At 68.8% G+C, this 55,639-nt stretch carries 60 protein-coding genes and 1 pseudogene (2 of these 61 cut by a window edge); 25 read left to right on the top strand and 36 right to left on the bottom strand.

Annotated elements, in window-relative coordinates:
• A protein-coding gene (locus tag KIK09_RS53380) for a demethylmenaquinone methyltransferase (protein ID WP_214327299.1) crosses the window boundary here: on the bottom strand, positions 1-479 show its 5' portion. Its footprint begins 238 nt before the window's first position; only the first 479 of its 717 coding nucleotides appear in the window; it begins with the start codon at positions 477-479; its stop codon lies beyond the left edge, outside the window.
• A gap of 78 nt (positions 480-557) precedes the next feature.
• Between KIK09_RS53380 and KIK09_RS53375 the strand changes: the two genes are divergently transcribed.
• Positions 558-1,742: an NHL repeat-containing protein gene (locus tag KIK09_RS53375; RefSeq protein ID WP_214327298.1), complete on the top strand. Its 1,185-nt coding sequence runs from the start codon at positions 558-560 to the stop codon at positions 1,740-1,742.
• Here KIK09_RS53375 and KIK09_RS53370 read toward each other — a convergent pair.
• Positions 1,739-1,957: a DUF4229 domain-containing protein gene (locus KIK09_RS53370; RefSeq protein WP_214327297.1), complete on the bottom strand. Its 219-nt coding sequence runs from the start codon at positions 1,955-1,957 to the stop codon at positions 1,739-1,741. The genes KIK09_RS53375 and KIK09_RS53370 overlap by 4 nt on opposite strands.
• Before the next feature lie 256 nt (positions 1,958-2,213).
• On the opposite strand from KIK09_RS53370, the gene KIK09_RS53365 reads away from it, so the two are divergent.
• Complete coding sequence (locus KIK09_RS53365; RefSeq protein ID WP_214327296.1) at positions 2,214-2,435, top strand: BldC family transcriptional regulator; 222 nt, start codon at positions 2,214-2,216, stop codon at positions 2,433-2,435.
• Between the two features lie 43 nt (positions 2,436-2,478).
• Here KIK09_RS53365 and KIK09_RS53360 read toward each other — a convergent pair whose 3' ends face one another.
• Complete coding sequence (locus KIK09_RS53360) at positions 2,479-2,721, bottom strand: hypothetical protein (RefSeq protein ID WP_214327295.1); 243 nt, start codon at positions 2,719-2,721, stop codon at positions 2,479-2,481.
• A 10-nt stretch (positions 2,722-2,731) separates the two neighbouring features.
• The gene (locus KIK09_RS53355; protein WP_214327294.1) at positions 2,732-3,637 is read right to left on the bottom strand and encodes a hypothetical protein; all 906 of its coding nucleotides are present in this window, start codon (positions 3,635-3,637) and stop codon (positions 2,732-2,734) included.
• Between the two features lie 123 nt (positions 3,638-3,760).
• On the opposite strand from KIK09_RS53355, the gene KIK09_RS53350 reads away from it, so the two are divergent.
• Positions 3,761-4,051 (top strand): PLD nuclease N-terminal domain-containing protein, encoded by a 291-nt coding sequence (locus KIK09_RS53350; protein WP_214327293.1) that lies wholly within the window; start codon positions 3,761-3,763, stop codon positions 4,049-4,051.
• Between the two features lie 507 nt (positions 4,052-4,558).
• Here KIK09_RS53350 and ccsB read toward each other — a convergent pair.
• The 5 genes from ccsB to KIK09_RS53325 form a co-directional block, all read right to left on the bottom strand.
• A complete protein-coding gene (ccsB, locus tag KIK09_RS53345) occupies positions 4,559-5,506 on the bottom strand; it encodes a c-type cytochrome biogenesis protein CcsB (protein ID WP_214327292.1) in 948 nt (315 codons plus the stop codon).
• The gene (gene resB, locus KIK09_RS53340; RefSeq protein WP_214327291.1) at positions 5,496-7,058 is read right to left on the bottom strand and encodes a cytochrome c biogenesis protein ResB; all 1,563 of its coding nucleotides are present in this window, start codon (positions 7,056-7,058) and stop codon (positions 5,496-5,498) included. Before resB ends, ccsB begins: the two co-directional genes overlap by 11 nt.
• Complete coding sequence (locus KIK09_RS53335) at positions 7,058-7,780, bottom strand: cytochrome c biogenesis CcdA family protein (RefSeq protein ID WP_214327290.1); 723 nt, start codon at positions 7,778-7,780, stop codon at positions 7,058-7,060. Before KIK09_RS53335 ends, resB begins: the two co-directional genes overlap by 1 nt.
• On the bottom strand, positions 7,773-8,339 hold the full coding sequence (locus KIK09_RS53330) for a TlpA family protein disulfide reductase (RefSeq protein ID WP_308164838.1): 567 nt from the start codon (positions 8,337-8,339) through the stop codon (positions 7,773-7,775). The genes KIK09_RS53335 and KIK09_RS53330 overlap by 8 nt, the downstream gene beginning before the upstream one ends.
• An 88-nt stretch (positions 8,340-8,427) precedes the next feature.
• Positions 8,428-9,066, bottom strand: coding sequence for a histidine phosphatase family protein (locus KIK09_RS53325; protein ID WP_214327288.1), 639 nt, complete (start codon positions 9,064-9,066; stop codon positions 8,428-8,430).
• Positions 9,067-9,292: 226 nt separating this feature from the next.
• On the opposite strand from KIK09_RS53325, the gene KIK09_RS53320 reads away from it, so the two are divergent.
• On the top strand, positions 9,293-10,150 hold the full coding sequence (locus KIK09_RS53320; RefSeq protein ID WP_214327287.1) for an EamA family transporter: 858 nt from the start codon (positions 9,293-9,295) through the stop codon (positions 10,148-10,150).
• Here KIK09_RS53320 and KIK09_RS53315 read toward each other — a convergent pair.
• Positions 10,143-11,063, bottom strand: coding sequence for a LysR family transcriptional regulator (locus KIK09_RS53315; protein WP_214327286.1), 921 nt, complete (start codon positions 11,061-11,063; stop codon positions 10,143-10,145). The two genes, KIK09_RS53320 and KIK09_RS53315, sit on opposite strands and share 8 nt — an antisense overlap.
• A gap of 171 nt (positions 11,064-11,234) precedes the next feature.
• On the opposite strand from KIK09_RS53315, the gene KIK09_RS53310 reads away from it, so the two are divergent.
• Complete coding sequence (locus tag KIK09_RS53310; RefSeq protein WP_214327285.1) at positions 11,235-12,137, top strand: EamA family transporter; 903 nt, start codon at positions 11,235-11,237, stop codon at positions 12,135-12,137.
• Here KIK09_RS53310 and hemL read toward each other — a convergent pair.
• The 7 genes from hemL to KIK09_RS53275 all read right to left on the bottom strand — a co-directional run bounded on the left by hemL (position 12,127) and on the right by KIK09_RS53275 (position 19,557).
• Positions 12,127-13,419 carry a glutamate-1-semialdehyde 2,1-aminomutase gene (gene hemL, locus KIK09_RS53305; protein ID WP_214327284.1) on the bottom strand — a complete coding sequence of 431 codons (1,293 nt, stop codon included), beginning with the start codon at positions 13,417-13,419 and terminating at the stop codon, positions 12,127-12,129. The two genes, KIK09_RS53310 and hemL, sit on opposite strands and share 11 nt — an antisense overlap.
• Before the next feature lie 14 nt (positions 13,420-13,433).
• Complete coding sequence (locus KIK09_RS53300; protein WP_214327283.1) at positions 13,434-14,057, bottom strand: bifunctional DNA primase/polymerase; 624 nt, start codon at positions 14,055-14,057, stop codon at positions 13,434-13,436.
• A gap of 125 nt (positions 14,058-14,182) precedes the next feature.
• The gene (hemB, locus tag KIK09_RS53295; RefSeq protein WP_214327282.1) at positions 14,183-15,166 is read right to left on the bottom strand and encodes a porphobilinogen synthase; all 984 of its coding nucleotides are present in this window, start codon (positions 15,164-15,166) and stop codon (positions 14,183-14,185) included.
• Complete coding sequence (locus tag KIK09_RS53290; protein ID WP_250575271.1) at positions 15,163-16,710, bottom strand: bifunctional uroporphyrinogen-III C-methyltransferase/uroporphyrinogen-III synthase; 1,548 nt, start codon at positions 16,708-16,710, stop codon at positions 15,163-15,165. Before KIK09_RS53290 ends, hemB begins: the two co-directional genes overlap by 4 nt.
• Positions 16,707-17,612 (bottom strand): hydroxymethylbilane synthase, encoded by a 906-nt coding sequence (gene hemC, locus KIK09_RS53285; protein ID WP_308164837.1) that lies wholly within the window; start codon positions 17,610-17,612, stop codon positions 16,707-16,709. Before hemC ends, KIK09_RS53290 begins: the two co-directional genes overlap by 4 nt.
• The gene (locus KIK09_RS53280; protein WP_214327281.1) at positions 17,609-18,883 is read right to left on the bottom strand and encodes a glutamyl-tRNA reductase; all 1,275 of its coding nucleotides are present in this window, start codon (positions 18,881-18,883) and stop codon (positions 17,609-17,611) included. The genes hemC and KIK09_RS53280 overlap by 4 nt, the downstream gene beginning before the upstream one ends.
• Positions 18,880-19,557 carry a redox-sensing transcriptional repressor Rex gene (locus KIK09_RS53275; protein WP_214327280.1) on the bottom strand — a complete coding sequence of 226 codons (678 nt, stop codon included), beginning with the start codon at positions 19,555-19,557 and terminating at the stop codon, positions 18,880-18,882. The genes KIK09_RS53280 and KIK09_RS53275 overlap by 4 nt, the downstream gene beginning before the upstream one ends.
• A 106-nt stretch (positions 19,558-19,663) precedes the next feature.
• Here KIK09_RS53275 and KIK09_RS53270 point away from each other — a divergent pair, with 106 nt between their 5' ends.
• Positions 19,664-19,900, top strand: coding sequence for a glutaredoxin family protein (locus KIK09_RS53270; protein ID WP_214327279.1), 237 nt, complete (start codon positions 19,664-19,666; stop codon positions 19,898-19,900).
• Here KIK09_RS53270 and KIK09_RS53265 read toward each other — a convergent pair.
• Positions 19,897-21,285: a putative quinol monooxygenase gene (locus KIK09_RS53265; protein ID WP_214327278.1), complete on the bottom strand. Its 1,389-nt coding sequence runs from the start codon at positions 21,283-21,285 to the stop codon at positions 19,897-19,899. The genes KIK09_RS53270 and KIK09_RS53265 overlap by 4 nt on opposite strands.
• A gap of 178 nt (positions 21,286-21,463) precedes the next feature.
• Between KIK09_RS53265 and KIK09_RS53260 the strand changes: the two genes are divergently transcribed.
• From KIK09_RS53260 to KIK09_RS53250, 3 genes are all read left to right on the top strand, one after another.
• Positions 21,464-22,102: a sigma-70 family RNA polymerase sigma factor gene (locus KIK09_RS53260; protein WP_214327277.1), complete on the top strand. Its 639-nt coding sequence runs from the start codon at positions 21,464-21,466 to the stop codon at positions 22,100-22,102.
• A gap of 71 nt (positions 22,103-22,173) precedes the next feature.
• Positions 22,174-22,800: a DUF5667 domain-containing protein gene (locus KIK09_RS53255; RefSeq protein ID WP_214327276.1), complete on the top strand. Its 627-nt coding sequence runs from the start codon at positions 22,174-22,176 to the stop codon at positions 22,798-22,800.
• Between the two features lie 14 nt (positions 22,801-22,814).
• Positions 22,815-23,687, top strand: coding sequence for an HAD family hydrolase (locus tag KIK09_RS53250; protein WP_214327275.1), 873 nt, complete (start codon positions 22,815-22,817; stop codon positions 23,685-23,687).
• Positions 23,688-23,824: 137 nt separating this feature from the next.
• Here KIK09_RS53250 and KIK09_RS53245 read toward each other — a convergent pair whose 3' ends face one another.
• The 10 genes from KIK09_RS53245 to KIK09_RS53200 all read right to left on the bottom strand — a co-directional run bounded on the left by KIK09_RS53245 (position 23,825) and on the right by KIK09_RS53200 (position 31,965).
• Positions 23,825-24,805 (bottom strand): alpha/beta fold hydrolase, encoded by a 981-nt coding sequence (locus KIK09_RS53245; RefSeq protein WP_214327274.1) that lies wholly within the window; start codon positions 24,803-24,805, stop codon positions 23,825-23,827.
• A gap of 32 nt (positions 24,806-24,837) precedes the next feature.
• Positions 24,838-25,821 carry an LCP family protein gene (locus tag KIK09_RS53240; protein ID WP_214327273.1) on the bottom strand — a complete coding sequence of 328 codons (984 nt, stop codon included), beginning with the start codon at positions 25,819-25,821 and terminating at the stop codon, positions 24,838-24,840.
• A 2-nt stretch (positions 25,822-25,823) separates the two neighbouring features.
• A complete protein-coding gene (locus KIK09_RS53235; protein ID WP_214327272.1) occupies positions 25,824-26,405 on the bottom strand; it encodes an RNA polymerase sigma factor in 582 nt (193 codons plus the stop codon).
• 59 nt (positions 26,406-26,464) lie between these two features.
• Positions 26,465-27,259 carry an SDR family NAD(P)-dependent oxidoreductase gene (locus KIK09_RS53230; protein ID WP_214327271.1) on the bottom strand — a complete coding sequence of 265 codons (795 nt, stop codon included), beginning with the start codon at positions 27,257-27,259 and terminating at the stop codon, positions 26,465-26,467.
• A 61-nt stretch (positions 27,260-27,320) separates the two neighbouring features.
• Positions 27,321-28,223 carry a lysophospholipid acyltransferase family protein gene (locus KIK09_RS53225; protein WP_214327270.1) on the bottom strand — a complete coding sequence of 301 codons (903 nt, stop codon included), beginning with the start codon at positions 28,221-28,223 and terminating at the stop codon, positions 27,321-27,323.
• Positions 28,220-29,215, bottom strand: coding sequence for an NAD-dependent epimerase/dehydratase family protein (locus tag KIK09_RS53220; protein WP_214327269.1), 996 nt, complete (start codon positions 29,213-29,215; stop codon positions 28,220-28,222). The genes KIK09_RS53225 and KIK09_RS53220 overlap by 4 nt, the downstream gene beginning before the upstream one ends.
• A gap of 23 nt (positions 29,216-29,238) precedes the next feature.
• Positions 29,239-29,337: a 30S ribosomal protein bS22 gene (locus KIK09_RS53215; protein ID WP_018654693.1), complete on the bottom strand. Its 99-nt coding sequence runs from the start codon at positions 29,335-29,337 to the stop codon at positions 29,239-29,241.
• Positions 29,338-29,489: 152 nt separating this feature from the next.
• Positions 29,490-29,693 (bottom strand): helix-turn-helix domain-containing protein, encoded by a 204-nt coding sequence (locus tag KIK09_RS53210; protein WP_026214222.1) that lies wholly within the window; start codon positions 29,691-29,693, stop codon positions 29,490-29,492.
• Between the two features lie 312 nt (positions 29,694-30,005).
• Positions 30,006-30,788, bottom strand: a complete 783-nt coding sequence (locus KIK09_RS53205) for a phosphatase (RefSeq protein ID WP_308164836.1) — start codon at positions 30,786-30,788, stop codon at positions 30,006-30,008.
• A 13-nt stretch (positions 30,789-30,801) separates the two neighbouring features.
• Complete coding sequence (locus KIK09_RS53200) at positions 30,802-31,965, bottom strand: acetoin utilization protein AcuC (protein WP_214327267.1); 1,164 nt, start codon at positions 31,963-31,965, stop codon at positions 30,802-30,804.
• A 110-nt stretch (positions 31,966-32,075) separates the two neighbouring features.
• Here KIK09_RS53200 and KIK09_RS53195 point away from each other — a divergent pair, with 110 nt between their 5' ends.
• The 6 genes and pseudogenes from KIK09_RS53195 (at position 32,076) to KIK09_RS53170 (ending at position 36,952) form a co-directional block, all read left to right on the top strand.
• A complete protein-coding gene (locus KIK09_RS53195) occupies positions 32,076-33,200 on the top strand; it encodes a sensor histidine kinase (protein ID WP_214327266.1) in 1,125 nt (374 codons plus the stop codon).
• Positions 33,197-33,856 (top strand): response regulator, encoded by a 660-nt coding sequence (locus KIK09_RS53190; RefSeq protein WP_214327265.1) that lies wholly within the window; start codon positions 33,197-33,199, stop codon positions 33,854-33,856. The genes KIK09_RS53195 and KIK09_RS53190 overlap by 4 nt, the downstream gene beginning before the upstream one ends.
• Before the next feature lie 72 nt (positions 33,857-33,928).
• A pseudogene (locus tag KIK09_RS53185) lies at positions 33,929-34,063 on the top strand (ATP-binding cassette domain-containing protein); the annotation flags it as partial.
• Positions 34,064-34,418: 355 nt separating this feature from the next.
• Complete coding sequence (locus KIK09_RS53180) at positions 34,419-35,639, top strand: helix-turn-helix domain-containing protein (protein WP_214327263.1); 1,221 nt, start codon at positions 34,419-34,421, stop codon at positions 35,637-35,639.
• A gap of 516 nt (positions 35,640-36,155) precedes the next feature.
• Positions 36,156-36,488: a hypothetical protein gene (locus tag KIK09_RS53175; RefSeq protein WP_214327262.1), complete on the top strand. Its 333-nt coding sequence runs from the start codon at positions 36,156-36,158 to the stop codon at positions 36,486-36,488.
• On the top strand, positions 36,485-36,952 hold the full coding sequence (locus tag KIK09_RS53170; protein WP_214327261.1) for an ATP-binding protein: 468 nt from the start codon (positions 36,485-36,487) through the stop codon (positions 36,950-36,952). Before KIK09_RS53175 ends, KIK09_RS53170 begins: the two co-directional genes overlap by 4 nt.
• Positions 36,953-37,755: 803 nt before the next feature.
• Here the strand turns inward: KIK09_RS53170 and KIK09_RS53165 are convergent.
• Entirely contained in the window at positions 37,756-38,562 is an 807-nt protein-coding gene (locus tag KIK09_RS53165; RefSeq protein ID WP_214327260.1) for a hypothetical protein, read from the bottom strand.
• Between the two features lie 1,001 nt (positions 38,563-39,563).
• Between KIK09_RS53165 and KIK09_RS53160 the strand changes: the two genes are divergently transcribed.
• Positions 39,564-40,604: a tetratricopeptide repeat protein gene (locus tag KIK09_RS53160; protein WP_214327259.1), complete on the top strand. Its 1,041-nt coding sequence runs from the start codon at positions 39,564-39,566 to the stop codon at positions 40,602-40,604.
• Positions 40,601-41,509, top strand: coding sequence for a dihydropteroate synthase (gene folP / locus KIK09_RS53155; RefSeq protein WP_214327258.1), 909 nt, complete (start codon positions 40,601-40,603; stop codon positions 41,507-41,509). The genes KIK09_RS53160 and folP overlap by 4 nt, the downstream gene beginning before the upstream one ends.
• 49 nt (positions 41,510-41,558) lie before the next feature.
• On the opposite strand, the gene KIK09_RS53150 is transcribed toward folP, so the two are convergent.
• Positions 41,559-42,293, bottom strand: a complete 735-nt coding sequence (locus KIK09_RS53150; protein WP_214327257.1) for a GntR family transcriptional regulator — start codon at positions 42,291-42,293, stop codon at positions 41,559-41,561.
• 106 nt (positions 42,294-42,399) lie between these two features.
• On the opposite strand from KIK09_RS53150, the gene KIK09_RS53145 reads away from it, so the two are divergent.
• From KIK09_RS53145 to KIK09_RS53125, 5 genes are all read left to right on the top strand, one after another.
• On the top strand, positions 42,400-42,777 hold the full coding sequence (locus tag KIK09_RS53145) for a plasmid replication, integration and excision activator (RefSeq protein WP_308164834.1): 378 nt from the start codon (positions 42,400-42,402) through the stop codon (positions 42,775-42,777).
• Complete coding sequence (locus KIK09_RS53140) at positions 42,774-43,097, top strand: hypothetical protein (RefSeq protein ID WP_214327256.1); 324 nt, start codon at positions 42,774-42,776, stop codon at positions 43,095-43,097. Before KIK09_RS53145 ends, KIK09_RS53140 begins: the two co-directional genes overlap by 4 nt.
• A gap of 568 nt (positions 43,098-43,665) precedes the next feature.
• A complete protein-coding gene (locus KIK09_RS53135; RefSeq protein WP_308164833.1) occupies positions 43,666-44,589 on the top strand; it encodes an FtsK/SpoIIIE domain-containing protein in 924 nt (307 codons plus the stop codon).
• A complete protein-coding gene (locus KIK09_RS53130; RefSeq protein WP_214327254.1) occupies positions 44,586-44,762 on the top strand; it encodes a hypothetical protein in 177 nt (58 codons plus the stop codon). Before KIK09_RS53135 ends, KIK09_RS53130 begins: the two co-directional genes overlap by 4 nt.
• Positions 44,759-46,381 carry a replication initiator gene (locus KIK09_RS53125; protein ID WP_214327253.1) on the top strand — a complete coding sequence of 541 codons (1,623 nt, stop codon included), beginning with the start codon at positions 44,759-44,761 and terminating at the stop codon, positions 46,379-46,381. The genes KIK09_RS53130 and KIK09_RS53125 overlap by 4 nt, the downstream gene beginning before the upstream one ends.
• Before the next feature lie 687 nt (positions 46,382-47,068).
• Here KIK09_RS53125 and KIK09_RS53120 read toward each other — a convergent pair.
• Positions 47,069-48,739, bottom strand: coding sequence for a recombinase family protein (locus KIK09_RS53120; protein ID WP_214327252.1), 1,671 nt, complete (start codon positions 48,737-48,739; stop codon positions 47,069-47,071).
• On the opposite strand from KIK09_RS53120, the gene KIK09_RS53115 reads away from it, so the two are divergent.
• Positions 48,738-49,493, top strand: a complete 756-nt coding sequence (locus KIK09_RS53115; RefSeq protein ID WP_250575268.1) for an ATP-binding cassette domain-containing protein — start codon at positions 48,738-48,740, stop codon at positions 49,491-49,493. The two genes, KIK09_RS53120 and KIK09_RS53115, sit on opposite strands and share 2 nt — an antisense overlap.
• Positions 49,490-50,224: an ABC transporter permease gene (locus tag KIK09_RS53110; protein ID WP_214327250.1), complete on the top strand. Its 735-nt coding sequence runs from the start codon at positions 49,490-49,492 to the stop codon at positions 50,222-50,224. Before KIK09_RS53115 ends, KIK09_RS53110 begins: the two co-directional genes overlap by 4 nt.
• Here KIK09_RS53110 and KIK09_RS53105 read toward each other — a convergent pair whose 3' ends face one another.
• The 5 genes from KIK09_RS53105 to KIK09_RS53085 form a co-directional block, all read right to left on the bottom strand.
• Positions 50,225-51,409, bottom strand: a complete 1,185-nt coding sequence (locus KIK09_RS53105; RefSeq protein ID WP_214327249.1) for an ABC transporter permease — start codon at positions 51,407-51,409, stop codon at positions 50,225-50,227.
• Positions 51,406-52,098, bottom strand: coding sequence for an ABC transporter ATP-binding protein (locus KIK09_RS53100; protein ID WP_214327248.1), 693 nt, complete (start codon positions 52,096-52,098; stop codon positions 51,406-51,408). Before KIK09_RS53100 ends, KIK09_RS53105 begins: the two co-directional genes overlap by 4 nt.
• A complete protein-coding gene (locus KIK09_RS53095) occupies positions 52,095-53,423 on the bottom strand; it encodes an efflux RND transporter periplasmic adaptor subunit (RefSeq protein WP_214327247.1) in 1,329 nt (442 codons plus the stop codon). Before KIK09_RS53095 ends, KIK09_RS53100 begins: the two co-directional genes overlap by 4 nt.
• Before the next feature lie 145 nt (positions 53,424-53,568).
• Positions 53,569-54,363, bottom strand: a complete 795-nt coding sequence (proC, locus tag KIK09_RS53090; protein WP_214327246.1) for a pyrroline-5-carboxylate reductase — start codon at positions 54,361-54,363, stop codon at positions 53,569-53,571.
• Positions 54,364-54,372: 9 nt separating this feature from the next.
• Complete coding sequence (locus KIK09_RS53085) at positions 54,373-55,254, bottom strand: proline dehydrogenase family protein (protein WP_214327245.1); 882 nt, start codon at positions 55,252-55,254, stop codon at positions 54,373-54,375.
• A gap of 49 nt (positions 55,255-55,303) precedes the next feature.
• Between KIK09_RS53085 and KIK09_RS53080 the strand changes: the two genes are divergently transcribed.
• Positions 55,304-55,639: the 5' portion of a hypothetical protein gene (locus tag KIK09_RS53080; RefSeq protein ID WP_250575267.1), read on the top strand. Its footprint extends 105 nt past the window's final position; only the first 336 of its 441 coding nucleotides appear in the window; it begins with the start codon at positions 55,304-55,306; its stop codon lies beyond the right edge, outside the window.

Genomic DNA, 55,639 nt, shown 5'->3' with positions numbered 1-55,639 from the left:
ACGTGCGAGAACTCCAGGATCACCAGGCGGCCGCCCGGCCTGGTCACCCTGAGCATCTCGCGCAGCGCCTGCCCGATGTCGTGCACGTTGCGCAGCGCCACCGAGATCGTCACCGCGTCGAACGCGTCGTCGGCGAACGGCAACCGCAGCGCGTCACCCGCCACGAACGGGATGCCGGGCCCGGTCAGCGAGTTGCCGCCGTGGCGGACCACCCCCGTCCTCAGCATGCCGAGCGAGAAATCCGAGGCGATCGCCCTGGCGCCGAACTCGGTGAAGCTGTCGGTCGACGTCCCCGTGCCCGCGCCCAGGTCCAGCACCACTTCGCCGGGACCGGCGTCGACCGCGGCGGCCGTCGCCTTGCGCCACAACCGCACCTGACCCAGCGAGATCACGTCATTGACCAGGTCGTACCGCCGGGCCGTGCGATCGAACATCGCGGCGACCTCGTGTGGCTGCTTGTCCAGCTGAGCGCGCGTCATACCCCCAAGCCTAGGGCTATCCACACAATCAACGGAAAGTAGCCGCGTCATTACCGAGAGTCTGCTAGAACTTGGCGGATGTTTGCCCGTGTCACCCTCGCGGCGATCATCGCCCTGGCCCCCGTCGCGCAGCAGCGCGTCGTCTCGGCCGACCCGGTGGACTTCACCCCTCATGTTCTCGACGGCATCGTCAACGCCATCGCGCTGGTCGGCGGCACCGTCGTGGTCGGCGGCTCCTTCACCGAAGTGGCCGACCCCTCGCGGACGACCGTGTTCGACCGCGAGAACCTGTTCGCCTTCGACCTGGCCACCGGCCGGATCCTGACCGGCTTCGAGCCCGACCTCGACGGTCCTGTGTACGGCCTGACCGCCGGCCCCGGTGGCACCGTCTACGTGGGCGGCGACTTCTCCGGCTCGCTGACCCGGCTGAGCCTCACGGACGGCTCCGCCGTACCCGGCTTCGAACCGAGGATCGGCGGCGGGATGGTCACCACGCTCGCCCGGCGCGGTTCGCAGCTGTACGCCGGGGGCGACTTCACGCGGCCGCGCACGGCGCTGGCGCGGCTGGACGCCACGACGGGCGCGGCCGATCCGCGCTTCACGGTGACGCCGGGCGCGCCGCTGACGCCCAGGGCCAAGGTCTACGCGCTGGCGGTGAGCGGCGACCGGCTCGTCGTCGACGGCAGCTTCACCACGCTCGACGGCAGGTCCAGGCCACAGCTCGGCGTGATCGACACGGGCACGGGCAAGGTCGCCGACTGGCGCACGGAGGCCTACGTCCCGACGTGCATGGACACGTTCCCGTCTTACGTGCGCGGGCTGGACCTGTCACCCGACGGGCGCTACTTCGTCGTGGTCAGCACGGGCGGGCCGCGTGGCGGCAATCGGCTGTGCGACAGCGCGGTCAGGTTCGAGACCTATGCCAAGGGTCAGCGGATCGCGCCGACGTGGGTCAACAAGACGGGTGGCGACTCGCTCTACGCGGTCAGCGCCACCGGCGCGGCGGTGTACGTCGGAGGGCACCAGCGCTGGATGAACAATCCGCTCGGCCACGACTCCGCGGGGCCGGGGGCGGTGCCACGGGAGGGCATCGCGGCGATCGACCCGCGGACGGGAAAGGCGCTCGCCTGGAATCCCGGACGCGAGCGAGGCATCGGCGTCAAAGCCTTTTTGGCGTACAGCGGCGGGCTACTGGTAGGTAGCGACACAACGCGACTCGGACGGGAGTACCATGCCCGTCTTGGCATGTTCCCCCTGCCCTAGTGGTCGTTGGGCTTCGGCCGGTCGACCTTGTCGCTGATGCGTCTACTTACGGCGTCTCGCTGCTTGGACAGCAGGACATAGCTGGCTATGCCGCTGATCACGAACGACACCACGATCAGCAGCAGCCAGTTTTGCAGGCCGAGCAGGTAGAGAACACCGAGTGTCACGATCAGCAGACCGATCCGCGACGCGGTGTAAACGAGAACTGGATGCACAGGTCGAGATTACTCGCCGAGGCGTTCGGGGCGCTCTTCGCATCAGGCGCGAGCGCTGCTACTGTTCCCAGTCAGGGAGTTTCGTAAAGAAACACCCACGAGAGCCCCAAAGAGGCTCTATCATATAACAATCGGGCAGTCAGCTGATAACAACCCGTGATCTTTGTAGAAAACCACGGATAAATCAGGCTTCGCTCGACACACTGGTTACCTGTCCGCCCGCTGGCAGGAAGCGGGATGCGAGGGGGAGAGATTGGTGGAGAGTAGCAGCGAGCGTCTGCTGACCCCAGGAGAGGTTGCCGCCCTCTTCCGGGTAGACCCAAAGACGGTTACACGCTGGGCTGCGGCAGGCCGCATCAGCAGTATCCGCACCCCCGGAGGGCATCGGCGGTTCCGCGAGTCGGAAGTGCACGCCCTTCTCCGCGGCGAGGACGTCCTTACGGCCGAGAGGTCGGCAGGCGAGTCCCCGCGCGTGTGACGTTCCACCGGTCGGTGGTCCTCGTTCGGATCACCGGCCTACGTCATGCGTCATCCTGCTGCGCCTTGAATGCCAGGAACTCCCGTTCCAGCTCGTCGTTGTCCGCCTGCCATCGGCGGCGGCGCTCCTCCGCCTCCTCCTCGGTGATCGACTCCGCCAGCCACTGCTCGTAGCCGGGGTCGCCGGGCGCCAGTTCCACGTACGCGTTCCCGAGTAGGCGCCCGTCTTCGCTGGTCAAGCTCTCCGGCACGCGCAGGGTCCCGTCAGCGAGCCGGATCACGTACATGGCTGATCACCTAGATTCCGTAGCGCCGGTTGAAGAACAGCATGACGTTGAGCGCCATCCGTGTGTCACCACCCAGCATGTCGACCAGCGCGGGACGCTGCCGCGAGACGATCGCGGCGAAGGCGTCCGCGAAGAACTCCTTGCGCCCCAGCCCGCCGCCCTGCCGGTGGAAGGCCGAGGCCAGCAGAGGCGTGACCTGCTCGTAGAGTGCCACGAACTCCGGTGTGTCCGAAACCCAGTCGCCGTGGGCCGAGTCGAGGTCGTCGACGGCATGGCCCACCTCGTGCATCATCACGTCCGGCGTGGGCGAGGGACGGTCGCCCACCACGATCTTCCTGTCGCCGTAGGCTCCCGCGCAGATGTCCCACGTAGCCCTCCCAGAGGGCAGTGGGGCGCCGCGCAGGTAGCCCATGTCGTCAAGGTCCGGGACGCCTCCCGCGCCCACGTAGATACCCTCCAGGCCCGCAGCGAGCATGTCCTTCAGCCTGTCAGGCAGCCTGGCCAGGCTCTCCACGGCGCGGACGGCGTCGGCCGAGGGCGGGCCGTAGCGGGCGTCCCACTGGCGGTGCAGGATCCGTTCCAGCTTGCCGCAGTGGCGTAAGCCGTCGCCCCGCGCCGGCGCCTCCGGCCTGTTCGGCTGCGCGCGCGGCGGGACGTCGTCCAGCTCGAAGTCCTGCCAGGTGTACTGCGGGCGGTCCATCACCGAGGCCGACAGCCGCTCGGCGCGGTTCGTCCGCTCGGGCAGCTCGCCGGGCCAGGGCCTGCGCCGCTCGGCAGGCCGCTGTTTGGGGCGCTCGTCCGCCCAGAACGACCGGTCGGCGTCGGCCTGCGCCTCGTTGCGCCGGGAGAAGAGGTACGACCCGCGCCGCCACCAACGACCCCGCCGATGGCGGCCCTTGTCGCTAGAAAACGCCATCGCACCCCTCAGCGCCATCCCGCCCCTGGACCCGTTCCACGGTACGTCGCAGATCTTCAGCAGTCACCCGAAACAGGACATCGGTAAAGCACGATCACGACGCGAATGACTTACAGTTCGGGCATGGCAGGTGTCGTTATCGGCCTGGCTCTGCTGGCCTTCTGGCTGTACTCGCTGTTCGACGTCATCACCACCCCGGAGGACGAGGTCAGGAACGTACCAAAGAGCGTCTGGATCCTGACGGTCGCGCTGGTGCCGCTGCTCGGCGGCATCATCTGGCTCATGCGCGGCCGCCCCCGCGACGTCCGCGAGCCCTGGCCCGTCCCCCCAGTCCGGCCCGTCCCCAAGGGGCCCGACGACGACCCCGACTTCCTCCGCGAACTAGACCGCCGCCTCCGCGACGACGACCACTAACTCTTCTTCTCTCCTTTTCAGGGCCTCTTCTTGTACGGCGAGCCACCAACCGCCCCCCGCCGTACCGGGCTCACATAAGTGCCGGACGACACGCATGACGTACGGGGTTGCTCGCCGCCACGGCGCACGGAACCCCTTTCCCACCCCTGGCGCCCCCACCTCCGCCACGATCCGTGCGCACCCGGCTCAGCCACGATCCGTGTGCACCCGGCTCGGCCACGAGCGTCGGCGGCCGAGTCCCGCGCACGGTCCTTGATGCCCTCGTCGCGCCCACCGTCTCTGGGCACCTGAGTCCGCAACGGGTCCCCTGAGCGCCGGGGCGGCGGGGAGGTGTGCGGTGGGGGTCGGCGCAGGTGGACGGCGCCCGAGGTGGGAGGTCTCGGGCGGGTTCGGGCGCGACGTCACGGCGAGGTGGCGGCGCCGCTGGAGTGGCGTGGAAATGACGGAGCCCAGCCACGTGCGGCGGGTCGCGGGTGGCTGGGCTTGCCGTAAGAGAGCAGGAAAGGGTCAGGGACTCACATCGGCATAGCTGTGGAGGCCGCTGATGAAGATGTTGACGCCGACCAGGTTGAACAGCAGGCAGGCGAAGGCGATCAGCTGGACGATCGTGGCGGCGCGGCCGCGCCAGCCGGCCGTGACGCGGGCGTGCAGGTAGGCCGCGTAGCCGACCCAGGTGATGAAGGCCCAGACCTCCTTGGGGTCCCAGCCCCAGTAGCGGCCCCACGCCTTGTCCGCCCAGAGGGCGCCGGCGATGACCGCGAAGGTCCAGACGGGGAAGGCCAGCACGATGAGCCGGTGGGCGACGCGCTCCAGGTCGGCCTTGGTGGGCAGGCGCGACAGACCGTCGCCGCGGACCAGGTAGAGGATGCCGCACACGCCCGCCACGATGAACAGCCCGCTGGACAGGATCGCCGCCGTGACGTGGATGGCGACCCAGTAGGAGTTGAGCGCGGGCACGACGGGCCCGGCGGCGGTGTAGAGGAACTTGACGGCGAAGCCGAGGCCGAGCGCCGAGGTGACCATGACGAACGGGCCGAGGAAGCGCACGTTCTGCCGGATCTGGGTACCGAGGAACGCGGTCACGGCGGCGAAGCAGATGGCGACCACGAACTCGTACATGTTGCCCCACGGCCACCGGTCGACCGAGAGGCCGCGGGTGATGATGGCGCTCAGGTTCGCCGCCCAGCCGAGCCAGCCCAGTGCCAGGGCGATGCGCCCGGCGGCGGGCGCCCACCTCGGCGGTTCCGGCCCGGTCACGACGTTCTCGGAGTCGTCGGATGCGGGAACCCCCGAAGCACCGACCGGCACGGGCACGCGAGCCGGCTTGCGCGCGGACTCCGCCCTGGCCCGCCCGAAGGCCAACTCGAGGGCGAACGCGATCATGGCGAACAGATAGAGCAGGACGGCGGCGACCACGAGGAGGTCGCTGATCCTGGCGAGTTGGTCAGCGGGCATCCTTGTCTCCTGCTGATAGGACGTTGACGATGTCGGCGAACTCCTCAGCGAAGCCCGCCGCGGAGCCCTCGGTGCGGGTCAGGCCGCCCGCCTCCGCCTTGCCGTCACGCACGCGCACGAAGACTCGGCGGCGGCGGATCATGAGCGACAGGGCGATGGAGACCGTGGCGAGGGCGGCGGCCAGGAGCGCGGGGATGCGCCCCGGATCGTAGGTGACCTGGAGCGTCATCCACTCCTTGACCCCGGTGAACTCCAGCGTGCCGGCGCCGCCGGGCAGGGGCAGCTTGTCCCCCACCGACAGCGGCTTGGGCACGTCCTTGCCCATCACCAGCGGCTTCATCTTGCGCAGGACGTCGGGCGGGGCCAGCTCGTAGACCGACTGCGGCTTGCCGGAACGCACGCCCAGGTCACCGGAGAAGGCCCCCAGGACCTGCACGCCCGGCTGGAGCTCGCCGGGGAAGGCCGAGGCGTAGGTGCCGTCGGTCAGCGGTACGGCGGTGGGCAGGAAGCGCAGCAGGAATCCCAGCTGCTGGGGCTGCGCGTCCGGCGCCTTGACCACGCATCCGGACGTGAGCGTGGCCTTGATCTCGATGAGGCACGGCACAGGACCCTCGAAGGCGACCTGGCCCTTGCCGTCGGTGACCTTGAACTCGGGCGCGTAGCCGTGGCCGATCAGGTAGGTCTGGGTGCCGCCGACCTCCAGCGGCTCGTTCACCTTCAGGTCGTAGTCGTGCTCGGGTGCCCCCGGCTTGTCGGTGACCTTCAGGTAGGCGGAGTAGTCGAGCTCCTGCCCCTTCTTCTCCCCCGCGACCTGGTAGGAGGCCTTGAAGTCAGTCAGCGTGAACGAGAACGGCTCCAGCGACTCCGCCGACACCTGCCGGCCCGGCATGAAGCGGTCGTAGGCGGCGACGGTGTTGGCGAAGCCGTCGCCCTCGGCCACGAGCACGTTGCCGCGGTAGCCGTACAGGGAGCCGATGCCGACGGCGACGATCAGGCCGAGCAGGGCGATGTGGAAGAGCAGGTTGCCCGTCTCGCGCAGGTAGCCCTTCTCGCCCGAGACCCAGCCGTCGCCGACCTCGACGCGGAAGCGCAGCTTGCGCAGGCGCTTGGCGGCCTCATCGACCGTCAGATTCCCCGAAATTTCGGCGTAATGGGGTAGGCGTGACAGCTGCCGCGGCGCCGCGGGCGGGCGGCGGCGCAGCTCGCGCAGGTACGTCGCGGTGCGCGGCACGATGCAGCCGACCAGCGAGGTGAACAGCAGCAGGTAGATCGCGGCGAACCAGACGGAGGTGAAGACGTCGAAGAGCTGGAAGCGGTCGTACCACTGGGCCAGCGTCGGATTGTTCTGGTAGAACGTGGCGACCTGGTCGGGCACGACGCTGCGCTGCGGCAGCAGCGAGCCGGGAATGGCGGCCAGCGCGAACAGGAACAGCAGGATCAGCGCCGTCTTCATCGCGGTGAGCGTGCGCCACCCCCACCGCAGCCAGCCCACCAGCCCGATCGGGATCGGCCTGGGTGACTCCTGCGCCTTCTGCAGCTCGTCCACCGTCATCAGATCACCGGCCTGAATCCGCCGATGAATCCCTGGAGTGTGGCGATCATCTCTCCCCACAGGCCGGTCACCAGCAGGATGCCCACGGCGACCATCATGCCGCCGCCGATCCTGGTGATGAGCCGGGAATGCTTGCGTACGACGCGGAAGGTCGCCAGTGCCTTGGTATAGGCCAGCGCCGCCACCACGAACGGCAGCCCGAGCCCGAGCGCGTAGGCCACGGCCAGCAGCGCGCCGCGGGAGGCGCTGCCCTCGTTCAGCCCGAGGCCGAGCACGACGGCCAGCGTGGGCCCGATGCACGGCGTCCAGCCCAGGCCGAACACCACGCCGAGCAGCGGCGCGCCGGCCAGGCCCGCGGCGGGCAGCCGGTGGATGCGCACGTCGCGCATCAGCCCAGGGATCACGCCGAGGAAGGCCAGCCCGAGCACGATGGTCAGCACGCCGAGCACCCGGGTGATGATCTCGGCGTTGCCGAGCAGCACCGAGCCGAGCCCGCCGAACAGCGCGCCGCTGAGCACGAACACGGCCGCGAACCCGGACACGAACAGCACGGTGCCCAGCACGAGCCGCCCGCGCCGCGGATCGGCGCTCATGCCCGTCACGTACGACAGGTAGCCGGGCACCAGCGGCAGCACGCACGGCGACAGGAACGAGACCACCCCGGCCAGCACCGCTATCGGCACGGCGAGCAGCAGCGAGCCCGAGGCGACCACGTCATTCATCGCGGACCTTGGTCACCGTGCTCATCAGGTCGCTGTACTTGACGGCGCCGAGCGCCCTGGCCGCGATCCGGCCCTGCTTGTCGATGATCAGCGTGGACGGGATCGCCGCGGGCGGCACGGTGCCCTGGAAGGACAGCGCGACCTTGCCCGGCTGGTCGAAGATGCTCGGGTATCCGGTCTGCTCGGTGCGCTCGAAGGCCTGCGCGTCGGCCTTGCGGTCCTTGAAGTCGACGCCGAGGAACTCCACCCCGCTGGACTTGGTCTTGGCGGCCACGTCCTTCAGCGTCGGCGCCTCGCCCCGGCACGGCCCGCACCACGACGCCCAGAAGTTGAGCACGACGACCTTGCCCTTGTGCGCGGCCAGCGACGCCGTCGAGCCGTCGAGCGTGGCGCCCTCGACCGCGGGCGCGCTCTTGCGGTCGGCTGCCGCGAAGACCTGCATCGTCCCGTCACCTGCGACGAAGCGGGTGTCGCCGGCCTGCGGCTGGCCACCCTGGTTGCCCGCGCAACCGGCGGCGAGCGCGGCAAGCAGGACGAGAGAGAGGGACGTCGCGCGCACGGAGGATGATCTCCTTGTACTACAACCGGTAGAGCTTGTAACTCTACCGGCGGGATCGCGCGCCTTCGCCATTGGGGCGGCGCCCCGCTTATGCCCCGGGAACGGACGGTCCGCGCGACAGAGACCCCGCCGGCTCGCTGTAGCCGACGCTGACGAGACGCTCGCCGTCGAAGGTGAACGTGGTCAGGCTGGCCAGGCCGCACTGCCTGCGCCGCGGGTCGTGCCAGAGCCGCCTGCCCTCGGCCGCCATCCTGATCGTCCAGATCGGCAGCTGGTGGCTGACCAGGACCGCCTCGTGCCCCCTGGCGGCCGCGCGGGCGTCGTCGATCACGCTGCGCATCCGCCGGACGATGCGCGTGTACGGCTCGCCCCACGACGGGCGCAGCGGGTTCCAGAAGTGGCGGTAGTTGCGGGGGTTGCGCAGGATGCCGAGCCCCTGGCCGACTGTGCGGCCCTGGAGCATGTTGTCGGCCTCGACCAGCCGCTCGTCCGGCTGGATCTCCAGGTTCAGCGTGGTGGCGATGGGCGCCGCGGTCTCACGGGCGCGTTCCAGCGGCGAGCTGTAGAGGGCGACGATGTCGCGATCGGCCACCGCCTTGGCGACCGTCTCCGCCATCAGCTTGCCGGTCTCGGACAGGTGGTATCCGGGCAGCCTGCCGTACAGGACGCCGGCGGGATTGTGCACCTCACCGTGGCGCAGCAGGTGGACGACGGTCGTTTCAGCCATGGTGTGGCACAGCCTAGCTCTTTCGATGGGCCGCATAGGCGGGTGCGGTGTCGCCCGGAAAGTCGCCCGCGGGTAAAGTCGGGGTCGACCGCGCCTAGGGTTCCGAATCCGCGTTTCCGCGGACGCCAGGTCCGAGCGGCGCCCCGGCCTCGACCGCGAGAGCCGTACAGCTGACGGGACAAAAGCCTGGAGGCTCCTGTCCGCCTGTCCGGAAGGAGTCGCCCCGGTGAACCCCTGGGCTCTCGTCCTCATTCTCGTCGCCGCCGTCGCCCACGCCTCGTGGAACCTGCTGAGCAAGAAGGCCTCGCAGGCCGACGGCATCGTCTTCCTCTGGCTGGTGGCCGTGGCCTCCTCCGTGATGTGGGGGCCGGTGTTCGCCGGCTTCCTGCTGATCACCGGGACTCCCGTGACGTGGGGGGAGGTGGCGGTGGTCTGCGGGAGCCTGACGCTGCACCTGGGGTACTTCGTGCTGCTCCAGCGCGGCTACGGCCACGGTGACCTGTCGATGGTCTATCCCGTCGCGCGCGGCACGGGGCCGATGCTGGCCAGCCTGGTCGCGGTCCTGTTCCTGCACGAGCACCCGGGGCCCGCGGGCGTGGCGGGGATCGTGCTGGTCGGGGTGGGCGTGTTCATGATGAGCGGCGGCGGTGGCCGCGACGTCAAGGGGCTGGCGTTCGGGCTGGCCACCGGCGTGTTCATCGCCGGGTACACGGTGTGGGACGCGCATGTGGTCGGGGCGCTGGCCATCCCGCCGATGGTGCTGAACTACCTGGGCGAGGCCGGCCGCGCGCTCACGCTGACCCCGGTCGTGCTCGGCGGGTCCCGGCGGGCGCGGATCGGGGAGATCTGGCGCGAGCACCGCTACAGGGTGCTCGGCGCGGCCGTCCTCATCCCGCTGTCGTACCTGCTGGTGCTGTTCGCCTTCACGATGGCCCCCATCAGCGTGGTGGCGCCGGCGCGGGAGGTCAGCGTGCTGATCGCGGTCGTGCTCGGCGGGCGGCTGCTGGCCGAGGGCGACCTGCGCCGCCGCCTGCTGGCCGCCGGGGTGATCCTCGGCGGCGTGGTGGCCATCGCGCTCAGCTGACCGCCCAGGCGTTCTCCTGGCTACGGCTGGCGTCGGCGAGCGCCTCGACGACGGCCCTGATCGCGGGGCGCCGGGCGGCGTCGGTCCGCCAGATGGCGTAGATGCGCCTGGTCTTGCGCGGCCGGATCGGGATCACCCTGGCCCCCGCGGGCACGTGGTCGCGCCCGAGCCGCGGGATGATCGCGCAGCCGAGCCCGGCGGCGACCAGGGCCAGCTGGGTCGGGTACTCGTCGGCCATGCAGGCGATCTCCGGCTCCAGGTCGGCGCCGCGCAGCGTGAAGACCAGCCAGTCGTGGCAGACCGTGCCGGGCGAGGAGCTGATCCACCGCTCGCCGTGCAGCTGGGCCAGCTCGATCTCCCTGCTGCCGGCCAGCGGGTGGTCGGCGGGCACGATCACGTCGGCCACGTCGTCGAGCAGCACCGACTTCGACAGGCCCTCGGGCATCGCCATCGGCCGGTCCAGCCAGTCCTGCACGATGCCCAGGTCGAGCTCGCCCCTGGCGACCTCGCGCACGACCCGCTCCGGCTCGCGCTCGGTGAGCTGCACCCACAGGTCGGGGTGGTCGCCCCGCAGGGCCGTCAGGGCGGCGGGCATGATGCCGCGGGCCGCAGTGGGGAACGCCGAGACGTTGAGCCGGCCCACGACCTCGCCGCGGTGCGCCTCGAAGTCGGCCTCGGCGGTCTCGACCAGGGCGAGGATCCGCTCGGCGTGCTCGGCGAGCAGGCCCGCCGCGTCCGTCAGCCGGACACCGCGCCCGTTGCGTTCGACGAGCCTGGCGCCCATCTCCCGCTCAAGCTTGGCGATCTGCTGCGAGACGGCCGACGGGGTCACCGTGAGCGCGTCGGCCGCGGCGCCCACGGATCCGTAGACGTGCACGGCGTGCAGTGCCTTGAGGCGATTCAGGTCCAACATGTAAGCCAGTCTAAAGTGTTTAGCGTAGAAAGTCTCGCTTGTGCTGGAATGTGTAGCGATAGAAAATATATGCATGCGAAACGTTAAGGCGATCAAGAAGCAGTCCGACACCACCTCCTACCTGAAGGTCCTCGCCGACCAGGCCCGCGAGCAGCGCAACCGCCGCAAGAAGTGAGACCCCGCCACCTGGCACTGGCCGTCGGCCTGGCGGCGGTGTGGGGCTTCAACTTCGTCGTGATGCAGGCCGGCCTCCGCCACTTCCCGCCCCTGCTCTACGCAGGACTCCGCTTCACCCTGGCCGCGTTCCCCGCGCTGTTGTTCGTGGGACGGCCAGGGGTGGCGTGGCGGTGGGTGTTCGCGGTGGCGGCGACCATCGGAGTCGGCCAGTTCGGCCTGCTCCTGGTGGGCATGCGGGCCGGGATGCCCGCCGGGCTCACCTCTCTCGTCCTGCAGATCCAGGCCCTGTTCACCGTCGTGTTCGCGGTGACGCTCCTGGGTGAGCGCCTCTCGGCCCGCCGCGTCGCCGGTCTGGCCGTCGCGTTCTGCGGGCTGGCCCTCGTGGCCGTCGACTTCACCCTCACCAGCCACGCCGCCGCGCCGGTCGTGGCCTTCGCGCTGTGCGTGGCCGCCGCGGCCGCCTGGGGACTGGGCAACGTCGCCCAGCGCAAGGCGGCGCCGCCCGACTCGCTGCGCTTCATGGTGTGGGTCAGCGCCTTGTCGGCGCCTCCCCTCCTGCTGCTTTCGCTGACGCTCGAGGGCGTCCCCACGCTCGCCACGCTCATCTCGCCCGCCTCGGCGGAGGGCTGGCTGTCGCTGGTGTACGTGGCCTTCATCTCCACGCTGGGCGGCTTCGGCCTCTGGGGCTGGCTGCTGCGCCGCTACGACGCCTCGACCGTGGCGCCCTACACGCTCCTCGTGCCGGTGTTCGGCATGTCCTCGGCCGCGCTGGTCACCGGCGAGCCGATCTCCTGGCTCAAGCTCGGCGCCGCCGTCCTCATCGTCGCGGGCGTCCTGTACACCAACACCCGCGGCCGCAAGGCGGTCCCCCAGCCCGAGCCCGCGCTCAGCCGCTGACTTCGGCGGCCGCCTTGGCCGCGGCGGGCAGCGCGTCGGCGATGCGGTTGAGCGCCTCGTCGTCGTGGCTCGCCGACAGGAACCAGGCCTCGTACGCCGACGGCGGCAGGTAGACGCCCTGGTCCAGCATCGCGTGGAAGAAGGCCGTGAAGGCGGCCGTGTTCTGCGTCCTGGCCTGGTCGAAGTTCGTGACGGGCCCGTCGGTGAAGAAGATCGAGAACAGGCTGCCCGCCGTCTGCAGGCGGTGCGGGACCCCCGCGGCCGACAGCGCCTCCGAGGCGGCGCGGCCGACGGCCGAGGCGGCGGCGTCCACCCGCTCGTAGGCCGGGGCGTCCAGGTTGCGCAGCGTGGCCAGGCCCGCGGCACAGGCCAGCGGGTTACCCGACAGCGTGCCCGCCTGGTAGACCGGGCCGGCGGGGGCCAGGTAGGCCATCACGTCCGCGCGGCCGCCGAAGGCCGCGGCGGGCAGACCGCCGCCCATGACCTTGCCGAAGGTCATCAGGTCGGCGTCCACGGGGTCGAGCCCGTACCAGCCCGCGGAGGACACGCGGAATCCGGTCAGCACCTCGTCGATGATCAGCAGCGCGCCGTTGCGCGCGGTGATGTCCCGCAGGAACTGGTTGAACCCGGGCGCGGGCGGCACCACGCCCATGTTCGCCGGGCACGCCTCGGTGATCACGCAGGCGATCTCGGACGAGGCGAACGCCTCCTCCACCGCCTCGACGGAGTTGTAGGGCAGCACGATCGTGTCGGCCGCCGACGCGCCCGTCACGCCGGGGGTGTCCGGCAGCCCGAACGTCACCACGCCGGAGCCCGCCGAGGCCAGCAGCGCGTCGACGTGGCCGTGGTAGCACCCGGCGAACTTGACGACCTTGGAGCGCCCGGTGAAGCCGCGGGCCAGCCGTACCGCGCTCATCGTGGCCTCGGTGCCCGAGCTGACCAGGCGGAGCCTGTCCACGGGGGCGACCCGGCCGACGATCTCCTCGGCCAGCTCGACCTCTCCCGGTGTGGCCGTGCCGTACGAGAAGCCGTGGGCGACGGCTTCCTCGACCGCGGACACCACCGCGGGGTGGCGGTGGCCCAGGATCATCGGCCCCCACGAGCAGACGAGGTCGACGTAGCGGTTGCCGTCGGCGTCGGTGATGTAGGGGCCCTGCCCGGAGACCATGAAGCGCGGCGTCCCGCCGACCGCCCCGAAGGCCCGCACGGGCGAATTGACCCCGCCCGGCACGACGGCCTGGGCACGCGCGAACAGTTCCTCGGACTTGTCTGTAGGGCTCACGGCCTCAAGCGTACTCAGGCCACCAGCCACTCAAGCAGCCGCACGGGATCCGGCAGCGGGCGCCCGTCAGGCCCGCGCAGCCAGGACACCGCCTGACCGGAGGGCAGCAGGGAGGGCGGGGCGAGCACGTAGCTGTCGCGGCAGTGCCAGCGCAGCCCCGGCGAGGCGTCGATGCCGGCCGGGTCGCAGTCGAGTTGGCAGGACCACCACTCGTCCTCGTCCTCGGGGTTGCCGCGGGTGGCCACAAAGAACAGGGCCCGGTCGCCGTTGACGGCGACCGGGCCCTGATGAGCCTCGGGAATCTGGTTGATGGCCTCGAGCCCTTGGGCCACCGGTACATCGAAGACATCGAAGACGCGGCCCGTGGGGAGAATCACATTGGCCTCCGGCTCGGCCTGCCACCAGCGCATGAGCTGGGTGGCGTCCGTCGTGGCCTGCAACTGCCAGGCGGGCGACAGCGGATGCGCGCCCGGGTCCGGACAGCCGAGCCGGTCACACGAACAGGCGCGCGAGCCGTGGCGCAGCGGATGGGCACCGGGGACGCTCAGCCAGCCCAGAGCGGCATACTCCAGCACGGAGTCGATCCGTGTCGGCCGTGCCCGTTTTCTGGTACGCCGAGCGAGCGGTACCCCCACCATGGTGTCTCCCGTCGATGTCCAAGTGCGCGAGGCGATCCCTGGGCCATCCGCACACGCGGGACACACCAGCACTTGTCATCTCACTCTAACGCACAGGCCACAGGGCTGAGCGGGAATCCCCCCGGTTACAGACGGCGCGCCACCTCGGTCGCCCAGTACGTGAGGATCAGGTCGGCTCCGGCCCGCTTGATCGACACGAGCGACTCCATGATCATGCGGTCACGGTCGACCCAGCCGTTGGCGGCGGCGGCCTCGACCATCGCGTACTCGCCGCTGACCTGGTAGGCGGCCACCGGCACGTCCACGTTGTCCCTGAACTGGCGGATGATGTCCAGGTAGGACATGGCGGGCTTGACCATCACGAGGTCGGCGCCCTCGGCGAGGTCGAGCCGCACCTCGCGCAGCGCCTCCTCCAGCGGCCCTGCCGGGTCCTGCTGGTGGGAGCTGCGGTCGCCGAACTGCGGCGCGCACTCGGCAGCCTCGCGGAACGGCCCGAAGAAGGCCGACGCGTACTTCGCCGAATACGCCAAAATCGGTACATTTCCGTAACCGGCGACGTCCAGCGCCGACCGGATCACGCCCACCTGGCCGTCCATCATCCCGCTGGGCGCGATCAGCTGGGACCCGGCCGCGGCCTGGGCGACGGCCATCGAGGCGTAGCGCTCCAGCGTGGCGTCGTTGTCCACCTCGCCGGCCTCGGTCAGGATCCCGCAGTGCCCGTGGTCGGTGAACTCGTCCAGGCAGGTGTCGGCGCCCACGACCAGCGCGTCGCCCACCTCGGCCACCACGTCGCGCAGCGCCTGCTGCAGGATCCCGTCGGGATCGTCGGCGGCCGACCCGCGCGCGTCCTTGGCCTGCGGGATGCCGAACAGCATCACGCCGCCGACGCCCGCCGACGCCGCCTCATGAGCGGCCTTGCGCAGCGAGTCGCGCGTGTGCTGGTACACGCCCGGCATCGAGCTCACGGGCGAGGGCTCGGAAAGGCCCTCTTTGACGAACATGGGCAGGATCAGGTCCGCGGCGTGCAGCCTGGTGCCGGCCACCATCCGCCTCATGGCGGGCGTACGGCGCAGCCGGCGCGGCCTCGCGACGGGAAACTCGGCGCTCACTTGACTCCCCTCCTACGGGCGCCCCGGCGGTTCTGCGAGGGCTTACGCGGCGTGTCGCCGGCCGCCAGGGCCGCCTGCCGCTGCTTGGCACCGTACTCCGACAGCGCGGCGGCCAGGGCCGAAGCCGAAGGTTTGTCCGCCATGACATCGACCCGCAGGCCGAACTCCTCGGCGGTCTTGGCGGTCTGCGGGCCGATGACCGCGATCACGGTGACGTTGTGCGGCTTGCCCGCGATGCCGACCAGGTTCCGCACGGTCGAGGACGAGGTGAACAGCACCGCGTCGAACCCGCCGCCCTTGATCGCCTCGCGGACCGGCGCGGGCGGCGGCGCCGCGCGCACGGTGCGGTAGGCGGTCACGTCGTCGCACTCCCAGCCCAGCTCGGTGAGCCCGGCCACCAGCGTGTCGGTGGAGATGTCGGCGCGCGGCAGCAGCACCCGGTTGATCGGGTCGAGCATCGAGTCGTAGGGCGGCCACTCGGCCACCAGACCCTCGGAGGACTGCTCGCCCGAGGGCAGCAGGTCGGGCTTGACGCCGAACTCGACCAGCGCCCGCGCGGTGGCATCGCCCACGGCGGCCACCTTCAGCCCGGCGAAGGCACGCGCGTCAAGCCCGTACTCCTCGAACTTCTCGCGCACGGCCTTGACCGCGTTGGCGCTGGTGAAGGCGACCCACTCGTAGCGGCCTGTGACCAGGCCCTTGATCGCGCGGTCCATCTGCTGCGGCGTGCGCGGCGGCTCGACGGAGATCGTCGGCACCTCCTCCGGCACCGCGCCGTAGGAGACCAGCTGCTCCGACAGCGACGCCGACTGCTCCTTGGTGCGCGGCACCAGCACCCGCCAGCCGAACAGCGGCTTGGTCTCGAACCACGACAACTTGTCGCGCAGCCCCACCACGTCGCCCACGACGATCAGCGCGGGCTCGGTGAAGCCGGCGTGCTTGAGGTCGGCCTGCAGCCGCCCGAGCGAGGACACCACGGTGTACTGCTCGGTCGTGGTGCCGCCGCTGCTCACGGCGACGGGCGTGGTGTCGGGCTTGCCACCGGAGATCAGCGCCTTGCCGATCGCCACCGCCTCGGCGATGCCGTTGTAGATCACCAGCGTGCCGGGGCAGGCCGCGTGCGAGGCCCAGTCCTGCTCCTGCGCGGCGTCGACGATCCTGAACTCGGGTACGGCTGTCGCCGGCGGGATGCCCGCGTAGGTGAGCACCGCGGTCGCCGGCGGGACGCCGGGCACGATCTCGAAGTCCACCTCCGCCGCGGCACAGGCCGCGACCTCCTCGGTGATCGAGGAGAACAGCATCGGGTCGCCCTCGCACACGCGAACGACGAGCTGCCCGTTCTTGGCGCGCGCCACGAAGTCGTCGGAGGCGATCTCCACGCCTTCGCGGCACAGCTTCAGCAGCGGCCCGTACAGCTCCTCGTCCAGGACGACGGCGTCGGCCTTGGCGAGCAGCTCGGCACCGCGGAGCGTCAGCAGGTTCGGGTCTCCGGGACCACCACCTACGAACGCGACGAGACCGGAGGTTGGACTATCGGCGCTCAATGGGATTGCTCCCCCATCAATCTGTCGGCCCCTTCGGCGATCATCTCGCCCGCCAGCAGGCGGCCCAGATTGACGGCGTCCGAAGGAGAGCCGGCGGCGGACTTGCGGACCGCCTGCTGGCCGTCGAGCGCGACGACCATGGCGGTCAGGTTCAAAGTCTGCCCGTCATCGACGGCGAAAGCACCCACGGGAGCTGAACACCCCGCCTCGAGGGCGGACAGTACTGCGCGCTCGGCGGTGACCGCGGACCTGGTCCGCGGGTCGTCGAGCACGCTGAGGAATTCAACCAGGTCAGAGCGCCCACTGAGACATTCGACGGCCAGCGCGCCCTGGCCGGGAGCCGGGAGAAGCTCCTCAACCTCGAAAATCTGGGCCACTTCGGCGTCGCGGCCGATCCTGGTCAGCCCGGCCGAGGCGAGCACCACGGCGTCGAGCTCGCCCGAGGCGACCTTGCCGATCCGCGTGTCGGCGTTGCCGCGGATCGGGACGTACTCCAGGTCGGGCCTGAGCATCCGCAGCATCGCCACGCGGCGCGGCGAGCCGGTGCCGACCCGGGCGCCCGCGGGCAGGTCGGCGAGCTTGTGCGGGCCGACCAGCGCGTCGCGGTGGTCGTGCCTGGCCGGGATCGCGGCCAGCGTGAAGCGGTCGTCCTGCTTGGTGGGCAGGTCCTTCAGCGAGTGGACGGCGAAGTCGATCTCGCCCTCGATCAGCTTGTCGCGCAGCGCGCTGACGAACACCCCGGTGCCGCCGAGCTGGGCCAGCTGAGCCTTGGTGACGTCGCCGAACGTGGTGATGCCCACCAGCTCGACCGCCCTGCCGGTACGCGCGGTGTAGGCGTCGGCGACCATCTGCGACTGCGTGGTGGCCATCAGGCTCCTGCGCGTCCCCAACCGCAGCGTCACAGCTCCACCTCCCTCACGGCCTCGGGCGTCGTCACGGCTTCCGGCCTGTCCGGAGCGAGATCGAACAGCTCACGCAGAGCTTCCGCATAATGATCGCCTCCAGGCGAGGTGGCGAGCTGTTTGACACGCACGGTCGGCTCGTGAAGCAGCTTGTCGACGACGCGCTGGACCGTCTGGGTGACCTCGTCGCGGACCTTGTCGTCCAGTTCGGGCAGCCGCATCAGCAGGCGCCCCAACTCCGATTCCACCACTCCCGCGGCCTTGCTGCGCAACGCCACCACCGTGGGGGTGACGCGGGAGGCGCGCTCGGCGTTCAGGTAGGCGGTCAGCTCCTCGGCCACCAGCGCGCGCACCGCGGCGACGGCGTCGCCCTCGCGCGAGCCGATGCCCGACTCCCTGATCGCCTCCAGGTCGACCAGCGTGACGCCGGGCACTTCACGCACCGAGGGGTCGATGTCGTGCGGCATGGCCAGGTCGAGCAGGAAGACCCCGTCGTGCACGATGTCCGGGGTGATCACGTGGCGGCCCGCGCCCGTGCAGCTGATCACCAGGTCGGCCTCCGCCAGTTCTCGGGGAACGGCGGAGAACTCGACCGCGCGCCCGCCCACCGAGTCGGCCAGCCGTACGCCTCGGTCGTAGGTGCGGTTGGCGACCACGATGTCGGTGACGCCGGCGCGGGCCAGCGTGGCGACGGCCAGCGAGCTCATCGCGCCGGCGCCCACCACCAGGGCGCGCTTGCCCTCCAGCGGGCCCGCCAGGGCGAGCCCGGCGGTGACCAGGGAGGCGCCCGCGCGGTCGATGCCGGTGTCGGTCTGGGCCCGCTTGCCGACCCGCAGTGCCTGCTGGACCAGCTCGTTGAGGGTGGCGCCGACCGTGCCGTGCTTCTGGCCCAGCTTGAGCGCCTGGCGGACCTGCCCGAGGATCTGCTGCTCGCCGACCACCATCGAGTCGAGGCCGCACACCACGGAGAACAGGTGCTCCACGGCGCGGTCCTCGTAGTGGACGTACAGGTGCGGCGTCAGCTCATCGACGGGAACACCCGAGTGGACGCTCAGCAGGCGGCTGACGGCCGTCACAGCGGCGTGGAAACGCTCGACCGCGGCGTAGATCTCGACCCTGTTACAGGTCGAGACGACCATCGCCTCCGCCACGCAGGCGTCCTGCTGCACGTCGTGCAGGAGCTTGGTCAGCGTGTCGCCCGTCACCGAGACGCGCTCGAGCATGGCCACGGGAGCGGTCCTGTGACTGAGTCCGATCGCCAGAACGCTCATTGGCTGTCCACGGCCATAAGTGGCCCCCCACCTTTGCGTTGCTCGTGGAACGCAAGGATCTGAAGTTCAATTGATAGGTCGACTTTACGGACATCGACGCTGTCCGGCACGGAAAGCACAACAGGGGCGAAGTTCAGGATGCTGGTCACGCCTACGGCGACCACGCGATCGCAGACCTCCTGTGCAGCCGCAGCCGGTGTCGCCAGAACCACGATCGAAACTCCACGCCGTTTGATCACGGCTTCCAGTTCGTCGATGTGCTCCACATTCAACCCCGCTATGTCGTCGCCCACGACTTCGGGGTCGGCATCCACGAGGGCGGCGATGCGGAAGCCACGGGAGACGAAACCGCCGTAGTTGGCCAGCGCGCGGCCGAGGTTGCCGACCCCGACGATGGCCACCGCCCAGTCCTGGGTGAGGCCGAGTTCGCGGGAGATCTGGTAGACGAGGTACTCCACGTCGTAGCCGACGCCCCTGGTGCCGTAGGAGCCCAGGTGGGACAGGTCTTTGCGGAGCTTGGCCGAGTTGACCCCGGCCGCTACGGCCAGATCCTCCGAGGAGACCGTCGCGATGCCCCTCTCTGCCATCCCGTGCAGCGCCCGCAGATAGAGCGGGAGCCGTGCGACCGTGGCTTCGGGGATGCCTCGGTCACCGGGGCGGGACGGGCTCTTCACGTGCCAGAGCTCCAGGGAACGGGCGGCCTTCCAGCCGCTGGTTGTAATCGGACCGTCTTTCAGGTTAATCCCTTTGTGAACCGATGCACAAAGTAGCGTGGGTGGTATGCATCGCATCACCTTGCTGGGGAGGCCCGGCTGCCATCTGTGCGACGACGCGCGCGAGGTCATCGCCAGGGTGGCGGGCGAGCTCGGCGTGCCGTGGGAGGAGATCGACATCGACACGTCACCCGAGCTGCTGGAGAAATACGGGGAGATGATTCCGGTCACACTCGTCGACGGGGTACAGCACGACTTCTGGCGGGTCTCGGAGGACCGGCTGCGCGCCGCGCTCTCGTCCTAGAACATCGCGGTCGGCAGCGGCACGACCTTGGCCGCGTTCACGTTCAGCTCGATGATGTTGGTGGCGAGCACCATGGCCTGGCGCTCGTTGACGAAGCGCTCGACGTGCGGCTGGCGCTGGTGGTCGTGGAAGGCCACCTCGTCGCGGTAGAGCTCGTAGACGATGCGCTGCAGCGGGGCCGACTTGACCGCGTGGCAGGCGTAGATGAGCGTGTCGGGCTCGCCGCGCCTGACCGCCTCCACGGTCTGGTCCGCCAGGCGGTCGAAGGCCTCGCCCGAGCCGTCGATCAGGGTGAAGACGGTGAGCAGGCCGAAGATGCTGGGTGAGGGACGGCTCGAACCCGGCTGCGGCTGTGGCTGCGGTTGTGGCTGCTGCTGGGCCGGGGTGAACACCTCCGCCCCCGGATAGAACGCGCCCGTGGCGGGGGCCGGGGGGAAGTCCTGCGGGCCGGAGCTGTGCCTGCCGTTCATGACATAACCCGTCTCCGGAGCGGGCGGGGCCATCCGCGCGGCGTAGTCGACGCCCTGGTCGCCCGCCCGGTACTCGGCCACCAGGTCGCCCAGGCCGGGGCTAGGCGACCGGCGCGGCTCCATCGGCGGCGGGGCTACCGGCGGCGGGGCCATCTCGTGGTGCGCGGCCGCGACGGGCTCCTGCCTGGCGCGGCGGCCCGTGGGGGCGTGCTGGGGCTCGATGTCGTCCTCCTCGTCGTCCTCGTACGGCGCCAGCGGGCGCAGCACGGCGTACCAGACGGCCGCCGCGGCCACCACGAGCAGGGCGGTGGTGAAGATCCCCGGCACCGCGAAGCGCATGGCACCCACCAGCGCGATCCCTGACGGCGCGATGACCAGCGTGGCGTGCAGGTTGTCGGTGTCGAGCTCGTCGCCGCCGCGCCATCTGACGGCGGCGATCACGACGGCGGTCAGCATGATCAGGACCGCGATGACGTGCACGCCGACCAGCAGGTTCTTGGGGATGATCCCCCAGTAGACGCTCGCCGAGGGCAGCGCCTTGCCCCAGCCGTCGCTCTTGATGAGCGGGTCGACCACCATGATCACGCCGCTCACGACCGTGACCGCCAGGCCGAACAGCCAGGCCAGGAACTTCGGCGGCGCCTTGTCCGCCAGCAGCTGGATCAGCCCGACGCCCAGCCACAGCGGCGCGAGCAGAGACCCGGCGACCTGGAAGACCTTGAACGTGGCGGGCCCGAACCCCATGAGGTAACCGATGGCGATCGCGCCCAGCGACAGGCACAGGGCGGCCGTGGCGGCGCTCCACGCGATCAGCCAGCCCTCCGGCTCGTCGCGCAGTCGGCGGACCAGGACACCGGCGGCGATCGCGGCGAGAATCGCGCCTGCGAACGCGATGACAGCAACAAGGATCTCCATGGTGACTCCAATGCTGCCGGACGATGCCTCCCAGCCGGTAGCCGAAGAGGGAACGGGTCGGTCCACACGGTATCCGCCGGTTACGGCTAGTCCCGCCAACAGGAAGCGGATTGTGGAATTTCCGGTTGATTTCTAGAGTGTTCGAGCACGCCGCACCCCTTACCCCCAGGGATACCGGATGCCTGACTCGTGGCCGTTCGCCGGGCTGCTTGCACCAGCGGTCGCTGGCCCCGCCCGGACGAGCGAGCTTGCCGTGCGCGAAGAGATCCCCGACGAACTCCGTACGCTGGTGTTACGTGCGAAAGCCGGCGACACGGATGCCTTTGGCACGCTCTATGACCGATATCTGGATCTTGTCTATCGCTACATCTACTTCCGTGTCGGCTCCCATCCACTTGCCGAGGATCTGACCAGCGAGACGTTCCTGCGCGCTCTTCGCCGAATTTCGGACTTCACTTGGCAAGGACGTGATTTCGGCGCCTGGCTCGTGACCATCGCCAGAAATCTGGTCACCGACCACTTCAAGTCGGGCCGCTACCGTCTGGAGATCCCCACCGGCGAGGTGATCGACGTCCCGCTCGACGGGCCGCACATCCCGGAGAACGCCGTGGTCACCGCCATCATCAACGACCGCGTGCTGCGTGCCGTACGAGAGCTCAACCCGGAGCAGCAGGAGTGCGTGGTGCTGCGCTTCCTGCACGGTTTGTCACTGGCCGAGACCGCGTTGATCATGGGGAAGAAGAGTGGAGCGATCAAAGCGCTGCAGTTCCGCGCGATCAAGGCGCTGGCCAGAGCGCTCAAACACGACCTTGCGTAACCTCCACCTGCGGCTCGTCGTTAGGCAGGTGTCACGGCAGCATCATCTGTCGGGGGTTTCGAGGAGCAGGCATGAGTAGGGCGCGCAGATCCCGCCAGCGCGTACTCCATCACCTCACGGAGCTGCGCGAGTTTCCGCTCGGCGGCGGTCCTTCCACGGCCTTCCGCGACCGCCTGCGCGGCGAGCTGCTCGCGGGCCAGGAGCCCGTACGGCATGCCCCCCGCTCCCACCGCCGCCCCACCCCGCGCATCTCGTGGTTCTCCCAGCTGGCCACGCTGGGCCTGGCGGCCGGGATGATGGTCTCGGCGTTCGCCACCTACCACGCGGTCCCCGGCGACACCCTGTACCCGCTCAAGCGGGCCGCGGAGAGCACCCTGGTGCGGCTCAGCACCGACGACGTGGAGCGGGCCGAGCGCGAGCTGGACTCGGCCAAGACCAGGGCGGCCGAGGTGGCCCAGCTGCTCGGCTCCTCCAGCGACGGCCCGCTGGTCACCAAGACGCTGAAGGACATGGAGGACTCCACCCGCTCGGGGATCCGCATGCTGGAGCGGGCCGAGCCGCGCTCCCCCAAGATCAACCAGTTCGCCCAGGACCAGAAGGACATGGTCGAGCCCATGCTGGAGCAGCTGAATCCTTCACAGCAGGACCAGGCGACGGGATACCTCACCTACATTCAAGGGCTCGTCCCTCCGGGCTAGGTAAGCTGTGGCCCATGCGGCTACTTCGACGACGGCACGAGGCTGAGCCGGAGGTTGCCGGCGAGGCCGCGGCGGCGGCCGCGCTCGAGATGGTTCCCATCGAGCCCGACACCCAGGCCGCTGCGTTCTTCGACGTGGACAACACGATGATGCGCGGCGCCTCCATCTACCACTTCGCCCGCGGGCTGGCCACGCGCGGCATGTTCACCACCTCCGACCTGTTCAAGTTCGCCATCGGCCAGGCGGTGTTCCGCCTGCGCGGCAACGAGAACCCCGAGCACATCAAGGTCGCCCGCGAGACCGCGCTGGCGTTCGTGGCGGGCGCGAAGGTCGACGACGTGGTCAGGCTCGGCGAGGAGATCTACGACGAGGTCATGGCCGACCGCATCTGGGCGGGCACCAGGGCGCTCGCCCAGCGCCACCTGGACGCCGGGCAGCGGGTCTGGCTCGTCACTGCCACACCGGTGGAGCTGGCCAGGGTCATCGCCCAGCGGCTCGGCCTGACGGGAGCGCTCGGCACGGTCGCGGAGTCGCGTGACGGCGTCTACACCGGGCGGCTGGTCGGCGACCTGCTGCACGGCCCTGCCAAGGCGGAGGCCGTGCGGGCGCTGGCCAGGCGCGAGGGGCTCGACCTGACCAGGTGCAGCGCCTACAGCGACTCGGCCAACGACCTGCCGATGCTCTCGTTGGTGGGGCACGCGGTGGCCGTCAACCCCGACGCCGAGCTGCGCGAGCACGCCAAGAAGCACGGCTGGCCGATCAAGGACTTCCGCACCGGCCGCAAGGCGACCCTGGCGGCGCTGCCCATCGCGGCAGGGGTCGGCGCGGTCGCGGGCGGCATCGCGGCGGGCATCGCCCTGCGCAAGCACTACCGCGCCGTGGACTAGCCACCGGCTCGCGACGCTCGCCGTACGGCCGCGCTCGCCGTACGACCGTGCTCGCCGTACGGCCGCGCTCGCCGTACGGCCGCGCTCGCCGTACGGCCCGCTGGCTGTACGGCCCGCTGGCTGTACGGCGCGGCGGGTCAGGTCATGGCGTGGGCGATGAGCGCCGCGAGCTCCCTGTTGACCGTCTCGGGGCGTTCCATGGCCAGCATGTGGCCGACGCCGGGGACGACCACCAGGCGCGCGCCGGGCACGGCCTCGGCGATCCTGCGCGCGTGCACGGGCGTGGTCAGCCGGTCGTGGGTGCCGACCATGACCAGGGTCCGCACCCGGCCGAGCGCCGTCAGCGCCGCCAGCTTGTCGTGGGCCATCATGCCGTGGAAGAACCCCACCATGACCTCGGTCGGCGTGTCCGAGATCATCTTGTTGACGAACCGCACGTGGTCGCGGCGGGCTTTCGGGCCGAAGGCGACGTAGCGGGTCACCGGGAGGTTGGCGCGCTCCTTGAGCGCGGGGCGCCCGTCGATGAGCCTCGCCCTGGCCCGCATCCGGTCCAGCACCAGCGGGGTCATCCGCCGCACGGGACCGGGCAGCGCGCCGCCCTCGCCCAAGCGCCCCGCCGAGGTGCTGACCAGCGCCACGGCCTTGATCCGGTCGCCGAACAGCTCGGGATGGCCCGCGGCCAGCCCCATGATCGTCATCCCGCCCATGGAGTGGCCGACCAGCACGATCGGCAGCCCCGGCGGGACCGCGGCCTCGATGACGGCACGCAGGTCTGCGCCGAGACGCTCGATGGTGTGGCCCGCGCCGGGGCCGGTGCCGGAGGCGCCGTGCCCGCGCTGGTCGTAGGCGACCAGGATGGCCTGGCCGGATAGGGCCTCCCGCTGGTAGTGCCAGGAATGCCGGTTGAGCACCCAGCCGTGGGCGAACACCACCGCGTAGGCGGGATCCGGCGGCTCCTCGACGTCCACCGCCAGCCGTACGCCGTCGTCCGTCTCCACGGTGAGCGCCCTGCCCTGGTGGCCGCCGAGCGGCTCGTACGGTCGCCGGCGACGCCTGGCGATCCCGATAGCCGCCCCGACCAGCAGACCGGCGCCCAGCGCCGCACGACTGAAGCCCATGGGGCGACTATAGGACTTTCTGTCTAATAAGACTATTTCAGCTGGTCGAAGAGCCGCTGGGCCTCCGGCTGCTTCCAGACGATTCTGTTCTGGTCCTGCGGCGCGGGCACCCACGGAACGACCGCGAAGGTGACCTTGGTGCCCTGCAACTGCGTGGCCAGCCGGTACATGGTCTCCAGGTCGAGGTCGGTCTTGACCGCCTTGCGGACCTCGGCGAGCAACGGGCGGAGCTTGGTGGGGTCGGCGCGGACCTTGTCCAGCATCGCCTTCATGAACACCTGTTGCCGCTTGATCCGCTGGATGTCCGATCCGTCGCCGTAGCGACGCAGCCGGACGTAGCCCAGCGCCTGCTCACCGTTGAGGACGCTCTTTCCCGCGGGGAGGTTGAGCTTGGCCTGCCGGTCGTTCACCGGCTGCGGGAGGGTGACCTCGACGCCGCCGATCGCGTCCACCATGTGCTTGAACCCGGTGAAGTCCAGCTCCACGTAGTGGTCCATGCGCAGTCCCGTGAGATGCTCGACCGTCTTGACCAGGCAGGAGGTCCCGCCGGTCCCGTAGGCCGAGTTGAGCATGTCCATCCGCGCCGGGGTGGATCGGCACGCGGGGATCTGGACCATCGAGTCGCGCGGGAGGTCGACCACGGTCGCCTTGCCGCGGTTGGCCGGGATGTGAACGATCATCATGGTGTCGGCGCGGCGCCCGTTGGGCCTGCCGTACGCGCCGTTGGGGCCATCGCGCGTGTCGGAGCCGATGAGCAGCACGTTCATCGCGCCCGAGACGTCCGCGGACGGCTGGGCGCCGACGGCGGTGCTCTTGTTGCCGCTGAGGCTGATCAGGGTGGCCGGGACGGCGATCGCGGCGGCGGTCATGGCGGCCACCAGGGCCATCGTCAGCCAGCTCAGCCTGCGGCGGCGGGCCGGCGCGCTCAGCAGGCGGTTGCGCTGGCGGGCCAGCGTGGCGGGGGGCTGGTGCTCGAGCGTGCTGCCGAAGTCGCGCAGCAGCTTCATGTCGTCCATCGTCACTCCTCTCCCTGCAGCGGGTTCGTCTCGCCCAGCGCGGCCCTGACCTTCCGCCTGCCCCTGTTGAGGCGGGAGCGCACGGTGCCGATCGGGATGCCCAGCGCCTGGGCGACCTCCTCGTAGGTCAGGTCGCCCCAGGCGATGAGCAGCAGCACGTCCCGGTCCTTCGCCGGGAGACCGGCCAGCGCGGCCGCCAGCTCGGGCCGTGCGGCCTCGGCGCTGACGCCCGCGGCGACGCGGTCGGCCGGCGAGTCGACCGTGCCGTCCACGGGCGCGCGCAGCATGGCCCGGTACCGGGCCGATTCCGTGCGGTGGTGGCGGGAGATGAGCTTGGTGAGGATGCCGAACAGCCACGGCCTGGCATCCAGGTAGGCCACGTCGTAGCTCCTCCTGCGCGCGAAGGCGACCAGGAAGGTCTCCCCGACCAGGTCATCGGCCGGCTCGGGGCCGAGTCGTTTGGAGACGTAGCGGTAGAGCATGCCGGCGTAGCGGTCGAACAGCTCCGCGAACGCCTCGGGTTCGGTCCAGGACGCGCTGACGAGATCCGCGTCAGCGGCCCTGGTGGCGGGTTGCGCGATCATCTCCGCCCTTCTTGTGGGGAATCAATCACGGATGTCTCGCCACAACCCGCCGCCTGGGTTCACAGCTCCTTCAGGAACCCGCCGTCGATCGCGAAGTCGGCGCCGGTCGTGCTGCCGGAGCGCGGCGAGACCAGCAGCGCCACCGCGTCGGCGATCTCCTGCGGGTCCACCAGCCTGCCCGTGGCCAGGCGCATCATCTCGGGGGCCGCCTGCTTGATGACGGTGTCACGGTCGGCGCCCATCATCCCGGCGATCACGTCGGCGGCGCCGCCGTCCTCGGTCCACCAGGCGGTCAGCACCGGTCCGGGGGAGATCGTGTTCACCCTGATGCCCTGCGGGCCGTACTCCTCGGCCACGGCCTTGCTCACGTGGTTCATGGCCGACTTGGCGGCGCCGTAGTCCACGTTCATCGGCGAGGGCTGCCTGGCCGAGCCGGAGGAGATGTTCACGATCGACCCGCCGCCGCGCGCCAGCATGGCGGGCACCGCCGCGCGGATCGCCCGCACCGCGGAGAACAGGTTGAACTCGAACATCGCCTGCCAGTCCGCGTCGTCCAGCGCCGCGAAGCCCACCCGGGGCATCGTGATGCCGGGCGGCGGCCCGCCGGCGTTGTTGACCAGGATGTCCAGCCCGCCGAACTCGGCGACGGCCCGTGCCACCACCTGGGCGGGCGCCTCGGGGTCCATGAGGTCGACGGGGACGTGCACCGCCTTTTCCGGCAGGTCGGGGGTGCGGGTCCGCGAGGCGGCCACCACGTGGGCGCCTTCCTCCACCAGTGTCCGCGTGACGGCCAATCCGATGCCCTTGGAGGCGCCGGTCACGATGGCAATCCGGCCAGAAAGCTGCAGGTCCATGAGATTCCTTCCGTTTGGTGTTCCCGAGAACACCGGTGGAATCCGGCCGGTTGCGGCTTTCTCAGAAGAACGGCGGGAAGGCGTGGCCGCGGCGCAGCCGCAGCTCGTTGAGCATCTGCTGGATGACCTCGCGCACGTGGTCGGTGAGGTTGAAGACGAGCATCGGATCGTCGGCGGCCGACGGCTCGTACTCGTCGGTCCTGATCGGCTCGCCGAACTCGATCATCCACTTCGACGGCAGCGGGACCAGCCCCAGCGGCCCGAGCAGCGGGAAGAGCGGGGTGATCGGCAGGTACGGCAGGCCGAACAGCCGCGCGAGCGACTTCAGGTCGCCGATCTTGGGATAGACCTCCTCGGCGCCCACGATCGCCACCGGCACGATCGGCACCCCGGCACGGATGGCCGAGGCCACGAAGCCGCCCCGGCCGAAGCGCTGCAGCCGGTACCGCTCGGAGAACGGCTTGCCCACGCCCTTGAACCCCTCGGGGAACACCCCGACCAGCTCACCCTTGCGCAGCAGCCGGTCGGCGTCCTCCCTGCAGGCCAGCGTGTGCCCGGTCTTGCGTGACAGGTGGCCGAGCACCGGCAGCTGGTAGACCAGGTCGGCGCCGAGCAGCCGCAGCGCCCTGCCCGCCTCGTCGTGCAACGCCACCTGCATCATCAGCGCGTCGACGGGAAGCGTGCCCGAGTGGTTGGCCACCACCAGCGCGCCACCCTCGTCGGGCACGTTCTTCAGCTCGACGGTCTCGACCCTGAACCAGTGGCGGTAGAGCGGCCTGATCAGCTCGAGCATCACCTTGTCGGTGAGCTCGGGGTCGTAGCCGAACTCGTCGACCTCGTACTCGCCCGCGATCCGCCTGCGCACGAACGCCAGCGCGGCGGCCAGCGAGTCCGGCTCCTCGAACGAGGGCGCCGAGGCGATCGGGATCACCTCTGCCTCTCGCTCCTCCTTGGGAGCGCTCATCGCCGGTCACCTCCCAGCGCGTGCAGCCCGCGCGAGTCGAGGAAGTCGTGGTAGGCGGCCTCGGTGGTGAACTTGGGCCTCCAGCCCAGCTCGGCCTCCAGCCGCCCGGTGTCGACGACCCGCCCGAAGCTCATCAGCCGCAGCTGTTCGGGTGAGAAGTCGACCAGCCCGATCCGCCGCGCCGCCCCGCCGAGCAGCCCGAAGGCCGGCGAGGGCAGCGGCAGCGACAGCCGCCCCGCCCGGCGCGCGCACTGCGACAGCAGCAACACGCCTGCCCCGGCCACGTTGTACGTGCCGGGGTGGTCTTCCAGCGCCACCCTTCTGAGCACCTCGACCGCGTCGTCCTCGTGGACGAACTGCAGCCGGGGGTCGAAGCCGAACACGGTCGGCAGCAGCGGCTGGGAGAAGTAGCGGGTGAGCGGCGAGTCGACGCCGGGCCCCATGAAGTTGGCGAAGCGCAGCAGCGTGACGGTGACGTCGGGGCGGCGGCGCGAGAAACCGCGCACGTAGCCCTCGACCTCGACGGCGTCCTTGGCGTAACCGTGGCTCGGGCCTTCGTGGGCCTCGAGGTCCTCGGTGAACACCGCTGGATCCGTGGGAGACGAGCCGTAGACCGCGGTGGTGGAACGCACCACCACGCGCCGTACGGTCGCCGACCGCTGGCAGGCGCCGAGCAGCTGCATGGTGCCGATGACGTTGTGCTCTTTCATGTAAGAACGCCCCGCGTTACGCGAGGGCGCGCTCACCAGACTCATGTGCACAACGGTGTCGATGTCGGCCGCCGCGATCACCTGTGCGATGTCGGGACTGCGCAGGTCGACCCGGACGAACTCCGTGCGACCGAGTGTGACGCCGCCGTCTCGGGTCAGCGAGGGGGGCGGCACGGTGTCCACTCCGATGACGCGGCCGATGCCCGGGTCCGCCGCGAGAACGCTCGCAACCCGGGCGCCGATGTGGCGCGAGACCCCGGTGACGAGCACGGTACGGGTCATCAGCGCCTCACAGCTGCTTCTGCTTACTTCTTGTTACGCCGCTGGATACGCGTCTTCTTCAGCAGCTTGCGGTGCTTCTTCTTGGCCATCCGCTTACGGCGCTTCTTGATCACAGAGCCCACGGGACCCCCAGGTATTTGTAGCAAGTCGAGACGGCGTGCGAGCGCACACCGGCTCACAGACTACCGGAGGGTCAAGGCCCGGTCGCACGATGGCGACCAGGCCCCTCCCGCGACCGTATTCACGGCGTGGCCGGCACGCCGCTACTCCTGCTTCAACCTGCCTCGATGTAGGCCTCCCGCAGATAGTCGTGTACCGCCTGCTCCGGGACCCTGAACGACCGTCCTACACGGATGGCCGGCAGCTCGCCCGAGTGCACGAGTCGGTACACCGTCATCTTGGACACCCGCATGACCGTGGCCACTTCAGCCACTGTCAGGAACTTCACCTCGCTGAGAGGTCTTTCGCCTGCACCCATCGGACGCCTCTTCCGCACGTGTTTCCGGGTTATCCCCACTGGTGCCATTGCTCACGCACGTGTACTGCCGTCAGCGTAAGTCGGGACTCCGAGTGCGCAAACCCCCTATTTTCCCAGTTATCGGAGCCACCTGTCAGCGGAACCAGCAAAGATGCTGGCCAGCAGCCGGGACGTGCCCCTCGCCATCAGGTTGGAACTGTCCAACTTCGTACACATAAGAGTCGCCCGACCCGCATCAAAAGTTGGCAAAGGGACTGCGAGCCTCTTGGAATGCAGGCGCGAAAAGACGGTATCGGGAGGACCGAATTCGACTCAAAGGCCCCGTGAGACTCGTGTGACGAGCCTCTCGGTCAGCGGAGCGTAATAGCGTGGTAGCACATTGTCATCGAGCGGGACGACGACGTCGATCTTGCCCTCGGCTTCGCCCAGGAAGAGGGCGGGATCGTTGCAGTCGGCGAAGGCCACGGTGGGCACCCCCGCCTCGCCCGCGGCCCCGGCCCACCCGTGGTCGGCCACGACCAGGTCGGGCAGGTCCGGCCCCAGCTCGGTCAGCATGCGCTCCATCGGCGTGGAGTCGTGGGTGTGCACGAAGCCGCCCTTGTCGTCCAGCATCGCCACCTCGCCCAGGTAGCGGATCTTCCTGGCCCGTCCGAACCCGGACCCGGAGTACGTCCAGCCCTCCCCCGGCGTCAGCAGCCTCGCCCCGCGCTCGGCCGCGAACGCGGCCAGCGGCAGATGCATGGCCAGCAGCCCGGTCGGGTGACCCGTGGCGAACAGGATGCTCGGGCTGTCCTGGGACAGGACCGCCGCGATGCGGTCGGCCATGGCGTCGAGCGCGTCGATGGTCCGCTCGGGGTCGATGGTGTCCTGGCCCCAGCGATGCCCGGGGTCGGCCACGACGCCGCAGGACTTGGCCATGAGCGCCAGGATGTCGCGGAAGGACCAGGGCTGCGACAGCGTCAGCCCCAGCATGTAGTAGGGGTCGCGGTTGGCCAGGGAGCTGTAGTGGTCGAGGTTGTTCTCGCGCGAGGTCGCGACATCGCCGGCGATCCGGGTTCTGATCAGGTGCTCGCGGAGTTCGTCGCGGCTCAGCACAGGTATTTCCTCGCTAGGGCATGGGGTCGAGGCCGTGCAGGGGGAACACCGCGTTCCGGGTCGCCATGACCGCACGGTCGATGGGGTCCGCTGGGTCATAACCACCGGATAGGTCGCGGAATTCCGGATTTCGGCCGTCCGTCATCGTCAGCGGTGGCGCCTCGCCCGTCCTGTCTCTGGCGAACTGGCGCCAGGCCTCCGGCGTCGGCGTGGCCGGATCCACGGGGTGGCCCGACAGCTCGGCGATCAGGTGCGTCCACGCCCTGGGCACCACCTGGACCAGCTCGTAGCCGCCACCGCCGGTGGCCAGCCAGCGCCCGCCCGCGGTCTCGTGCGCCAGGCGGTGCAGCGCCTCGTAGGCGGTGCGCTGACCGTCGAGGCTGAGCATGAGGTGGGCCAGCGGGTCGAGCGCGTGGCTGTCGCAGCCGTGCTGCGTCACCAGGATGTCGGGGCGGAACTCGCGCAGCAGCGGCGGCACCACCGCGTCGAAGGCCCGCAGCCAGCCCGAGTCGCCGCAGCCGGCGGGCAGCGCCACGTTGACCGCGCTGCCGTCGGCGCCGGTCTCCTCGGGGAAGCCGGTGCCGGGGAACAGCGTGCGCGGCCCCTCGTGCAGGCTGATCGTCAGCACCCTCGGGTCGTCGTAGAACAGCGCCTGCACGCCGTCGCCGTGGTGCACGTCCACGTCCACGTAGGCGATCTTGTCCACGCCCTGGGCGAGCAGCCAGGCGATGGCCACCGCCGGGTCGTTGTAGACGCAGAATCCGCTGGCCAGGTTGGCCATCGCGTGGTGCAGGCCGCCGGCCACGTTCACGGCGTGCTCGGCCGTACCGTCGAAGACCGCGCGGGCGGCGGCGAGCGAGGCGCCGGTGATGAGCGCGGAGGCCTCGTGGACGCCGGCGAAGGCGGGGTTGTCGGGCGTGCCCAGGCCGATCGACAGGTCGGGCACGCCGTTGGCGGACACCCGCTTGACGGCCTCGATGTAGTCGCGCTTGTGCACCAGGGCCAGCTCGTCGTCGGTGGCCGGCACGCAGCCCGCGACCTCCACCTTCTCGAGCACGCCGAGCTCGCGGGCCAGCGCCATGGTCAGCTCGACACGGACGGGCGCGAGCGGATGGCCGTGGCCGAAGTCGTAGGTGATGAGAGCGTCGTCCCAGATGACCCGTGCCGTCTGACTCATACGTGCTCCCTGTTCCCTCGCCCTTGCGCCGACGTTACCGCAGCGTCAACGGCCGGGGTCCAGACGGTCCGCCCAGTTAACTCCGGCGAATTTCCGCATAGAGTCGGATCATGCGCTTCGTGCGTCCGTTCCAGGCCGCATGGCGATTCTTCCAACGTCCGCGGGTGTTCGACACCACGCTGGTCGTCGTGCTCGCGGGCATCTCGGGCACTGTCGTGGTCGTCACGCTCGTCAATCCGAGCCCGGTCCTGCCCTCGGCCGCGCAGTTCCTGATCACGACGCTCCCCCTGCTCGTACGGCGCGGCCGGCCACTCCTGGCGGCCGGCGCCGTGACCGTGCTGGACGTGATCGGCCTGGTGGCGGGCATCGGGAACACCGAAAGCATCCCCGAGGCGATCGCCTACTACAGCGTCGGCCGCTACACCTCGGGCCGCACCACCGCGATCGCCGCGGCCGCGGGCGCCGTGGTCTTCGGCGTGGCCTACCAGGTCGCCATGCCCCGCCCCGGCTCCTGGATCAGCGGGGTGATCGCCCCGCTGATCATGGTGGGCTGGGGGCAACTCATCCGGGTGCGGCACGAGCTCAAGGAGCGCAGGCAGCGCGAGATGGCCGACGACGCCGTACGCGCGGAGCGGCGGCGGATCGCCCGCGAGCTGCACGACGTCGTGGCGCACCACCTCAGCGTCGTCAACGCACTGGTCGGCGGGGCCAGGGCGACGCTGCCGCAGGACCAGCGCGACGCGCGCGAGGCGCTGTCCAGCGCCGAGCAGACCACCCGCCAGGCGCTGGCCGAGATGCGTCAGCTGCTCGACGTACTCAGGGCCGACGACGGAGGCGGCGCTGACGCCTCCACCGGGGTGGGCGCCGCCCGGCTCCCCACGCTCATCGAGGAGGCCAGGACCGCGGGCCTGCCGGCCAGCCTGACCGTGACCGGGCAGGCCGTGGCGCTGCCCGCCGCCGTCGACCACGCCGTCTACCGGATCGTGCAGGAGGCGCTCACCAACACGCGCAAGCACGCCAGGGGGGCGCGTGCCACGGTCTGCCTGGCCTACGAGCCGGGCGCCGTGGACGTCCTGGTGCTGGACGACGGCGTCGCGGGCCCGGCAGGCACGCCGGGCTTCGGGCTGGGCGGGATGGCCGAACGGGTGGCGCTCAGCGGCGGTCAGCTCGAGACCGGCCCGCGCCCCGAGGGCGGCTTCCGTGTGTACGCCCGCATCCCGCTGGAGAAACCATGATCACAGTGCTCCTGGTCGACGATCACGCGCTGGTGCGCACCGGCTTCAGACTGATGCTGAACGCTCAGCCCGATCTGACCGTCGTGGGCGAGGCCGCCGACGGCGCGGAGGCGGTCCAGTTGAGCAGGCGGCTCAGGCCGGACGTGGTGCTGATGGACCTGCACATGCCCGGCATGGGCGGGGTCGAGGCCACCGAGTTGATCACCGGCGAGCTCGAGGGTGTGCGGGTGCTCGCGCTGAGCACGTTCGACCTGGACGAGAACGTGGTGGCGGCGCTGCGCGCGGGCGCCGACGGGTTCCTGCCCAAGGACGTCTCGCCCGAGGAGCTGGTCGAGGGCGTGCGCGTGGTGCACCGCGGCGAGTCGGCGGTGGCGCCGCGGCTGCTGACCCGGCTGATCGGCACGTTCGTGCGGGCCGCCAGGCCGCGCTCGGAGCGGGTGCCGCCTGAGCCGGCCGGGCTGACCGACCGGGAGCGGGAGATCCTCGTGCTGATCGGGCGCGGCAGGTCCAACGCGGAGATCGCCGCCGAGCTCGACGTCTCGCCCTCCACCGTCAAGAACCACGTGACCAGCCTGTTCTCCAAGATCGAGGTCAGGGATCGGGCGCAGGCCGTCATCGTGGCGTACGAGGCAGGTCTGATCTCGCCGGGCGAGTAGGACCAGGCTCCCAGCCGGGAAACGGTTCTCGGGCAGGACGAAAACCGGCTGGAGCGCCGCGACGCTTGAGGCATGATCCCGATTCGGGCAAGCAACCTGACGAAAACCTACGGCAAGACGACCGCCGTCTCCGATCTCTCCTTCGACGTCCGGCCCGGCCAGGTGACGGGGTTCCTCGGGCCGAACGGGGCCGGCAAGCCCACAACGGGGTTGTGACGCAATTGTGAGCATCATAGTACAGGCCGGGTGATCACGAGCGGCAGCCGTACCACGTGCGGACGTAGGGGCCGTTGACGAGTCGTTGCGGTGGCGCTGATCTGTGGGGCCAAGATCACGAAACGGGGGCATTACGCTGGCCAGCCAATGGCAGGGGCTTGCCTCCTGCCCACGGTGTTGCCCCTGCGCGCCCCCGTTTTGTGATCTTGGTAGGGGTCCCCGCAGATTGGCTCCGAAACGAATCGACAACGGTTCCCCCTCTTCTCGTGCATGCAGTTCTCCCCAATATGCACGCTTCTCGGTTAGCCTGATAGCGGACTCAATGACGTCTGAAAGGCGGCATATCGTGTCGGCTGACGAATCGATCGGCAACCGCCTGCGGGAAAAGCGGCGCTTGCGCGGGTGGACTCAGGAAGAACTCGCACACGCAGCAGACGTTAGCTTGCAGGTAGTCAAGAAGATTGAACAAGGCGGAAGCGCACGCCTAGAAACACTTCACCAGCTTGCGCGGGCTCTCGGGGTAGTGACACTTACCTTCGTCGGCCCTAGCTCGCCGGAACCGCGCGATGATGACCATGATGCGGCAGTACTGTCCGAAATCCGTGCAGCCATCAATCCGCCTATCGGACTGCACGGAACGCCGATCTACGGAACTGCCGACTACGACGACCTGGACCTGGCCCGGCTTAACAAGGCCGTCCTTTCGATGACGCGGGCGTATCACTCTGACCGCTACGACGACCTGGCCGGGATTCTGCCAGCGCTGGTCCGCTCGGCTCATCATCACGTTGGCGGACTCCCGGAGCGGTCTCGGCACGACGCGCTAAGGACGCGAGCGAACATCGTAGGGCTAACGGGGCGCTACTTGATCCAGATCCGCGCCCATGACCTGGCGCTTACGGCGCTCCACGCATCTCTCCGGGACGCTCTGGAGATCGACGATACGCCGCTCGCGGCGGCAGCGATCAGCGGGCAGGCGCACGCCATGCTTCGCCAAGGACGGTTCGCAGAGGTGGAACGCCTGTGTGCCGATGCAGCGCAATCACTCGAACCTCGGATGTCGGAGGCGTCGCCCGATCAGCTTGCCGCGTGGGGCTGGATGCTTCTGAGGGCAAGTGCAGCGGCGGCAAGAAACAACCGTCCGGAGGAAGCGCGGGACTACCACGGTATGGCGGCGGCGGCTGCTGCCCCGATCCATGGTGAACACCAGACCGTGGACGCGAAGACCTTCGGCACGCTCACGGTGCAGATGAAGCAGGCAGAGAACGCCCTGGTCGGGGGCGATCCGGCGATGGCATTGGAGCTGTCTGCCGGGCTTCAGCGAGGCGACGATCTCACAGATGAGGAATGGGATCGACATCTGCTAGACGTGGCACGCGCACACAGTCAGACAAATGACCCAGATCGGGCGATTGACGTGCTGCTCGATCTACGCGGACGAAATCCGCAATGGCTGAGATATCAGCAGATGGCACGCGATACGTTCCGCGAGGTACTTAAGTCAAGCTCGCGGGCTCTAAGTGATGATCGCCGACTGCTCGCCGATCACCTGGGAGTTTACGAGTAGGGACCACGTAGCGTAGCCCTTACGAGCGCAGCACAGTGAAAGGACTGTGCTGCGCTTCTGTTTTGTAGGGAGGGGTCATTTTACGTTCGCTTGTAAGCGTTCTTTCGGAGGTGGATCAAGTGAGACCGGAACGAGAAAGGGCGGAGTCCCTGCACGGTCCATGGCCAAGCACACTCGAAGAACTACAGGCGAAACATGCTGGACGGTGGGAAATTTGGCGCGAATTGCTAGCAGACGGTAGTCACGGTGAATGGTGCGCCAAGAGGATCGGTAGTGATGCTCTTGTGCGGACGCCGTATGTGGAATTGCTGTCGATGTCGATAGACGATTACGACCGGCGGCACCTTCGCCTGCAATGCGTGCCACATGTGAACACACGAAGGGCGACAGCGAGCGTCCGGGGCATCGCGGGTGGAGTCGATCCGCTCGCCTAGGACGTCAAGCAAGTGAAGCGGCCCCGGGCACGGTGAGGCTAACCACCGGCCGGGGCCTTGATCGCACGTGGAGGTGCGACCCGTGGAACAGCATAGAACCAACCACCCGATAGGGGACCTGGCGCTTCCCTCCGAGTTGTCGGCGGCTGATGTGATCGCCTACTGGGAGGGCGCTGAGCATGAGTACATCCATCTCGTGCGGTTGATGTGGGACCTGCACTGGGCGGGGATGCAGGTGAGCCTGACCATGGGCGCGGGTGCGGGGCCGTGCTTGGTGGTGCATCGGGCGGGCGATCCGCTTCGTGTCCGGGCTCATGTCGTGAATGCTCGCTGGTTCTTCTCCTGGGGTCGGACGGCTCGTGTGGACGCGCTGGATGCCGGTGCGGTCAACGTGATCTGCGAGGCGGCGCGGTGACTGGGCTGTGGCGGTTAGCGCTGCTCACGGTTCCGGGGGTCGCCTCGGCGGTGCCCGTGGCGCGGCACTGCGTTGAGGGGGTGCTGACGGCGGCCGGTTACGTGGATCTGGACGAGGTGCTGCTGCTGGTGTCTGAGCTGGCGACGAATGCGGTCACGCACTCGGATTCGGGCAGTCCGGGCGGGACGCTGACCATCGAGGTGAACGAGAGCTGCGCTGTGTGGGCTGACGTGCTCGGTGCGGTCGTGGTGAGGGTGGATGTCATCGATGACGGGTCGTTGTCGGTGCCCACACCGCGCACGCCGGACTCCGAGAGCGGCGGGGGCCGTGGGCTGTGGCTGGTGGAGAACCTGGCCGACAAGTGGGGGCACTGGGAGAGGGACAAACAGCGGGGCGTCTGGTTCGAGCTGGAGCTACGGACCAACGACGTCCAGCGTTCAACGGCAGGTTGGTCTCAGCAATGAAAAGGAAGCGCGCGAGCATCGGCACTCAGGTCGAGATCGTTGGTGTGCACCATAGTCCGGCTGCGACGCGGGGGGCTGGCGGGCTGATCGGGTTGCGTGGGCGGGTGATCGCCTCGGCGCTTGGAGACTCCTTTGCGCGGGTGGCGCTGGAGGAGAGTGATTTCTCGCGGTGGCCGGGTGGGGTGCGTCGCTGGGTGGTGGCCTGGGATGACCTGGTTCCGGTGGCTGAGGCGCTGTCGTGTGCTGAGCGGTCGGGCTCCTATCGGGCGGGGACAACAGGCGAGGGTGATTCTCAGCAGGTTCACGCGATCGGGCCCGGCGACGATTCGGAGGGCGGGCGGATGCTGGCTCTGTGCGGTGAGCAAGTGATCTTGATGGCTTTAGGTGACTGGGTGCTGCCCTTTGCTCCGTCCCTCGGCCGCGCTTGTCCTGGCTGCCGGGACGCGGTCTAGGGCCATGGGACAAGGCGGCGGCATGGTGAACTTTCGCACTCGTCAACCGGGCGAGTGGGCGAGGGGATGCTCCCGTGTCGCCGCCTGTAGGCCCCGCCTTCGGTAGTTGTCGATCTTGGGGACACGTCACAGCCCCCGTCGCTGCGGTTGCCTTTAGTGGAGAGCCTGGAGGCAAGCCGGTCAGCGGTGACGTCTGGGAGAGATCGGCATCGGGTAGCTACCGAAGGCGGGCACGCCTCGTTGGGCAGGGCGGCGGTGCGTCGAATGGACCGGGCGCACGGTCGCCCTGCCTGCGTGGGATCTGTGACGCGGCAAGGCTAGTCTAGAAACCGGGCACCCTTCACGTCCCGATCACGCCGGTACCCACTTGTGCCGATGTCCGTCGTAGAAGAGAACCTCGGAGTCCTTCACAGCCGATGCGCTGGTCCTGAACGGCTTGCCGCCGTCGTCAATGGTGACTGTTCCCGAATCTCCGCCGCTGGCCCAGTCGAGATCGATCACCCATGCGCAGTCGCAGCTGCTGGTCTCGACTCCCACATCGATAATTTCCGGATCGCTGTCCGTGATGCGGTAGGGGAAGTAGATGACCTCTCCCTGCTCGTTCTTGTCCGGGTGATTGTCGTCCTGCTGTGCGTTAGCTTCTTTTCCTGGTGTCGGTGTCGGTGTCGGAAAATCGGGGCCGTCGTTGCTGGGAACGGGGGTTGGCCGATCGGAGGCGTCCAGGCTCGCGTACAGGTTCCGCTCCGCCAGTGTGGAGTTCGCGCATCCGGGATCGCCAGGGAAATCCGCCTCGTAAACTGCCCCGGCCGCGGGATGGGAGCGCTTGACCACACGGATGCGCATGCCCTGGAGAAGGGTCGCTGCAGCGGAACGCCCCTGTAACGTGATCTCCACATGGGTGGTTCCCTGGTCGATCCCTCGCGCTGCGCGGCGCCAGCGCTCCCACGACTCTTCGTCCGGCGGCGGCACAGCACCAACGTGCGTATCAACGATAATCCTGTAAGCCCGCGGGCACGGGCCATAGAACTTGACCGGGTTGACGCGTTTCACCCACGTGAACGGCTCTCGGGCCGCCGTAATTTGGGCCACTCCGGTCGTTGCAGCATTGGTGATCAGCGCCGTGATCGAAGCCGCAAGGGCTGCGGCGAGCGCGGCCACCAGCCATCGCCATCGCTCGCCGACCCATGCCCAACGACTGTGAGGGCGTGGGGAGGGATGCGGACGCGGTCGGAGATGACGATCGGCCACAGGAACGCTCCATATTCGGGGGAAGGGGCTGGCGTTAGAGAGCGCTATTCGCATGCTGCCACAAGAATGTTCGGGCATGGGTGGCTCTACCCTCGGCGAAATCTGTTGGTCCTTGCTAGAGAACCGACGAACTTGGGCTCGGTGTGGCTCATCTGTGTACGGATCTCCCGGAGCTAAGGCCGGTATGGGGTCGGGGAGCAGAATCCGCAAAGGCGAACTTGGGCTCGTATGGGCTCGTCTGTGTACCGATCCCGTGCGCTACGGGCCGCTATGGGGTCGGGAGCGTGGGGGCCGGTCGCATGACCGGAGGTCACCCGTAGGGCGAACGCAGTGAGTGCAGCCGGCGCGCACGCGGCGGAAAGATGATCATGGACCGTGTCCGCGGTGGCGTCCGTAATGATCTTGATCTGTGAGAGAACGGCGGCGATAAGGGGTGCGGGCGGCGTGGCCGCTCCCGCCGGGACCGGCCTCCAGGCCGCATGCCCGGCGGGGAGGGCGGCCGGTTTGGCCGCCCGCGCGGGCCGCCGGAGGCGGCCCGCCTTGATTCTTATAAGAACAATTCGGCAAGTGCCCGGATGGCGAAGCATGAGGGGCCCGCGTACAGGAGTTGCGCGACAGCGGGTGCTGATGGGCGAGACGTGACGTCTGGTGCGTTCTCGTGCCATGTGGGGCGATCAAAGGACATAGCAGACTCTAGCGGTAGTGAAATGCGCCAAAGCGGCACGATTTGCTACTAGTGATTGATTGCGCGGCGGTTAGAGTGTCGGAGGATCTAGACGACAACGCCGTTCGCAAGGAGTCGAGCTATGGGTGTGGGCTACGACGCCGGGGGCGAAGGACTCGCTTCCGGTGAATTGCGGGGTGACCTAAAGACTGCTTTAGGTCGGACCCCTAGAGGGCAATGGGCAGCCGTGATCCGGGAATACCTACGGATGCGCGTAGGCGAGGAGGATCACGAGTGGATACGCGAGCTAGCGGTTCTGGCTAAGACGGAAAAGCTCACGGTGCCGGAGATCAGAGACCTGACCTCGAATCTCGCTTGGGACAGCAGGGCTGCGGGCGAGGCCATCCCGGGTGAAGACCTACAACCCTATGGCGTGGTGGATCCTGACCTCTATCGCCTGATCGTGGTGTACGTGAGAGGTCAACGGCTGCGCTTTGACTTCCTCTTCAGGGAGCTACATGAAAGCGCTCAGAAGTGGTTGAGAGAGTTCGATGACGCGCTAATCCGCGCGTTTGGGGCGCTGGGCGCATTCGGGCTGAGGTTGCCTGATGGGCGTGAGCTGTATCGTCAGTCGGACTCTGCGAAGGATGCCGATAGGAGTAGCCGGTATGTCCTTCTCGCCGCACTGTGGACGGCGAATCACCTCCCTGAGCAGGGGGAAATGCTCCTTTCGCTAAGCTCCAAAATGGTGGGCCTCGGGGAGACGAGCCCGAATCTCTACTTCCGGCGGGCGCGTGCATTTTCACGGCTCGGTAAGTACGAGGAGGCGGAGGATGACGTCTTTCGCGCGATGGAGTTGCTTGGCACCGACGCCAACGATATTCACGCGGATTACATGCGTGAATGGCAACTAGTGGTCGCGATGCGTCATGTGGACGATGCAGGTAAACGGGTCGTCCGAGAAATCCGGACCTCGATGGAGGAGGAGATAGAGCGGCGCGTGGTGGAGGCAACGCACCGGATGAATGAGCGCGTCCACGCTGCCGAAAGGCTGGCGGGCGACACGATGGCGAAAAACGTGGAGATCCTCGGTGTTTTCGTCGCGCTTATCACATTCGTAGGTGGTGGTATTTGGGTAGCGGTGAGTAAGACCCAAGAGTGGTGGCAGGCAATCGGGAGCGTGGCCCTCATCGGTGGCGGGTGCCTTCTCTTCCTCCTCGCTCTTCGCCGGATCGTTGTTCCCAGAGATTCGACAGTTACAACCCTCGTCAAGAAAGGGCGTGAATGAGCCTGCTGAAGCCGTACTATCCCGAACTGATTGAGCCCGTGCGCACGGTGGGTGCACGGGAATTCGACTTCGGGAAGCACGTGGTGTTGATGGGGATCGTCAACCGGACACCGAATTCGGGTCTGGACCCGAACATGTCGTTGGATCTGAAGGCGGCAGTCCAGACAGCAGAGAAGGCCATTCGGGAGGGTGCTGAATGGGTGGATGTCGGCGGGCGGTCTTTCCGCGCTGACCAGCCGGAGCTATCAAGCGACGAAGAGATCCGGCGTGTCGTGCCAGTGATTGAGGCAATCCGGGCACAGAGCGACGTCGTAATCTCGGTGGATACCCATTTGCCAGATGTAGCGCTCGCGGCTGTGCGCGCGGGGGCGGATGTCATTAATGACACCCACGGGCTGCAATCACCGGGAATGGTTGAGGTAGTTCGGGAAACCGGCGCGAGTGTGATCATCACTCACAGTCTGGGCGGGCCGCACACGCCCGTGCACCGACCGGCGTACAACGACGTAGTCACAGACGTTCGTGACTTCCTGCTGGCGCGGGTCAATTATGCGCGAGAGAACGGCATAGCGGCGGATCGGATCTATATCGATCCGGGACACGATCTCAACAAAAACACCCATCACAGCCTTGCGATTACGCGAGGGCTACCAACGATAGCGGAAATCGGGTATCCGGTGTTGGTGGCTACGAGCCGCAAGCATTTCATTCGGGAATCGCTGGGGGTTGAGAAGACCGATTCGGCCGCACTCAACATAGGTACGATCGTGGCCAACACAATGTGCGCATACCTAGGCGCGCGTATTGTGCGTGTTCACGAAGTGGCGGAGAACGTCACGGCCATGCGGACCGTTGAGGGACTCCTAGGGTTCCGTGGACCTGAAGCGCCGATACACAACATGTGATACATGGAAGGAGCCCGCCTTCGCAGGGAAGGCGGGCTCCTCGTTTTTGTTAGTGAGCGATATCGTGGATGTTGTTCAAGACGACTCGATCGGATCGCAAGAGGGATTTGGAAACAGCCACTACGCGGGCATGACAGTAGTAGATGCGCTGTACTTCCATGACCGGTTTTCCGGGTGGGATGTCCATAAGGTGGCCCTCGTCGGCTGTGGGCATCCGCGCTGAAATGGTCTCGTGCACTTGGGTAATGTCAACGCCACTACGGGCTTGCCTGGCTATTGGATCGGGATTGTGCAGGTCCCTTGGATCGATCTCCGCGTCGGGCGAGATTAGCTCATAGTGCTGGGTGATCTCGATCAGATGTGAGACATCTCCGCCTCGATATTCAACCCGGTATTCGATCTTCTGAACCTTGGCCGTGGGCGGCAACTGAAGGAGTTGGGCTACGTCTTCCGGCGGCAGCCCCTCGGACAGGTCGACGGCGATCACCTTTCCCGGCTGCGTATCGGCAGCCTCGACGGGGTGACCGTTATGGGTGCTCTTGGGTACGGGCTTCCACCTGGGGGAGACGAAACTGCCCTTCCCCTGCCGTGAGTAGATGAGGCCCTGAGAGCGGAGTAGGGCGATAGCGGCGCGGGACACGCTGCTAGAGACGCCATACCGAAGCTGGAGGTCCTTCTCGCTAGGGATCTTGGATTCCGGCGGGAGCTTCCCGGTCCGGATCTGCTCAGCGATCCCTTCCGCGATGGACTGGTATGTGGCGGACATCACATCAACCTCCTTCACCTACACAGTACACCAAACGCACTTTGTAGGTTAACGTACTAAGTAGGTGAAGCGCACGGAGCGCTTCGTTCGGAGAGGAGTCACCCTGTTACAGGGTCCGATAGCGGTGAGCTTCGATCAGGTGTTCCCTCGTGGGTGCTACCTGATCGGGCAGGTTGAGCCCGTAAGGGACTTCGACCGTTCGACGAAGGAGTCCTTCGTTCAGAGCCGGGACAAGGACACCGGGCTTCCGCTGTGGCAGGTTGCCGTACTGGACGGCGACCCCACGGCGAAAGCCGCGCAGCGCACGATGTCGATCAAGATCCCCAGTGCGGAGGAGCCGGAGGTGCCCGATCTTCCGCAGGGGCACCCGATCATGCCGGTGGAGATCGTCGGGCTGACCGTCACGCCGTACGTGGCTCAGTCCACGGGACGGCTGGCCTACTCGATCCGCGCAACGGCGATTCGTCGGGCGCGTGTCGCGGCGAGCGGGGGCGGCGAATGACGTCGGGGGACGAGCCGTACACCTACGTGGTCACGCGTGAGGCGCGTGGCCACACGTACCGGGGGATTTCCTTCTACGACTCGGCGGTCCGGGTCGCAACGGGGATGATCAACGAGCGCGGGGCCGGGGGGGTCGTGTATCAGCGGCCCTACGTCTCGCTGGGCACGAACGATGTTGAGGCCACGCTGTCCACGCGGGGCGGGGGTCCCGTGACGCTGGCAGACGTGGAACTGGCGGAGCGGCTGGCGGGGGCGGCTGACCGCTACCTGGCCATGTGCCGTGAGCAGTACGAGGAGTGTCACGGGGGCCAGCAGCTCTAGGAGCGCTGGCGTAAGGGGTCACCGGGCGATAGCGGCTCGGTGACCCCACCACAACTCATTCGAGATTCGGGAAGGATCTTTGATGTTCCGTCGCCTTCCGGGCGAGACAGAGAACATTGTGACAACGAGACCCACAACCGTGGTCTTCCGGCCGGTCGTGGTGCAGACTCCAGCGATTGTCACGCTGGTAGTAGGACTCTGGCGGCTGGTGGCCTGGCTGGTTCGCCTCGTCTGGCGGCATCCGGTGGCATGTCTGGTTCTGGGGATCACCTCGGCTGTGCTGTGGTGGCGGGGGCCGCACGTGGCCGCGTGGGGGGCCGTGAGTACCGGTGCACTGGTGGTGTGCTGGGGGGTGGTGCATCAGCGATCGTGGGCGCGGTGGTGCTACTGGCCGCTGGTGGCGTGGTGGCGCGGGCTGTGGGTGTACGGGGCTCGCTGGCGAGGGGTAACGGCCGTCGCAGGGTTACGCGCGATGGTGGATGGCCGCGCGTACGGGCCACGGCTCGTGCGAGTCCGGTCTACGCCCTGGGCTGACCTGGTGGCCGTGCGGATGGTGCGGGGACAGTCCGTGCGGCACTGGCAGGACGCGGCGGAGTCGCTGGCGCATGCGTTCGGGGCGCTGTCGTGCCGGGTGGCCGTGCGGCGAGGGGGACGGCTCCTCTTGACTCTCCCGCGCAGAGACCCGCTGGCGAACGCGTTCGGCGCGGTGCGGCTACCTGCTGCGGCGACCCTGCGTCCGGTGATCGGGTGGCAAGAGGACGGGGAGCCCTGGCGGCTGCGGGTGGCTGGAACCCATGTGCTGGTGGCGGGTGCGACCGGCGCGGGCAAGGGCTCGGTGTTGTGGTCAACGGTGCGGGGGCTGCTACCGGGAGTGGCTGAGGGCACGGTAAAGCTGTGGGGGCTGGACCCCAAGCTGATGGAGCTGTCGCTAGGGCGGTCGCTCTTCGGTGATCGGTACGCGGCGTCCCCGGAGGAATGCGCGGATCTGCTGGAACGAGCCGTGGCCGAAATGCAGGAACGCGCGCGCTACTACGCCGGTCGGGTCCGCAAGCACAGGCCGACGGTGGAGGAGCCGTTCTGCCTCGTGATCGTGGATGAGGTGGCGTTCCTGACGGCGTATCAGCCGAACAAGCAGATTCGGGCTCGGATCATGGCGGCTCTGGCGACGCTGACGACTCAGGGCCGCGCGGTGGGCTTCTGTGTCCTGGCTGCGCTTCAAGACCCTCGCAAGGACGTTCTCACGATTCGGAACCTGTTCCCTGACCGGATCGCCCTGCGCCTGGATGAGCCCGAACAGGTGGACATGGTTCTAGGCGATGGGGCACGGGACCGGGGGGCGCTCGCTGACGAGATCTCCCATGTGGAGGAGGAGGGCGCGGGCGTGGGCTACGTGCGGGTCGAGAGGTCACCTGACCCGGTGAGAGTGCGGGCGGCCTTCATCTCGGATGAGGTCATACGGGCGATGGCTGCGGCCTTCGGGGAGCATGCGTGAGCGAGGAACTGAACGAGGAACTGACGGGGCTTCGATGCGCGGTCTGCGGTGCGGCGGCGCTGCGGCTGGACGTGTGCCGGGGCCGGGTCGAGTGCACGGAGTGCGGAGCCGCCGCCCGCGTGGTGTGCGACGGACAAAACGACGACAGCACAGCGAGCAAGGAGAGTGATTGAGACAAGCGGGGGCAACAACCGGGCTGGATCTGGAAACAGCCCAAGCGCTGGCGGAGCAAACAGGGGTGTGCATTCGCCCTCTGAGTTTCCGGGTGACGGATCGGGCGACGGGCGCAAGTCAGGTGGTGGAGGTCGCGTGCGGGGCGCGGCTGGCTCGGGGGTGCCCACCATGTGCGCGGAAGACACGGGCAGCGCGAATCGCTCAATGCCGGGACGGGTGGCACCTGGAGGACGAACCGGAGCGGGAAAGACCGGTCGGCGGGCGAGTGATCGACGGGGACGAACGAGCCTGGATGCGGGAGTTCCGGGACGAGGTCAGAAGCAAGCGGGATGCGGCGCTGGCGGCCGGTGAGACGCGAGAGGCTGAGGACTGGGCGGCGGTGCTGGCCGGTCATGAGGCGGAGATGGGACAGGCGGGCGTGGGGCTGGAGGCCCGGCGTCGGGTGCGATCGACACGGCGACGTCAGGAGGCCCCGGCTCTGCCGAAGAGGGCGATGCGTCCCACCACAGTAGGGCGGGCGTTCACGACGCCGGACGGACGGATCCTGCGCCCGTCAATGTTCATCACGCTGACGCTCCCGTCCTACGGTCGCGTGCACGGCGGGCTGCCGGTGAACCCGGAGACATACGACTACGTTGGTGCGGCACGCGACTCGCTCCACTTCGGGAAGCTGATCGACAGGTTCGTGCAGAACCTGAGGCGGGCGGCTGGCTGGAATGTGCAGTACTTCGCCGTGGTCGAGCCTCAGCGGCGGTTAGCGCCACATCTGCACATGGCGATTCGCGGGACGCTGCCGCGTGCTGACCTGCGCCAAGTCATCGCAGCGACATACCACCAAGTGTGGTGGCCTGCGGTGAACGAGGTCCGCTACGAGGGGGATCACCTCCCGAAATGGGAGGACGGCGTGGGCTACGTCGACCGGGAGACCGGGGAGATACTGCCGACCTGGGAAGAGGCGTTAGACACGCTGGAGACAGACCGCAACGCGGAGCCACGTCACGTGATGGCGTTCGGCGCTCAGGCAGACATTCGGGGGGTCGTGGCGGGGAGCCGGGACGCTGACCTGAGCATCAAGTACCTGGCGAAATACCTGACGAAGAGCCTGGGGGAAGCGGTCGCGGAGGTCGCCGAAGCAGCAGACGACGGGGCGCGGGACTCGGCACGACGCGTGCACGTGCGGCGGCTGGTGGAAGCCCTTCGGTGGGAACCGTGCTCGGCGCGGTGCTCGAACTGGCTGAGGTTCGGGATACAGCCGGAGAACGCCAAGCGAGAGATGGAACCGGGGCGCTGCCCGAAGGCTGCTCACCGGGCGGAGCGGTTGGGGTACGGCGGACGGCGGGTGCTGGTCTCGCGACAGTGGTCGGGTAAGACGCTGGGCGGGTATCAGCAGGCGCGGAGGGCCTGGGTGGTGGAGGCGCTGGGGCTGGAAGAGGCGGATGCGGATCGCTTCGTGTGGCAGAAGCTCAGCGCGACAGATGCCCAGCTCGCGCCGCTGCCGGAGCGGCTGATGCGCCTGGTGGCGGACCGGATGGCCGGGCGGGCACGACTGGCGGCATCCATGGTGGCGGAGCAAGGGCCACCGGGAGACGGAGGGTCGGGGGTAGGCGGTGCCTTGTGAAGCGGCGCCCACGGTTAAAGGTGCATCCTGACCAGGGCGTTCTACCAGGGTTTGAGTCGGTACCCGATGGCGAGGGCACTCCGGGCGATGCGGCGGGATCACCGGTGGACGAGCAGCGCCCCCAAGAGGAGCGCGCCGAAGGCTCCACATCGGGGTCGGGGGTTGCGCGTGAACGCTCGCGGGGGCGGCGGAGTAGGGCCGCGCAAGCCCCAGCCCCGTCAGACCCGGGGGCGGGTGGGAGGGCCACTGGGGGCCCTGAGCACGCCGGCCGACCTCAAGATGATCTTGGCGCGGGGACGGAGGGGGCTACGGCGGGTCGTCGGCGGCGCGGCTCTCGCGCCCGGTCAGACATCGGGGCTGGGGCTGAAGGCTCGGAGGGTCGGCGGGGTAGGGGCGGGCGGCGCTCAGCCCCGTCAGACGTTCGGGCGGGCGGGCGGGCCGATGAGAGTGCGAGGCAGGGCGACCCCCCTGAAGATGATCATGGCACGGAGGCCGTGAGGTCTGCGGCGGGTCGTCGGCGGCGCGGCTCTCGCGCCCGGTCAGACATCGGGACTGGCGAGACTGAGGAGGGTGCGTCCAGTGGGGATCGGCTGGATGGTGTAGCAGCGGAGCTAGTCGCGGACTGGCCTGCGCTAACCGAGCAGCAGCGCAACCGGCTCACGCTGCTGCTCCATGGGTCGCCGGTCGTCAAGCGGCGGCAGTAATCGGAGTAATGATCACGCGCTCCTCGATGGGCGGCCACGAGGAGCGCCGCCCCCTGCCGATGCCGATCGCTTCAACACGCATGACCAAGCGAACGATCTCGCGCTGGATCGGCAGGGTTAGGGATTCCCACTGGGCGCGGACTTCATCTTGAGTTCTGCCTAGGAAGCTGGTCAGAGGGCTGCTCGTGGTAGCTCGGGCAAGCTTGTCCCGCTCGTCAGCGATCAACTGATCCGTCTGCGCGGTTGCCTGTTCTAGCATCTCCAGGGTGAGGCCAGCGCCCGTCGTGAGGTAACGGACGTGAGAGGCTGCAAGCGCCGCCTTACCTTCTTCAAGCTTGGCGATGTTCACTTGAAGTTCGGTGATGCTGACGGTGGGATCGTGGCTGGGGATCAGGTCGGCAAGATCCGGCCGTGACAGTCGGGCCTGAGCTACCTTCTCGATCCACTTGTCTGCCTCATCTGCCGGTGTCGTGGCATGACCCTTCGCGTCACAACGGTAGAGGCGCTGCCCGTTTCTCATGCCGCTGACCATGGGCGTTCCGTCTCGGCACACTCCGCATGTGATGATCAGCGATCCTAGCCACTTGGGTTGGTTGCCTGCACGTGCGGCGGGAGTCACCTTGTGGGCGGGGTCGCACAGGATCGCCCTGAGCCGGTCCTGCTCTTCCGACGTGATAATCGGCGGCAATACATCACGCGCGATGATCTGTTCATTGTGTTCCCCGTGCCCTGCCGTGCGAGGGCTGAGCAAGATTCGCTCCACGGTTCGCCATTGCCACCCGGACGACTCCATGATCTTGCCATTGCGCTTGATCACACGTCCATCGGTCTGACCCTGTGTGAGCACACCGCGCCTGTTCAGGTCGGCAATGATGCTCCCATTGGGGACACCGGCAAGGACGGCGTCGCGCCAACGTCGGATCTCGGCGGCTTCCTGCTCGTTGTGCTTGGTCATATCGATGACCGGGCGGTGTTCGTATTCGCGTTGTGCGGGCGGGGCCTTGGGGTTGACGCACACTGCGTGAACAAGGCCGGTGTCTACACCCCATCCGTAGGCGCGGACACCTCCGCCCCATGCTCCCTGCTTGGCCTGGCGCTTGCGGGCTACGCGTACGTTGTCGCCGCGCTGGCTGGAGTCGGCTTCAGCGTTGTTGGTGTCGGCGATGAAATCCTTACGGCCCTGTGCCTTGGTGAAGTCGTAGAACGTGCCTCGCTGCACGCTGTAGACCTTCACTCGGTAGGCGATGCACATGTTCATGAACGAGAGGGCTTCCTCCACCCGACGGTGGAGGCGGTTGGCGTGCCAGATCACTACAGTGGCGATCAGCATCGCCTCGATGTCAGCCCTTAACCGCTGGTATTCAGGGCGGTGCGCGTCCTCACGGTGGGCCGAAATGCTGTTGTCTACGTACCGGTGTGTGATGGCTGGGATTCCCCACCCTTCTACGGCCTCGTCGTGTTCCTCGGCTTGGGACTGCACACCAAACTCTGTGTCCGCCTTGTCCAGACTCTTCCGGGCGTACCCGGCAGTCGCGCGGTTCGCGGGAACTTCCAGGACCGTCACGCCATTAATCTTCATGCTCTGACCTGGCCTTTCGTCGCTTCCTACTTCAATAATGCTCCTCAAATCCGTAGTCGGGAAGTCCACCACCATGCGCATGATCCTCGGGCTCGACCGGCCCTCCCACGGCTCCGTCCTCGTGGACGGCGTGCCGTACGCGCAGCTCAAGCACCCGCTGCGGAAGGTGGGGGCGCTGCTGGACGCCAAGGCCGTGCACGGGGGCAGGAGCGCGCGCAACCACCTGCTGGCCGTCGCGCAGAGCAACGGGCTGAGCCGGGCCAGGGTCGACGCGGTGCTCGAGCAGGTCGGGCTGGCCGAGGTGGCGGGGCGCAGGATCGGCGGGTTCTCGCTGGGCATGGCGCAACGGCTCGGCATCGCGGGGGCGCTGCTCGGCGATCCGGAGATCCTGCTGTTCGACGAGCCGGTCAACGGGCTCGACCCCGACGGCATCCTGTGGATCCGCACGTTCATGAGGAAGCTGGCGGCCGAGGGGCGGACCGTGTTCGTCTCCAGCCACCTGATGAGCGAGATGGCGCAGACCGCGGATCACCTCATCGTGATCGGCAAGGGCCGGTTGATCGCCGACACCGGCATGGAGGAGTTCATCGGGCGCAGCTCGCAGTCCTACGTCAGGGTCCGCTCGCCGCGGCTGCCGGAGGTGGCGCAGCTGATCGGGGTGGGCGAGCTGTATCCCGACCACCTGCGGGTGACCTCGATGACACCGCTGGACATCGGCAGGGTCACCGCCAGGGCCGGGCTGGAGCTGGAGGAGCTGACGCTCGTCCAGCCGACGCTGGAGGCCGCCTACATGGAGCTCACCAAGGACAGCCTGGAGTTCTCGGCATGATCGACGTCATCAGGTCCGAATGGACCAAGATCCGGTCTGTGCGGTCCACGCTGTGGACCCTCGCCATCACCGCGCTGCTGATGCTCGGCCTCTGCGTGCTGCTCACCCTGACGAGCAGGAACCAGGTCGACGGCGCCACGACCGCGCTCGAAGCCGCCGCGCTGTCGCTGCAGGGCACGCAGTTCGCCGCGATAGCGCTGGCCACCCTGGGCGTGCTCGTGATCAGCGGCGAGTACCGTACCGGCGGCATCCGTACCTCGCTGCTCGCCGTGCCGGTCCGGCCGAAGCTGCTGGCGGCGAAGGTCCTGGTGTTCACGGCGATCGCGCTGGTGGTGTCCATGGTCGCCGCCTTCGTCACCGTGGTCACCGGGATGACGATCCTGAATCTCGGCTCGCTCGGGGATCCCGGCGTGCTGCGGATGACCTACGGCACCGGGCTGTTCCTGACCGCCTGCGGGCTGTTCGGGCTGGCGCTCGGCGCGCTGATCCGGCACACGCCGGGCGCCATCGTCTCCGCGATCGCCCTGATGACCGTGCTGCCCCAGCTCACCAACGCGATCCCGGGGCAGGTCGGCAGGTTCGTGCACGACAACTTCACCACCAACGCCGGCATGACGCTGATCTCCTCGCCCGACGCCGGCAAGGCCTGGGGCGGCTACGCCGTCTACCTCGCCTGGATCGCGGTCACGCTGGTGGCCGGCACGGTGCTGCTGCAGCGGCGGGACGCCTGATCACTCGGCGCGCAGGGCGATGACGGGATCCAGCCGTCCCGCCCTGCGTGCCGGCGCCACGCCGAAGAAGACGCCGACGGCGGCCGACACCCCGAAGGCCAGCGCGATCGACCACCAGGTGATCGAGGCGGGCACCGGGGTGAACGCCTTGATGGCCAGCGCGCCGCCGACGCCGAGCAGGATGCCGATCAGCCCGCCGATGGTGGTCAGCAGCACGGCCTCGATCAGGAACTGGACCAGCACGTCGCGCTGCCGGGCGCCCAGCGCCTTGCGCAGGCCGATCTCCTTGGTCCGCTCCCTGACGCTGACCAGCATGATGTTCGACACGCCGACGCCGCCCACGAGCAGCGAGATGCCGGCGATCGCGGCGAGCACGCCGGTGAGCATGCCCAGCACGCTGCCGATGGTGCCGAGCAGCTGGGTCTGGGTGACGGCGGAGAACTTCTCCCCCGGGTACCTGGTCTGCAGCGCCGCCACGATGCGGTCCTGCAGCGAGTCGATCTCGTCGGGCGTGGCGGCCCCGACGGCGACGCCGTTGATGCGCGGGATGCCGAACAGCCGCTGCGCGGTCGTGACGGGGACGTGCACCTCCTGGTCGCGCGAGACGCCGAACGTCTGACCGATCTTGGAGTAGACGCCCGCGACGCGGAACCGCGCGCCCGCGATGGTCAGCTGGCGGCCCACCGGGTCGAGGTCGCCGAAGAGCTTGGCCGCCACCTCCGAGCCGAGCACGGCCACCCGCCGCCGGGTGTCGACGTCGGTCTCGCTCAGATGGCGGCCCTTGGCGACAGGACGCTCGAAGATGTTGGTCAGGTTCTGGTCGGTGCCGACGATCGTGGCGAACGACTCGGCCCTGCCCACCCTGACGGTCTCGCCCGACTGCAGCGATACGGTGACCCGCGCCGGATCCCCCACCACGCGGCGCAGGTAGGCCACGTCGTCCAGGGTCATCCTGCTCTGCGTGGGCGCGGCGCCGACGCTGAGCTGGCCGGGCACGACCAGGATGATGTTGGTGCCCAGGCCGGAGATCTCCTTCTCCACCGCGTCCTTCGCGCCGGTCCCCACCGAGACCAGCACGACCACCGCCAGCACGCCGATGATCACGCCCAGCATGGTGAGCGCGCTGCGCATCCGGTTGACCCGCAGCGCCTCCAGCGCCATGCCGAACGCCTCGCGCCCCCTCACGCCGCCGCCCCCGTGTCCAGCTCCACCACGCCGTCGCGGACGTGGATCTGGCGGCGGGCGTGGGCGGCGACGTCCGGCTCGTGGGTGACCAGGACGACCGCCACGCCCCGCTCGGAGTTGAGCCGGTCGAGGATGGCCATCACCTCGGTGCCGTTGGCGGTGTCGAGGTTGCCGGTGGGCTCGTCGGCCAGCAGCACCTTGGGCTCGCCCACCAGCGCCCTGGCGATCGCTACCCGCTGCTGCTCGCCGCCGGACATCTGGGAGGGCCGGTGGTCCATGCGATGGCCCAGCCCGACGGACTCCAGCGCGGCCCGCGACCGACTTATCCGCTCATTGCGCGAAATTCCGCGATAAACGAGGGGTAGGGCCACGTTCTCCAGAGCCGACGTGCGGGCGAGCAGGTGGAAGGACTGGAAGACGAAGCCGATCGTGCGGTTGCGCAGCTCTGCCAGCTGGGTGTCGGACAGGCCCGACATCTCCACCCCGTTGACCCTGAGGTGTCCCGAGGTGGGCCGGTCGAGGCAGCCGAGCAGGTGCATCAGCGTCGACTTGCCCGAACCCGACGGGCCGAGGATCGCCACGAACTCGCCCTGGCCGATGCTCAGCGACACGCCCCTGAGCGCCTCCACGGCCACGCCGTCGAGCTGGTACCGGCGGGTGACGTCGACGCACTCCAACGCCGGTGTCACGACAGGGCCTGGCCTTGCCGTACCGAGTCCGCGCCCTTGACGACGATGCGGTCGCCCACCGACAGGCCCTCGGTGACCTGCACCACCGCCTCGCCCTGGGCGCCCAGCTTGACCACGCGCCGCTCGGCCGTGCCGTTCCTGTCGAGCCAGACCACGCTCTCGCGGCCACTGGTGACGATCGCGGAGGCGGGCGCGGCGATGGCGTCGGGCGCCTGGCGGACGGTGAGGCGGGTCACGGCGCTCATGCCCGGCTTCGGGGTCGGCGCCTTGCCGCCGTCGTCGAACGCGCCGGAGCCGAGGCGCAGCTGCACCGGGTAGCTGACGCCGCCCGTGGTGCCCTCCATCGGGGTGACGCCGACGCCGGTGACGCTGGCCTGGTAGGTGGCGCCGGGGACCGCGTCCAGCTCGACCGTGGCCGTCGTACCGGGCTTGACCAGCAGCACGTCGGTCTCGTCGACGTTGGCCGCCAGAGTGAGCCTGGAGACGTCGGTGACGGTGACGATCGCGTCGCCCGCCGACACGGGGACGCCGGTGGCGACCTGGGTGCCGGTACCCGACGACTGCTGCGGCTGGACAGGCAGCTGGCTCAGCAGGCTCGTCAGGCCGCCCGTGCCGCCACCGCCGCCGGACGCGCGGCCCAGGGTGACCACGCCGGAGAACGGGGCCTTGATCGTGAGCGCGTCGACGGTGCTCTGGGCAACCTTCATCGCCGCCTTGGCCTGGCCCTTCGAGGCGGCCTGCAGCGAGGACATCGACGCGGCCAGCCCGCTGGTCATGCCGGACAGCGCGCCGCTGATCGAGCGGCCGAGCTGGGCGGTGATGTCGGCCAGTGCCTTGGACTGGGCCCGCTGCTGCGCCTGCGCCACGTCGATGGCGTGCAGGACCTGCTTGCGTGCCCGGGCGTCCTCGATCTTCCTGGCTTCTTTTCTGGCCCGCTCGAACTGCTTGCCCAGGGCCCGGTCGAACGCGCCGGTGTCCAGCGAGGCGACGCGGAAGCTCGGGGTGCCGAGGCTGGCGGTCGGGGTCTTGGCCGCCTGGCGTGCCTGCTTCAGCTGGTCCCTGGCCTGCGGGGAGCTGATCGTGGCCAGGATCTGGCCCTTGTCGACGTGCTGGCCCTCGGAGACGTACAGGCGCTTCACGGTCCCCTGCGCGGGGGAACGCAGCGTGGCGGTCGCGCGGGCGCCGATGGTGGCGGGGGCCTCGACCACCTCGGTCACGGGGGCGCGTTTCACCTCGCCCACCTGGATGTTCGACGGCTGCCCCGAGGAGCATCCGGTCAGCGCGAGTAAGACGAGCAGCGGGGTGATTCCGCGACGAATCGTCACCCGGAACATCGTATGGGTCACCCGTTTCGGGTGTCCCGCAGGCTGCTGCTTAAGGCCGCCTTCCGCCGTACACCGTCCCACCGACCCGGCGCCAAGAGCGACCTGCCCGGGGTCCCGCAGCGGTGCGCGTGGGTTGGGGGTTGGGTCAGCCGGAGGCGAGTTCGCGGCCGCGGTCTCGGGCGGCTTCGATGGCGGCCAGGAAGGCGGCGCGGACGCTGTGGCGTTCGAGTTCGGCGATCGCCGCGATCGTGGTGCCGCCGGGCGAGGTGACCGCCTCCCTGAGGATGACGGGGTGTTCGCCGGAGTCGCGGAGCATCACGGCGGCGCCGACGATGGACTGGGTGACCATGTCGAGGGCCGCCGAGCGGGGCATGCCGAGCAGGATGCCCGCGTCGACCATGGCCTCGACCAGGTAGAAGAAGTACGCGGGACCGCTGCCGGACAGGGCGGTGGCGGCGTCCTGCTGCGACTCGGGGATGCGCAGGACCTTGCCGACGGGCTTGAGCAGGTCCTCGGTGAGCCGCAGGTGCTCCTCGCCCGCGTGCGCCCCGGCCGAGATCACGCTCATCGCCTCGTCGAAGCGGATCGGCGTGTTGGACATGACGCGCACCACGGGCACCTCGACGCCGAGGCGCTGCTCGACGAAGGCGGTGGTGATCCCGGCGGCCGCGGTGATGACGAGCCGGTCGGCGGGCACGTAGGGCGCGATCTCCGCCAGCAGGGTCGCCATGTCCTGCGGCTTGACCGCCAGGATCAGCGTGTCGGCGGACTTGGCGGCCTCCGGGTTGGACACGGTGCGCACGCCGTACGACTCTTTGAGCGCCTGCGCCCGCTCGGGACGGCGGGTCGTGGCCAGGATGTCGCCCGGCTTGAACCCCGCCCTGAGCAGCCCGGACAGCAGGGCCTCGCCCATCTTGCCCGTGCCGAGGATCGCAATCATGCAGGCAGCCTACCGCCGCGACAACAGCGACCTCGCGAAGAAGGCGAGGTTGCGGGGCCGCTCGGCCAGGCGGCGCATCAGGTACGGATACCAGTCGTCACCGAAGGGGACGTAGACCCTGACCTGGTTGCCGAGCCCGGCCAGGCGCTCCTGCTCGGCGGGCCGCACGCCGTACAGCATCTGGAACTCGAAGGCGGACGGATCGCGGCCGTGCAGGACGGCCAGCGCCGAGGCGATCTCGATCAGGCGCGGGTCGTGCGTGGCGACCATCGGGTAGGCGGTGCCGGACATCAGCACGCGCAGGCAGCGGGCGTAGGAGCGGTCGATGTCGCTGACCGAGGTGTAGGCCCCGGGCGCGGTGTAGGCACCCTTGCACAGGCGGACCCGTGCCCCCTCGAGCCGGCGGCAGCGCTCCTCGGTGTCGCGCAGGTAGGCCTGGACGACGATGCCCACGTCGGGGTGTTCCTTGCGCAGCGTGGCGTGGACCGAGTGCAGGCTCGCGATCGTGTCGTGCTCCTCGGCGTCGAGCGTCAGCGTGATCCCGCGCTCGGCGACCGCCTCGCAGATCGTGGCCGCGTTGTCCAGCGCGAGCTGCTCCGACATCCGCAACCCGAGCGCGGTGAGCTTGACCGAGACGTCGGCCCCGGCGGGCAGGTGGTCGAGCAGGTCCAGGTAGGCCCTGACCCCGCGTTCGGCCTGCGCCCTGTCGCGCACCTCCTCGCCCAGGTGGTCGGCGGTGACCAGCAGCCGGTGCAGGGTGAGCTCGCGGACCACGGCGCCGATGTCGTCGGCCACGTAGCGCCTGACCACGTCGCGGGTCAGCGGTGAGGTGGAGATGAGGCGCTCCGCGCGCTTGCTCCTTGAGATGGCCAGCAAGGCCTGACGCAGCACACGACAACCCTAACTTGAACCTGGCGACCATCTCGTTCGTCCTATCGATATGCGGACTATCACAGCGACGGTGGCCCTCATGGCCGGATGTATGGTGGCGGCCGGCTGCGCGGGCGCGCCCGCCGCCACCACGAGCACGGCCCAGTCCCCGCAGACCCCCGCTGCCGTGAGCCCGGTGACGACCTCCCCCACCAAGGCCCCGGAGCCGGTCAAGCCGGTCGGGCACACGATCAACCCGCACAAGGTCCAGTGGCAGAAGGCGGTGGCGAAGGGTCGTGACGTCAAGCTGACGTGGTGGTCAGGGGTGGCTCCGTGCACCGTGCTCGACCACGTCAAGGTCACGGAGACCGCCAGGCGCGTGACGCTCACGATCTACGAGGGCGCC

Origin of the sequence: Nonomuraea sediminis, assembly GCF_018531495.1 — a bacterium.
GTDB classification, from domain to species: domain Bacteria; phylum Actinomycetota; class Actinomycetes; order Streptosporangiales; family Streptosporangiaceae; genus Nonomuraea; species Nonomuraea sediminis.
This window is presented reverse-complemented; position numbering and strand designations above follow the sequence as displayed.

Coding starts and splice junctions, on each gene's coding strand:
- KIK09_RS53375 (WP_214327298.1), top strand. CDS start 558: ATGTTTGCCCGTGTCACCCTCGCGGCGATCATCGCCCTGGCCCCCGTC.
- KIK09_RS53360 (WP_214327295.1), bottom strand. CDS start 2,721: ATGTACGTGATCCGGCTCGCTGACGGGACCCTGCGCGTGCCGGAGAGC.
- KIK09_RS53355 (WP_214327294.1), bottom strand. CDS start 3,637: ATGGCGTTTTCTAGCGACAAGGGCCGCCATCGGCGGGGTCGTTGGTGG.
- KIK09_RS53350 (WP_214327293.1), top strand. CDS start 3,761: ATGGCAGGTGTCGTTATCGGCCTGGCTCTGCTGGCCTTCTGGCTGTAC.
- ccsB (WP_214327292.1), bottom strand. CDS start 5,506: ATGCCCGCTGACCAACTCGCCAGGATCAGCGACCTCCTCGTGGTCGCC.
- resB (WP_214327291.1), bottom strand. CDS start 7,058: ATGACGGTGGACGAGCTGCAGAAGGCGCAGGAGTCACCCAGGCCGATC.
- KIK09_RS53335 (WP_214327290.1), bottom strand. CDS start 7,780: ATGAATGACGTGGTCGCCTCGGGCTCGCTGCTGCTCGCCGTGCCGATA.
- KIK09_RS53325 (WP_214327288.1), bottom strand. CDS start 9,066: ATGGCTGAAACGACCGTCGTCCACCTGCTGCGCCACGGTGAGGTGCAC.
- KIK09_RS53315 (WP_214327286.1), bottom strand. CDS start 11,063: ATGTTGGACCTGAATCGCCTCAAGGCACTGCACGCCGTGCACGTCTAC.
- KIK09_RS53300 (WP_214327283.1), bottom strand. CDS start 14,057: ATGGTGGGGGTACCGCTCGCTCGGCGTACCAGAAAACGGGCACGGCCG.
- KIK09_RS53280 (WP_214327281.1), bottom strand. CDS start 18,883: ATGAGCGTTCTGGCGATCGGACTCAGTCACAGGACCGCTCCCGTGGCC.
- KIK09_RS53270 (WP_214327279.1), top strand. CDS start 19,664: ATGCATCGCATCACCTTGCTGGGGAGGCCCGGCTGCCATCTGTGCGAC.
- KIK09_RS53265 (WP_214327278.1), bottom strand. CDS start 21,285: ATGGAGATCCTTGTTGCTGTCATCGCGTTCGCAGGCGCGATTCTCGCC.
- KIK09_RS53260 (WP_214327277.1), top strand. CDS start 21,464: ATGCCTGACTCGTGGCCGTTCGCCGGGCTGCTTGCACCAGCGGTCGCT.
- KIK09_RS53255 (WP_214327276.1), top strand. CDS start 22,174: ATGAGTAGGGCGCGCAGATCCCGCCAGCGCGTACTCCATCACCTCACG.
- KIK09_RS53250 (WP_214327275.1), top strand. CDS start 22,815: ATGCGGCTACTTCGACGACGGCACGAGGCTGAGCCGGAGGTTGCCGGC.
- KIK09_RS53245 (WP_214327274.1), bottom strand. CDS start 24,805: ATGGGCTTCAGTCGTGCGGCGCTGGGCGCCGGTCTGCTGGTCGGGGCG.
- KIK09_RS53240 (WP_214327273.1), bottom strand. CDS start 25,821: ATGGACGACATGAAGCTGCTGCGCGACTTCGGCAGCACGCTCGAGCAC.
- KIK09_RS53235 (WP_214327272.1), bottom strand. CDS start 26,405: ATGATCGCGCAACCCGCCACCAGGGCCGCTGACGCGGATCTCGTCAGC.
- KIK09_RS53230 (WP_214327271.1), bottom strand. CDS start 27,259: ATGGACCTGCAGCTTTCTGGCCGGATTGCCATCGTGACCGGCGCCTCC.
- KIK09_RS53225 (WP_214327270.1), bottom strand. CDS start 28,223: ATGAGCGCTCCCAAGGAGGAGCGAGAGGCAGAGGTGATCCCGATCGCC.
- KIK09_RS53220 (WP_214327269.1), bottom strand. CDS start 29,215: ATGACCCGTACCGTGCTCGTCACCGGGGTCTCGCGCCACATCGGCGCC.
- KIK09_RS53210 (WP_026214222.1), bottom strand. CDS start 29,693: ATGGGTGCAGGCGAAAGACCTCTCAGCGAGGTGAAGTTCCTGACAGTG.
- KIK09_RS53200 (WP_214327267.1), bottom strand. CDS start 31,965: ATGAGTCAGACGGCACGGGTCATCTGGGACGACGCTCTCATCACCTAC.
- KIK09_RS53195 (WP_214327266.1), top strand. CDS start 32,076: ATGCGCTTCGTGCGTCCGTTCCAGGCCGCATGGCGATTCTTCCAACGT.
- KIK09_RS53190 (WP_214327265.1), top strand. CDS start 33,197: ATGATCACAGTGCTCCTGGTCGACGATCACGCGCTGGTGCGCACCGGC.
- folP (WP_214327258.1), top strand. CDS start 40,601: ATGAGCCTGCTGAAGCCGTACTATCCCGAACTGATTGAGCCCGTGCGC.
- KIK09_RS53140 (WP_214327256.1), top strand. CDS start 42,774: ATGACGTCGGGGGACGAGCCGTACACCTACGTGGTCACGCGTGAGGCG.
- KIK09_RS53115 (WP_250575268.1), top strand. CDS start 48,738: ATGCGCATGATCCTCGGGCTCGACCGGCCCTCCCACGGCTCCGTCCTC.
- KIK09_RS53120 (WP_214327252.1), bottom strand. CDS start 48,739: ATGGTGGTGGACTTCCCGACTACGGATTTGAGGAGCATTATTGAAGTA.
- KIK09_RS53110 (WP_214327250.1), top strand. CDS start 49,490: ATGATCGACGTCATCAGGTCCGAATGGACCAAGATCCGGTCTGTGCGG.
- proC (WP_214327246.1), bottom strand. CDS start 54,363: ATGATTGCGATCCTCGGCACGGGCAAGATGGGCGAGGCCCTGCTGTCC.